Source organism: Sulfuricaulis sp., from assembly GCF_049587675.1.
GTDB lineage: Bacteria > Pseudomonadota > Gammaproteobacteria > Acidiferrobacterales > Sulfurifustaceae > Sulfuricaulis.
This window is the reverse complement of sequence record NZ_JBAVEJ010000224.1, coordinates 1-45,019: the sequence shown is the minus strand read 5'-3', so window position 1 is coordinate 45,019 and position 45,019 is coordinate 1. Positions and strand designations below refer to the sequence as shown.

Sequence of the window (45,019 nt, the reverse complement as noted above, 5' to 3'; positions counted from 1 at the left end):
GTGAAGGCATCGAACACAATGCGTCAGGTAGCTGTAAGTACGGGGCGGGTGCTTGTGGTGCTGGCTCAGTTTATTACAAGGTTGTTCAATCAAATTCAGGCGCTACATTAGACCAGACATTTTATGCTGCTGGGATTACGGAAGCTTGTACAGGTTCATGGTATTACGATAATGTCGCTGGCACTTGTACTCAGTGTCCTAGCTCCGGTTGTCTTTTGCCGATTTTACAGGCACAAAAGTCTCTCGGCGCCCCACTCCCCGGCCAGTGCACCGGCAATCCCTGCAACGCTGCCAACGGAAACAAATATCAGTTGGAATCTGATCACCGCAACACTGATTCCACTCCATCATTCACCCGCTCATACAACAGCCAGTTAACAAAGGATATCGGTCTAGGCTTTGGCTGGAGTTCTCCATTCCACAAGCGATTAGAGGTTTCAGGTTCCGTTGTGCAAATCCGTCAAGCCGATGGCCGCGGTGAACCCTTTTCGTGTGCCAACAATGTCTGCACGGGAGATGCCGATACCAAGTTGGTCTTAACGCAGGATAGTTCCGGCTATACACTGACTCATCGAGACAATTCCGCGAAGCACTACAACCTCACCGGCGAGCTACTCTCCGAAACCGATGGTGCCGGTCTCATCACCTCTTACAACTACGACACCAGCGGAAGGCTCGCCACAGTCACGAATACTTTTGGACATACATTTACCTTCGGGTACAACGCCAATAACCATATCTCCACAGTCACCGACTCCGCCGGCAAAGTGATTGGTTACACTTACGACACCAACAACAATTTAACCCGCGTCGACTACCCCGACGCCACTGCCAAGCTCTACCACTACAACGAACCAGCCTTCACCAGCGGCGCCAATTTACCGAATCACCTCACCGGCATCTCCTACGTCGATGGCACGGGAGTTGTGACGCGCTATGCGACCTTCTCCTACGACGCCACCGGCAAGGCCGTCCTCACCCAGCACGCCCAGACGGATAACGGCTCGCCACAGGAAAAATTCGGCCTCACCTACGATGTCCCGGCGGCGAACCTAACCACCGTCACCGACCCCGTAAGCATGCAGGAGGTCATGACCTTTAGTACCAATTTGGGTGTGAAGAACCTTACTTTGAAGGTCAATCAGAGCGACAGCAAATCAGTACAGCAAACCTTCGATGGGAACAACAACCTCACCTGTCGCAAGGACGAGGAGAACCGCGTCACCTTATATAGTTACAACGCCACGAACCAGAAGCTGAGCCTGACCGAGGGCCTGTCGGGCACGGACTGCAGCGCCTGTCTCGCCAACCCCGCCAACTGCAACGTCGGCGGGGTCGGCCGCGTCACGACCTACGACTATCTCTCGCCCACACTCGATCTGCCACGCTTCATTCGCCGCCCGAGCGTGGCCTCCGGCCAGACCTTCGAAACGGAGATCGTCTCTGGCAATACCGGCCATCCGAATCTGCCGACCCAGATCATCCAGCGCGGTTTCACTCCATCCAATGCATCGGTCTCCCGCACCATTAGCTTGGGCTACAACACCTCCGGTCAGGTGAACTCCATCAACGGCCCCCGCACGGATGTTTCGGATATCACCACGCTGGAATATTACGAATGCACCATCGGCGGTGCCTGTGGTCAGTTGAAGAAGGTCATCAACGCCCTCGGCCACATCACCGCCTACGATCTCTACGACGCCAACGGCCGGCTCAAGCAGATGACTGATCCCAATGGCTTAAAGACCAGCTACACCTACGACGCGCGCGGGCGGGTCAAGACCATCAGCCAGACCCTCACCTCGGGGCCTGTGGCACTCACCCAGTACAGCTACACCCCTTGGGGCGATGTCAGCCAGGTGATCGACCCTGATGGTGTGGCACTCAACTATGGCTACGATGCGGCGCATTACCTGCGGACCATTACTGACGGGGCCGGCAACCAGATCCGCTACAAGTACGATCTCAAGGGCAACCGCACTCAGGACTACATGTACGATCCTTACGGCTACCTCACCCGCTCGGTAGCTTACACCTACGATCTGCGCAATCACCCGAACTCGTCCACTCTTGCGAACAACACCACACAGCTCATATACGACGCCGTGGGGAATCTCACGCAAGAGACAGACCCGAACAGCCAAATCACCGCCCACACTCCCGACGCCCTGAACCGTCTGTTCCGAACGGTGGATGCGTTATCAGGGATCACGGGCTACGGCTACGACATTAACGACCGTCCGACGACGATTACTGCTCCCAACAACGCCACCACCCAATATCAATACGATGACCTCGGCAACCGGCTGCAGGAAATCTCACCGGATCGGGGGAAAACGACGTATACCTACGATGCCGCGGGCAACGTGCTCACCGTGACCGATGCCCGGAAAATCACCACCACCTATGCGTATGATGCACTCAACCGGGTGGTGTCGAAGCAGAGTACTGATGCCAGCGCCCCAAGCTATTCCTATGTCTACGACACCTGCTTCAAGGGGCGGCTATGTTATTTCCCCGGGACATTACTCTTCGGCTACGACAGCTTGGGGCGGCTGAATTATCAGCTGGACCTGAATACATTTCTCTACAGCAACTATGTATTCACATCCGCCGGCCGCCTCAGCCACATCGACTACCCGAACAGGGTGGCGGTAGATTACACGTACGATAATGCGGGCCGTGTCAGCCAAATCAGCACCACGACCACCGATGGGGTGACCACGGTGCTCGCCCAGAGCTTTCATTACTATCCCTTCGGCCCTCTGAACAGCTTCAGCTTTGGTAATGGCCAATACTATTTCGAGAACGTGGATCAGGCCTACCGCCCCACCTTCCAACGCAACGGGCCGCGCTGGAAAAACGCCTCCTACGACCCGGCCGGCAATCTCGCGGGATTAAACGACTTTAACGGCACCGCTCAGACCTTCGGCTACGATGCGCTGAACGAGCTCACCTCTGCCGAAGACACCCAGGTCGGCTCCTACGGGAGCCTGGCCTACGATTATCTGAGCAACGGCGTGAGTAACGGCAACCGTCAAAGCGAGACGCGCAATGGCAGCGTCAATACCTACACCTACGCCAACAACACAAATCGACTCGTTTACACCGACAGCCTGTATTTGCTGTCCGATGCCGCCGGCAATACTACTTGGAGCAGCTATACCTACGTCATGGGCTACGACGGTTACGGGCGAATCACCTCGGCGCGGTCGGGGGCAGCCACGTACACCTACGATCCCCTCGATCAGCGCACCAAGAAGATTGCCAGTGGGGTGACCACCCGTTTTGCTTACGGGCCGCAGGGGGAGTTGCTCTATGAGACCGGGAGTGGGGGTAAGGCTTATGTCTATTTAAACGGGATGCCCTTGGCGCGCATTGATGGCGCCAACATCTACTACTACCACACCGATCAGTTGGGGGCGCCGCAGCTGATGACGAACAGTGCCGGGGCGACGGTGTGGAAGGCCAACTATGAGCCGTTTGGGAGTGCCACGGTGACGGTGAGTAGCATTGCCAATAACCTGAGGTATCCGGGCCAGTATTTCGATAGCGAGACGGGACTGCATTACAACATGGCGAGGTATTATGATCCGAAGATAGGGCGGTATATCAGCAATGATCCGATTGGGTTGACGGGAGGATTGAATACCTACAGTTACGTTTATAACAACCCATTAAGTTTCATCGATCCACTCTGGGACTAAAGGTATATCTGACCTCCCACAATATCTCTCCAACAAGCTCATGGCATACAGCCTTATTGTTGGTCCCTGACGATCAACGCGCTTTTGCTGGTAGACCTGGTTTTCTCAAGGGTGGCGCTGGCGACGGACTTGCGAATGGAAAGTGGTATTCGGTTATTAGCTCAGAGCCTGCATCCATGAATCCATACAACCCCGGCAATCTGATTGGAGAACGCAACCGATCCTCCGATTTGCCGAGCAAGAACACTGTCCATCGGGAGGTAACTGCTTCAGGACCACCGACCTATTCGGATGCCTGCAGAGCGAAACCGCCGAGTGATACGGAGTTAATTAACTACTTAATTAATTTCGCGGTTAGCTATGGGAACAATGCCCCGTATGGCTACCCGCGCCGATTTAGTAACACAGGAGAGCTGCCTCCTGATACATATAACTCTCACTCATATACTGCAGGTATCTTGCGTGCAATTAATGCGAGCACAGCTGCTCCATCCGACAATTCATTTCCGGGCTTCGACAGACCGCTGCCTTTAAACTTCTTCAGCTCACCAAAATATTGAGGTGCATATGAAATACACTCTTCCTATCGGCCTTTCAGCCGTCTTGATCGCGATTTGCACGGTTTATCTGTATAAAGCATATGCACTGTCAGACAATGAAGGCGTCGTTTTCGCGATCACTGGTGTTCTCTATGCTGTTTTGTGGTCGGTGGTATTGATCGTCGCTGTGCATGTCGCTTTCCGACTGCTAGGCGCCAGGCCCGTAATATCGCTTTTGCCATCATTGTATTCAATTAGTATTGACCTATGCATCGCAGCTATTGTGATTGCTGTCGTAAATGCAATTACTTCGAAGGCAATCCTGCACTTTTATGTCGACGACCTCTGGGCGTTGTTTTTCGTAGCTGCGGCAGTAGTCATATGGAGGGTAGCTGCTATTACTATGGCGAAAGCACCGTAGCGAATAAATAGGGGACAGGTTCAATATATTCATCGTTACAATTTATTCTGGTAGCGTTTCCCCATGCCCTGTCGCGCCCGCCTCGCCATCCCCGGTATTCCGTGACACATCATTCACCGTGGCAATAACCCGTTAGTCTGTCTCCTATTCTCTACAGAATTTATTACAACCCCCGCGACGCGCGGTACAGCAGGACCAGCGCCAGCGTAAAAAACATCCCGATGGGCAGCAGTGCGCCGGCCACTGGCGGAAGCGCGTACAGCACGCCGAAATAACCAAGGGTCCTATCGACGATGATGAACACCAGTCCGAGCATGATGCCGATGAACACGCGACTGCTCATGCCGCCGCTGCGGATCTGGCGGAAGACAAAGGGCGTGGCCACCAGCATCATGACCATGGTGGCGAGCGGCATGCAGATTTTCTGCCAGAAAACCAGCCGGAAGCTGCGCGTGTCCTGATTGTTCTGCTGCAAATGTCCGATGTAGTAGTCCAACTGCTGTATCGAAAGACTGTCGGGCTGCACCGCGAACACGGAAATTACATCGGGCGTAAGTTCCGAGCGCCAGTCTTCCTTGGCCACGTGGCGCGTCTGCACCGCCTCCTTGCCGACAATAATGCTTTCGCGCACGTCATCGAGCTGCCACTTGTCACCGTCATGCGCCGCGCGGCGCGCCGAGGTTTGCCTGCGCAGATGCGCATTTTTATCAAAATCGTAAATATTCATCCGCAGGAGGCTGAGGTCGGGCAACACCTCGCCGATATTCACGTACGACGCGCCACTCCGCAGCCAGATGCCGGAACTCTTCTGCTGCAGCGCCTTTGACAACGCTTTGGCGCGTCCGGTCTGCGCGAGATTCTCGGAGACCGGCACGACATACTCGCCCACCAGGAAAATGACCGTCGCGAACACAAGCCCGATTTTCATGACGCCGCCGACGATGCGTGCCACCGACACCCCGGCCGCGCGCATCGCGGTCAGTTCGGAATTCAGCGCCAACGTGGACATTCCCATCATCGCGCCGATCAGCGCGGCGATCGGTGACAGATCATAAATCTGTTGCGGCTGTTTCAGGATCACGTACTTGACCAGTGCCAGCGCCCCAAAACTGGCCTTGCCATAATCCTTGAGGCCGTCGATCAAAATAAAAAACACCGCCAGCGCCACCAGCACGTTAAGCACCAGCAAGGTGCTGTAGAGCACGTGGCGCGCGATCAGCCGGTCGAGGAGTGTCAGCATTATCGACGTCCGACCCCGGCGGGCAGGGAGAGCAGCGACCGGTCGTGAGCGCGCTGCCGCAGGAAATACAGAGCCACCAGCGCCATGCCAATGTGCACCCACCACAGCCCCACTGCCGCCGGCATGCGTCCGTTCTGCAGCATGGACTCGCCAATGCCAAGCAGGTTGGAATAGATAAAATAGACCACAATGGCGACAAACAGGTTAGACATCCTGCCGCGGCGCACGTCGGTATAGGCCAACACCACCGCGTACAATGCCAGCACGAACAGCGCGATAGTCTTGCCAAGCCGCCAGTGAAACTCGGCGTTAATGTTACGATCGGCCAGCTGTGTCAGCAGTTTCAGAGTGGGCAGCCCCGCCGCCGGCACCGGCGCCTCGCCGATTTTCTTCGGCACGATGCGCAGGCTATAAACGCTGTATTCCAGAATTCGGTACCCAGCCTCGCCGGGCTCGCCTTCGTAAAGCGTTCCACCTTGCAGGGCAATAAATTTGTCGCCGGTCTTCGGGTCGGTGTAGGGATAGCCCGATTTGGCCACCAGCACGCCCTGCCTGCCCTCCTCCAGGCTGCTGACGAAAATGCCCTGCAGGTTTCCGTTCTCTTCAATCTTTTCGACGTAAACGATCCGCCCCGTCCCCGGCAATTCGAGAAACACGCCGGGAAAAATCGCCGCCGGTTCGGAGCGCTGGGAGATAACGAGCTTGATGTTCTCGATCTGCCGGGTCGCAAATGGCGTGAAATAAAACGCACCCGCCAATGCCAGGGCGCCGAAGACCAGCCCCAGCACCATCACCGGGCGCATGAAATGCATTAGCCCCACCCCGCAAGCGGCCAGCACCGTCATTTCGCTATCACGGTACCAACGCGAGAGCGTCAGCAGGATGCCGAGGTAAAAAGCGAGCGGCAGCAACACATCGAGCTTCGAGAGCGTCTGAAAACCGAGCAGTATGAACACCACTGTCCTGGACTGATCGCCGCGCACCGCGCGCCCTAGCAGAAAGCTCAGGCTCATCAGCACCATGACCACCAGCAATACCAAGCCAATCGCCAGGGTGGTCATGGCGGCCTCCCGGTAAAAGGCACGATTAATGATCAAGGCGGAGTTGCCGTGGGATGTTTTGACAAGGGACGCGCAAACATTGGAAAATGCCGCTCAGAGACCGGTCAGGAGGGCAAGCAATCGAAAACGCCATTTTTTTCCGTACTGTCATCCCTAAGGACTTGATTGCAAAACGGAACCGTAACCCGAAGTCGACAAAAATATACCACATCTTCCGCCGGTGGAGCGGGAAATAAATTCAGGGAATCGGCATGGAATTCATCGTCAAAAGCGGCACCCCCGAAAAACAGCGCAGCAGTTGCATCGTGGCCGGCGTGTTCGAATCGCGCAAACTCTCCACCGTGGCTCACCAGATCGACGCCGTCTCCGGCGGCGCCATCAGCAGCATTCTGCGTCGCGGAGATCTCGAAGGCAAACCAGGGCAATCCCTGCTGCTGCACAATATTCCGAATCTTCCCAGCGAGCGCGTACTGCTCATCGGTTGCGGCAAGGAAAAGGAATTCAACGAAAATCATTATCGCGACGCCACCGCCAAGGCGGTATCGATTCTCAAGGACACCGGCGCCACCGAGGCGACTTCCTATCTCACCGAACTCGACGTCAAAGGCCGCGACATTTCCTGGAAAGTCCGCCAGGCGGTTGAAGTCACGGAAGCGGCTTTGTACCGCTTCGATCAGCTAAAAAGTAAACCGGACAACAGCCGCCGCGCCTTGCGCCGCGTGGTGCTGGCGGTGCCGAAACGCAGCGACCTTGGTCCCGGCGAACGGGCGATACACGAGGGCCAGGCGATCGCGGATGGCATGAAACTCGCGCGCGATCTCGGCAACCTTCCCGGCAACCTCTGCACACCCGCCTACCTCGCCGACCAGGCAACCGAGATCGGCAAGCAATACGGACTCAAGATCACCGTGCTGGAAAAGGACGACATGCAAAAGCTCGGTATGGGCGCGCTGTTGTCGGTCGCGCGCGGCAGCCGTCAGCCGCCGAAACTGATCGTGCTCGAATACGACGGCGGCAAGGAAGGCGAACCTCCCGTGGCGCTGGTCGGCAAGGGACTGACCTTCGACGCCGGCGGCATTTCGATCAAGCCCGCCGCCAACATGGATGAAATGAAATACGACATGTGCGGTGGCGCCTCGGTGCTCGGGGCGGTGAAAGCCGCGGCCGAACTGAAACTGCCGCTCAATATCGTCGGCATCATTCCCAGTTCGGAAAATCTTCCCGATGGCGACGCCAACAAGCCCGGCGACATCGTCACCAGCATGTCCGGCCAGACAGTGGAAGTGCTGAACACCGACGCCGAGGGCCGTCTGATCCTGTCCGACGCGCTCACCTACGCCGAACGCTACAAACCGGCCGTTGTGATCGACATCGCCACCCTCACGGGCGCGTGCGTGATCGCGCTGGGGGCCCATGCCAGCGGGCTGCTCGCCAACAACGACCAACTGGCGCGCGAGATTCTCGGCGCCGGCAAGTACACCCACGACCGCGCCTGGCAACTGCCGCTGTGGGACGAATACCAGAAGCAGCTCGACAGCAATTTCGCCGACATGGCCAACATCGGCGGGCGCGAGGCCGGCACCATCACCGGCGCGTGCTTTCTCGCGCGCTATGCGAAAAACTTCAAATGGGCGCACCTCGACATCGCCGGCACCGCCTGGAAAACCGGCAAGGAAAAGGGCGCGACCGGCCGGCCGGTGCCGTTGCTGGTGCAATTTCTCATCAACCGCGCCCGTCACGACGGGGCGGAAGCGGCGGCATGACGCGCGTCGATTTCTACCTGCTCGACGACGCCACTGAAGGCGGTATAGATGCCGCTGTCTGCAAACTGGCTCACAAGGCCTTCCGTCTCGGCCACCGCGTCTTTATCCTGACCCACGACCACGAAGATGCGCAGCGTCTCGACCGGCTGCTCTGGACCTTCAGCGCCGGCAGTTTCATTCCGCATGGGCTCGCCGCGCGGCCTGCCGACGCCGATCTGCCGGTTCTGATCGGCCAGGATGAACCGCCGGTGGCGCATGATGACGTGCTGATCCAACTCACGTCGCAGGTGCCGGAATTTTTCAGCCGGTTCCAGCGCGTGGCGGAAGTGGTGGACGGCAGCGATGGCGCAAAAACTCATGCGCGCGTGCGCTTCCGCTTCTACCGCGACCGCGGCTATGCACTGCAAACGCACAAAATCAGCGCCGGCGATTTTGTCGAGGCCTGAGCCATGGAAACGACCGATCCGAAATACAAGCACAAGCCCTCCGAAAAACACACGCTCGAAGAAGTCCTGAAATCGCTTCAGGACCTGATTCGCAACGACCTGCTGGATAACAACCAGGCGGAAGCGGAAAAATCCGGCTCGGCTCCGGTCTCTCGCGAGCAGAAACCGCCGCGTGAATCCACTACTCCCGTGCGCGAAGATTTTGCGCCGGTGAACCCCGCCGCGGGTCCGGTCAATCTCGATGCGGTCATGCGTTCCTTGACGGACCTCGTCAGCAATGAACTCAATGTTGGCAACGAACCGGTGGCGGCTGAAGAATTGTCGCCTTCGCCAACCGAAGATCATGAGACGAGTAACAAGCTTGCGGATGAATATGTACCGCTGGACGAGGAGCTGACCTTCGAGGAGTCAGTGGAAATCGTCCCGCCTCCGCTCGCCGCCCCTGCCATGCCGGAGATCCCCAGGGAAATTTCCGCCGAGATGCTCAGTGAACCTGAAGCTGACGTTGCGCCCGCGCCTCCGGCACCGGCACCGGAAATCGAAGCAAACATCGCGCCAGGCACGCAACATCAACTTCTGCTCGAGGAAGCGCCGCTTCCGGCGACCGCGACTGAACCTTCGTCGCCGGATCTGGCGCCAAAACTGGAAATCGAGCCGGAGACGAAGACGGATGGCATCGTGCAGGAAATAACGCAGGATACCGCGATGCAGAACTCTCCGGAGGTATCTGGCGATGCGCTGCCCACCATCGAGGTGGAAGAAAGCTTCGACGAGAGCGCCTACTTCGCGGCCGAGGCAAAACAGGCGGAAGCTGCCTCGACCGATACACAGGAAACTCAGGAAATCATCTTATCTGCGATCGAGGCTTCTCTGGAGCCGGAAATGACACCGCCCGCGAGCGACGAAGCACAGCTACCCGTGGAGATACCCGCTCCCGCATCGGAACCGGCTTCCGGCAAACGGGAAATCAACCTGGAAATCGCTGACGAGCCAGCCACGGATAATGTACTGAATATTCCTTCGGTGGACTTCGATGCCGTCGAATTCGAGTCGCCGCGCGAAGAAGCAGCGCCGCTTACCCCAGCCATTGAAACATCCGTGTCGTCCGATGAAGCAGCGTCGGTCATGACCGATGACAGCTTGGCGCAGGAAATAACGCTTGATCCCGGGCCCTTGGAAATACTGTCGCCGTCAGAGGAAACACAGTCAGGCACAGCATCCGAAGCGGAAGGAGTGCGACAGGGAAGTCGCGTTCACGGACCTGAGGATGGAAAAATCCCGGCCAAGGAAACAACTCCTCCCGCCACGGGTGAAACGCATGCAACGGCACCGGTCGCGGAACCCGCCACGCCGGAGACAACGGAATCCATCGATCTCGACGATATTCCAGTACTGCGCGAAGTGGTCGCACCGCCCGCCGGCAGCTCGCTGACCGGCGAACCGGTGTCACCGGCAACAGAACCACCGTTACCGGCGCCGGACCGCGCCCGCGATATCGTGGTCCGGGCCGTGGCCAAGCTCAATGTCGAGATGCGGAAGCACGGCGGAACCGGTCTCGACACCAAAACCATCCTTCGATTACAGCAGTTGATACGCCGGGAGCTGGAGAAAGACGGAGAAAAAAGTTAGAAGTGAAATATGGCGCGTAAGCCATTAGAATCTCGCCCGTTTTAACACTCACAGTAGCAATGAGCCAGAAACCCCAAAACCCGGCAGACGGGTCGCCGTCTGCCGATAGCACCCTGAGCAAATCCTACGATCCGCATGCAATCGAGCAGCGCATCTATGAGGCCTGGGAACGCGCTAGCGATTTCGCTCCCACCGGCCAGGGAAAACCTTACTGCATCATGATCCCGCCGCCCAACGTCACGGGTAGCCTGCACATGGGTCACGCGTTCCAGGACACGCTCATGGACACGCTCATCCGATACCACCGCATGCAGGGCGACAACACCCTGTGGCAGGCGGGCACTGACCACGCCGGCATCGCCACCCAGATGGTGGTCGAGCGCCAGCTCGAGGCCGAGGGAAAAACGCGCCACGATCTCGGGCGCGAGGAATTCTTAAAGCGCGTGTGGAAGTGGAAGGCCGAATCCGGCGGCACGATCACGCGCCAGTTGCGGCGCATGGGCGCCTCGCTCGACTGGTCGCGCGAGCGCTTCACCATGGACGATGGCCTGTCACACGCCGTCACCGAAGTCTTCGTGCGGCTGCACGAGGAAAGCCTGATCTACCGCGGCAAGCGCCTGGTCAACTGGGACCCGGTGCTGCACACCGCCGTATCCGACCTCGAAGTCGTCTCGGAAGAGGAAGCCGGCCATCTGTGGCATATCCGTTACCCCATCGCGGGCACCAAAGAACATCTCGTCGTCGCCACCACACGCCCCGAAACCATGCTCGGCGACGCCGCCGTGGCGGTACATCCGGAAGATGAACGCTACAAGCACCTGATTGGAAAAATGGTGGAACTGCCGCTCACCGGCAGAAAGATTCCGGTCATTGCCGACGAATATGTGGACAAGGAATTCGGTTCCGGTTGCGTCAAAATCACCCCGGCGCATGATTTCAACGACTACGAAGTCGGCAAACGTCACAACCTGCCACAGATCAACATCTTTACCATTGACGCGCGCGTCGAACTACCTGGCTCGCCCTATCACGGGCTCGACCGATTCAAGGCGCGCAAACAGATCGTCTCTGACCTCGAAGCCCGGAATCTGCTCGAAAAGGTCCAGGAACACAAACTCATGGTCCCGCGCGGCGACCGCACCGGCGCCGTGGTCGAACCTTTTCTGACCGACCAGTGGTACGTAAAGGTAGCTCCGCTGGCCGCCGAGGCGATCAAGGCCGTTGAAGGCGGACGCATAAAATTTGTCCCGGAAAACTGGACCAAGATCTATTACGAATGGATGCGCAACATTCAGGACTGGTGCATCTCGCGCCAGATCTGGTGGGGCCATCGGATTCCGGCGTGGTACGACGAGGCCGGCAAAGTTTACGTTGCGCGCACCGAGGCCGACGCGCGCGCCCGATTCAAACTGGCGCCGACCGTCGCGCTCAGGCAAGACGAGGACGTGCTCGATACCTGGTTCTCTTCAGCGCTATGGCCGTTCTCCACGCTCGGCTGGCCGGAGCAGACGAAAGCGCTGAAAACCTTCTACCCCACGAGCGTGCTGGTCACCGGCTTCGACATCATTTTCTTCTGGGTCGCGCGCATGATCATGATGGGTCTCAAGTTTACCGGCGAGGCACCGTTCCACGAGATTTACATTCACGGCCTTGTGCGCGACGCGCACGGCCAGAAAATGTCAAAGTCCAAAGGCAACATCCTCGACCCCATCGATCTCATCGACGGCATTGATCTGGAATCGCTGGTCGCCAAGCGCACGCGCGGCCTGATGCAACCGCAGATGGCGAAGAAAATCGAACAAGCCACGCGCAAGGAATTCGCCAGCGGCGTTCCCGCCTACGGCACCGATGCCTTGCGTTTCACGTTCGCGAGCCTCGCTACCCAGGGACGTGACATCAAGTTCGATCTCGGCCGTATCGACGGCTATCGCAATTTCTGCAACAAGCTGTGGAACGCGGCGCGTTACGTGCTGATGAACACAGAGGGACATGACTGCGGACAACATGGCGGGGCGATGGAGCTAAATGTCGCCGACCGCTGGATTATTTCGCGCCTGCATGAGGTCGCGGCCGATGTGGAAACCGCATTCAGGGATTACCGCTTCGACCTCGCGGCGCAGGCGATCTACAGCTACGTATGGCATGAGTATTGCGACTGGTATCTGGAGCTGTCGAAGGTCGTGCTGACCGACGCCAAGAGCCGGCCGGAACAGTTGCGCGGCACGCGCCACACCCTGGTACGGGTGCTCGAAACCCTGCTGCGAATGTTGCACCCCATCATGCCCTTCATCACCGAGGAAATCTGGCAGCGCGTGGCGAAACTGGCTGGCAAAACCGGCACCACCATCATGCGCGAACCCTACCCCCATCCTCAAGCAGATAAAATGGATCCAGCCGCCGCCGAGGAAATGCGCTGGGTCATGGCCGTGATTGCGGGCGTGCGCAATATCCGCGGCGAAATGGACATCTCGCCCGGCAAACCCCTGCCGCTGCTGGTACAGGATGGATCGGCGGCCGATAAAAAATATCTGGATGCCCAGCGCCATTATCTCGTCGCGCTTGCCAGGGCCGAATCCATCGTTTGGATCGAGACGGGCCAGGAAGCGCCTGAATCGGCCACGGCGCTCATTGGTCACATGAAGCTGCTGATCCCACTCGGCTCGTTGATCGACAAGCAGGCGGAGTTGGAACGGCTGAGCAAGGAAATGGAAAAAATCGAGAGAGACCTGTCCAAGGCAAAAACCAAACTGGCCAATCCGGATTTTGTCGCGCGCGCGCCGAAAAACGTGGTCGAGCAGGAAAACCAGCGCGTGCAGCAATTCGAAACCGCGCTGGCCAATCTGAGCAGCCAACGCTCCAAAGTTGAGGCATTGCCGGGCTGAAGCCGGCCATGTATCGTTTCCCCGCCATTTACAATTATTTAAGGAGTCACAATGAAATCCGGTTTACTGATTTGCCTTATCACCCTTTCTCTGTCCATGAGCGCTTTTGGAAAAGAGCCGGCGGGATTGAAATCCGACAAGCAGAAATTCAGCTACACCGTGGGCTTTCAGATCGGTCAGAACCTCAAGCGTCAGAAACTCGATCTCGATAACAAAGCCTTTGCTCAGGGTGCGCAGGACGCAATGTCCGACGCCCAACCCCGTCTCAAAGCCGAAGAAATGCAGGCGGCGATTCAATCCCAGCAAAAAAAGGAAATGGAAAAACAGGAGGTTCAAATGAAAAAAAATCTGGAAGCCGGTCAGGCTTTCCTTGAAGCCAACAAGAAAAAGGAGGGCGTGGTTACACTACCTAGCGGATTGCAATATAAAATCATTACCGAAGGCACAGGCAAGCAACCCAAATCCACCGATACGGTGGTCGCCCATTACCGCGGCACATTGATCAACGGCACCGAGTTCGACAGTTCCTACAAGCGCAATGAGCCAGCCACCTTTCCGGTCGCCGGCGTGATCAAAGGCTGGCAGGAGGTGCTACCGTTAATGAAAGAAGGCGCCAAATGGCAGGTATATATTCCGGCAGAACTCGCCTACGGGCCTCGCGGCGCCGGCGACGTCATCGGCCCGAACGAAGTGCTGGTCTTCGATATCGAACTGGTTTCGGTAAAAAGTGAAGCGGAAGGAAAGGGAAACAAGGAAAGCAAATAAAATTAAGGGGCTGTCATTTCCATCATCGCCGGCGTTTGAGCTTGTAGGAGGTCATATCCTCCACAAACGCCTGGCAGGGGATGGCGTCGAGACCGCCGTGTTTCCCAATAGCTTGGCCGACCAGGCCATGGATATTCTTTATAGCGGCTGATTCGTCCGTACTATCTCCTTGCAGTCGCTGTAACCCGAGCAGGCCGCCGAATTGGATCTTCACCAGCACGCTGTGCGGCATGCTGAGGAGGTCGTCCTCCACGCCGAATGCCGGCAAGGCAGTTTGTTTCATCCGCTGGAACAGCTTTTCGCACTGTTGATGGGCTTCGTCCGAGGCGCAGACGACATCCGGCCCGCCGCGGCGGGTCACCTGCGCTCCTTTCTCGCAACCGAATTGGCTGGTCACCAGCGTGTTGCTGAAGGCGCATTTGTATTCTTCCATGCGTATTTCCTGGCCCGCCAGGTTCCTATTTCGTCTGGCTGGCGGAACCGCTGATGTGCCAGTCGTAGGCACAGTCGAGGTGCGTACGCACCGCCATGATGCCGTTCAGACCGTCTTCGAGCATCGCGGCAAGCGGCGTGCGGTTGTCGAAACGGTGATTGATCCTGTTCATCCAGATCGAGGCCATATAGGCGTTGCGCGGATAGGACGTACGCAGAGCGTCGGCAATGCCGACCAGATGCTCGATGCGTTCCATCAGGCCGGCATCCTCCGGAAACGGTGTACTTTTGCGAAACTGCCGGATCGCCCCCGGGCGCGTGCCTGCCGGCAGCGCCAGCAAGGTAATCTGATTGGCGGCACTGACACCCCAGCTGTCGAGCATGTTAATGATCGCGCGCGTGACCGTGACACGATCTTCGAGATTCATTTTTTCCGCCAAGGAACACCTCGTTCCGGAATGCCAGCTGGAGTACGGCGGCAGTACCGCCAAAGCGGCAATGGTAAATTGTGCTGCTCAGCGCTGTAAACGCACATAATTCGTAATGACATCCACCTGACAAGACCGCCGGTTAATGCTCGCGCGTCGCGAGAAAGCGAATCTGCGGCCAGCGCTCCATCGTGAGCTGGAGATTGACCAGGGTCGGCGCCAGGTAGGTAAGATTACCGGCGCGGTCGAGGGCCAACCGCAGTTCGCTGTTTTTGCGGAATTCCTCGAGCTTTTTCGAATCGTCACATTCCACCCAGCGTGCGGTCACTACGTCGATCGTGTCGTAGGTGCACTCCACGCCGTACTCATGCTTCAGGCGATAGGCCACGACGTCGAATTGCAGCGCGCCGACCGCCCCAAGGATGAGGTCGTTGCTGACAAGCGGCCGGAAAATCTGGGTCGCGCCCTCCTCGCTCAGCTGGTCCAATCCCTTCTGCAAGGCCTTCATGCGCAGGGGGTCGCGCAACAGCACGCGCCGGAATAGTTCTGGAGCGAAATACGGAATACCGGTGAATTTGAGATCTTCACCCTCGGTGAAAGTATCGCCGATCTGAATCGTCCCATGGTTGTGAAGACCGATGATGTCACCGGAGTAAGCGGAATCCACCTGCTCGCGTTCGCGCGCCATGAAGGTAATGGCATTGGCGATCTGCACGTCGCGATCCAGCCGCACCTGATGCATCTTCATGCCCTTGGAGTATTTGCCCGAGGTAATGCGGAAAAAAGCGATACGGTCGCGGTGCTTGGGGTCCATGTTCGCCTGAATCTTGAAGACAAACCCGGTGAACGGGGCTTCATCCGGACCGACGACGCGCGTCGTGGATTCGCGCGGACATGGCGGCGGTGCATACTGGATGAAGTTGTCGAGCAGTTCACGCACGCCGAAATTGTTAATGGCCGAACCGAAAAACACCGGCGTCTGCTCACCGCGCAGGTACTGCCCGGGATCGAATTCATGGCTGGCGCCCTTGACGAGCTCGATTTCCGCACGCAGTTCGGAGGCCTGTTCTCCGAGCACGGCGTCCAGTTCAGGATTGTCCAGGCCGCGGATCACCACGCCCTCCTGAATCTTTCCACCGTGCTGCGGGCTGAAGAAATGCACGCTGTCATCGGTCAGATGATAGACGCCCTTGAAACGCTTGCCGCTGCCGATGGGCCAGGTCACCGGCGCGCAACGGATTTTAAGAACTGTCTCCACCTCGTCCATGAGTTCGATGGGCTCACGGGACTCGCGGTCGAGCTTGTTGATGAACGTCATGATCGGTGTATGCCGCAGGCGGCAGACTTCCATCAGCTTGATGGTGCGCTCCTCCACGCCCTTGGCGCCGTCTATTACCATCAGCGCCGAGTCCACCGCGGTCAGCGTGCGATAGGTATCCTCGGAAAAATCCTCGTGACCCGGCGTGTCGAGCAGATTGACGATGCAGTTCCTGTACGGGAACTGCATGACCGACGAGGTCACGGAAATTCCGCGTTGCTTCTCGAGCTCCATCCAGTCGGAGGTGGCGTGCCGGGCCGCCTTGCGACCCTTGACCGAGCCCGCGAGCTGGATGGCGCCGCCAAATAACAGCAGCTTTTCGGTGAGCGTGGTCTTCCCCGCGTCGGGGTGGGAAATAATCCCGAAGGTGCGCCGCCGCGCGATCTCCTGATTCAGCTCAGACATGTTGGATGTGGAAAAGTGAAAAAATCAAACGCGCGATTATACAAAAAACCAAAAAACTGCGGAGCGGTACGATCTGTCCCGTAAAAAAGAAACCCCGCTTGGGGCGGGGCTCCTTAAGGACGGCTTGAAAACAGCTTCAGCCTTCGACGACGACCTTGGTCGCTTGCATGCCTTTCGGTCCCTTCTGGGACTCGAAGCTCACGCTCTGCCCTTCCGCCAAGGACTTGAAGCCACTACCCTGGATGACGGAATGATGCACGAAGACATCTTCACCGCCGTCCTGAGGTTTGATAAAGCCAAAACCCTTGGAATCGTTGAACCACTTTACTGTACCAGTACGCATTAAAATAACCTCGAAAATTGACTAAGAAAGTTTGCGATGCAGCGCGTGAAAGGAATTTGCGGAAGATACCTGTAGAGGAACTACCGAAATGTCTGACATGTACTGCAACAAAACCACTATAGCCGATAGTCGGCCGGAATACTAGAGATAGGGGGCCGCCCGACCCGGCCGGGCCAGCGGCACGGCTTCAGTCGCCGGGCCAGAAGGCACGCAGCCGGATGCGCCCGCGCATCGGAAAATCCAATATACCGCGATGACGGCGTACCTCACGCAGGTAAAGTTTGGCGGCCCGGAACCCCAGCCGGAACGAGCGCCGGAAGTATTCAATTTCTGTCAGATGACCGCCCTGAAGGGCATGCTTGAATCCCTCTTCGAACCGGCCCGCCCGTACGTCGCGGGGGATCTTCAGACCGACATCGCGCGGGGTTGGATAGCTGTGGCGCATGATTGCCTCACGTCGGGTGACCTATACCCAAATATAGACCGCCGTGGCGGTAAATGTTTCCTCCTGTATTGCAGCCGGGTCTTGTTATTGCCGCGGGATAAATCCATAGTTTGAACTACAGACTCCGATAAACCGGTCGTGCCTTGAACATGGGTCTATCCCCTTATGTTTTTGACGCCAGCGTAGAAAATTTCCGCACGCTGGTTCTGGAAAATTCCGACAAAGGCCCGGTGCTGGTGAACTACTGGTCACCGCGCGCGGGGCCCTGCCTGATGCTGATGCCGCGACTAGTCCGGCTCGCCACCGAATTCAGCGGACGGTTTCTGCTGGTCATGCTCAATACCGACGAACTCGGACAACTCGCGCACGAACACGGCGTGGCCAGTATTCCTACGTTAAAAGTATTCCGTCGCGGTCAAGCGGTGGATACCTTGCGCGGCGCAGAGTCGGAGACGGTGTTGCGGGAATTCATCACTCGACACGTCGCGCGCGAGGCTGATGCCAAGTACACTGCGGCGATCCTGGCTTACCAGCGCGGCGACCTCGACCAGGCCGTGACTCAGGCGGCGGAAGCGGCGTTGGCCGAACCGGATAATCCGCGCTTGGCGCTAGATCTGGTGAAATTGCTGATTTTGCAGCGGCGTTATGCGCAAGCCGATGGTCTTCTTGAATCGCTGCCGGCTGAAACCCGCGATCTCCCGGAGGTCCGCCATTTGTCCGCGCATGTGAATCTCATCCGCAGCGCCCAGGACGCCCCTCCACCCGAAACGCTGATGAAATCCATCGACGCCGACCCAGACGATCTCGAAGCGCGATATCGCCTGAGTGCCATCATGCTTACCCAGGATGAATACGAGATGGCTATGATGCAATTGCTGGAAATCATCCGCCGTGACAACGCTCATCATCAGGCAAGCCGCGACGGCCTGCTCGCTATATTTTCCTTGCTGGGTGAAGACGACGAACGCGTGCACCGTTACCGCACTCTGCTTAACAAGATCACTCACTAAACGGCCAAGGCCCGATCCCCCTCCTTCTGCTGAGGATTAATTCATTCTGGCGGACGAAACTGTCCGTTTGTCGGCCGCATAACATACCCCGGGATGCGGCATCGTCTATATATAGAAAATAAGGACAGTAATGGGAAATACCGGGGGGTGCTCCATGTCAGTCAGATATTTACGTTATTGGTTATTCATATTCCTGTTAATGACAGGTATTCCCGTGAAGGCGGCCGGCCTCGACGATGCCGATGAGCGCCTGTTCCGTGTGCAACTTGCCATGGCAGAGAAAGGCGATGTACGCGCCCAGTATTTTCTCGGGGAAATGCATGAGCAGGGATTGGGAACCCAGCAGAATATTGGCGAAGCCTTCAAATGGTATGAAAAAGCCGCGGAGAAGGGCGATACCTGGGCCAAACGAAAACTGGCGCATCGGGCGGAAATCGAGGCGAGCGTGAAAAAGGATCAGATGGATCAGGCGGTTGAGCATCTGAAAACAGCTCCAGCGCCGGAAAACCTGAAAAAAACTCAAAATACCGCCAACAGAGGCCGCGTCACGATGACAGCAAATGTCATGGCCAAGACAGTCGACGCCACCGATGAGGCCGAAAAGATCAAGGCGGCGGAAAGGGAGAAGCGCCGTGCTGCGGTTCGCGCCATCATTCAGGAGCGTATTCGCCATCCCGCCGGCGGGCTGTTCGAATAGCCGTTTGGTTATTCGGCGGAATACAGCAGAGCTATAGGCGGATCAGGAATTTGCGAGGACTCGGCTCACGATAAGCTTTTCATGATGCGGGAAACAGGAACATCAGCTCGCAGCATCGCGACGCGATAGCGCTGTCCCGCCCCTGACGATTTCATCGATCAGCTTGTCGTCAATCCACAGAAATGCCACGCGCGTAAAAGCGGATACGGTGTACATGCGGGGTTTCAGGAATGAGATTGGATTGCTCGCGGTGGGAGTCCCACCGTCGACGAATTTTTCCACCCCGTCGGCTGCCACCAGTTTCACCGTGCCATCGAGCAGATAAAGATTCGTGGAATCGCTGGTACCGCGCTCAAGCAGTTGGGTCCCCGGCGGCACCTTGTAGATGAGGGATTGGCCCGCGATCGCTTCGAGTTTGTCATGATCCAAGTCGCGAAATCTGGCAAAGATCTTCAGCGCCATCGGGTCAGCCGGCTCGGGTTGACCGACCAGTGATGCAGCGATGTTCTTGATCAGCGCTGTGACGGCCGGATTGTTTGACCCACCCTTGCCACCGGCACCTGCTGAATCCAGCGTCACTTTCCGTTCCATCCGTTTGTCAACGCCGTCATAGTGGCCGTCGCCGTCGGTTTCTCCGACAGTCTGTGCATTCTTCCGAATGTCGTCGATCAGCGTGAAATCGGAGGATTTGCGCATGCCTTTCTTAACGGCTCCCTGATAAATCTTGTCCTTCAGTATTGTGATTTCATTTGTATCGCGTCTTCCCATCGGAATGGCGGCCAGCAGATTTAGCACCTCCACAACGGGAGTCTCCCGGTCGGTCGACGTGGTCGGTCTATCCAGAATGGACGCGTAATCGTTCAGTGTGGCATTGCGGTCGTACAGCACCGGACAAAAAACCGGCATTCCGGGATTCGAGCCATCTTTGTAATCGAGAAATAGCTCCATACCGAGGAAAATACTCTTTTCCTGATTTTTTTTCTGGAAAGCAGTCAGATCCTTAGCAGTAGTCATTCCGGTCACCGGATACAGCCGGCGTAAGATATGTTTCTCGAGCAGCAGGGTATCGGAACCCCAAGGACGTTTCTCGTGAGTCCGATGGATGATGGCCAGACGAAAATTTCCCTGCGCCGGATTCTGCAAATAAGCCATGAGATAACGGCGGTTGTAGTCGATGAAGGTCTTGGTAAGTTTGGCGTCGCGGACAAATTTTTTATCCTGACCGTAGAAGCCAAGCTCACCTTCAGGTGTCAACGTATAGAACCCGACCAAGCCGGGAAATGTTTCAATGTGACTCATCGCTCGCTTCTTGCCAAATCTATGTATTTTCAACGATCTCAGTGTGTTATCTAAAGATAGATGAATGCAGGAAACATGCCAGAAACAGCAATACCGCCGCCCGTTAGTCACGTGCCGCAATGTGGAACACTCTGACAAACAAGGGAATTTCAGCACTAACCATCTGTCTCACGACTATGAGGCTGCTCGCTATCATTGGCGTTGGCGGGCCGGTCCGGTACAAAGGGCGCCACTGCCTTGATACATCCGCAGACAGGGAACTATCCACAAAAATGCCGGCGAGCATGGTCACGGCGATATTGCAGGGCTGCACCATCGGCCACTCGACGCGGTTAAATAAACTGAATCGCCTCATTAAACTCAAGTCGCGATCGACGCGGATGGAACCGGGGTATATCGCCATAACCGATGGCGCAGCTGAAGCTGGATTACACTTTTCCGTCCAGAGTGAATTCAGCGTCCAGTTATTCGTTCTCCATCACTATGATGACAACTACTCGAGCGCTCATGAATTTATTCACATTGCCGACATCAAGGGAGGGCTTATAGCGTTCATTTTCTCGCTGCCAGCGTACGAATCCCAAGCGTGCGGGAGTATAATAGTCAATTGACAACGCCTGAATCGAAAAGGAACCCCATGTCGTCCATCCAGCAGGCCATCCTGGCCAAAAAGGCCGCACTGGCCGAAGTCATCAGTGAACCCATGGCGAAACTCGGCGAGCGTTGCGTCGAGATCTGGCCTGACGCCGACGCGCTCGACCGTCTCCTGCACATAGCCATCGGGACTATTCCCCATTGCCATCTTCTCTATGCCTGGGATATCAACGGCATCGAGGTCTCGTCCATGGTGCAAGCGAGCGGTACCGATCCTTCCTGGCGCGGACGCGATCTGTCGCTGCGGCCCTATCTGAAAAATCACCTGCCGTTCAAAGGCGTGATGCTCTCGTCCGTATACATGAGCCAGTACGTTCCCAAGCAATGCATTACAGCGCTGCAGGCCGTCAGCAAGGACAATCGGCTGCTCGGCTTCATCGCCGCCGATTTCGCTCTCGCCGATCTCATTCAGGACACACGCCTGAGCCCACCACCGATGCGTTGGCAGCAGTTCCGCGGCGATCCGGCGGTGCGCGGGACGGTATTCATGCAGGAGCGCGCGCCTAGCCTGCTGGACAAGCACATCGACCAGGTGCTCGATCTCATTCACCGCCTCATGTCGCACCACGGCGTGTTTCACAGCAAAATCCATTTCTCGAGCGGACGTTGCTCACTGTGGCTGTTCGACGATCCTTACAACTACCGCCTGCACAATATCGACGAAATCATCAATCCGGATATCTGCCTTGCCTACCCCGTCTGTTCCTATCCGGCAAACGCTAAGGTTTCGCCAACTCAGGTTCGCCAGGTGCTGGACGAATTCAAGTCGCTGCGCTTTGCCGATGAAACAATCTACCTGCGATCCAGTTCCATCAACATCATGAACGGTCTGGTGGGGCTCACTTTCTCCTGCGACGGTTCGCACTACATGTCGGCTGGAGAATTTCTGGAAAAAGACCTGTCCTTCTGGCTGGGCTCGCTCAACGTCCAGCAGGTGGAAGCGGCCACCTGACCCGAATTTTTCAGGAAAGTCTGGCAATTTTCCCGGCGCGGAACAGCCCAACCAGCGTTTTAGCGTCCGTAATTTCATTGGCCTGCGCCCAGGCTATCGCCTCCGTGAACGGAATCCAGTGGACCTCGATAATCTCATGCATCTCCGTATTGGGCGTCACCTGTATGAGATTCCGCGCCAGAAAAAGATACACTATTTCAGTGAATACGCCGGGTGAACTGACGATTTTTCCCAGCGGCTCCCACTGGCCGGCGCGCAGGCCCGCCTCCTCTTCCAGTTCACGCCGCGCGGTATCCAAGGGCGGCTCGCCCGCATCCAGCTTGCCGGCAGGCAGTTCCCACAACCAGCCACCGGCCACGTGCCGGTACTGCCGCAGCAAGCAGACACGATTCTCATTATCGAGTGCCACCACGGCAGCGCCTCCGGGATGGCGGACGATCTCAAGCTCAGCCACTGCCCCGTTCGGAAGCGTGACTCTTTCCAGATAAAGGTCGATGATTTTTCCGCTGTAAACAGTCGTTTTATTGTCTTCCATGGTTCATCTCCCCGGAATCGATAGTGCCTGTCGACATCGCATTCTAGCGTAATCGCGGCGCGGGTTCGCCGCCGGACAAGTGTTAGGCGCCCTGGAAAGTTGCAGGTAAAATCAACGAAAATTCACCTTTGGCTGGATGGAATCATCGGGAAATTTTCACGCAATATCGCATCAAAGTGATGCTACGGATGAATAATATGACATACCGCACAACCATGGCGCTTCTGTTCGTCTCCCTGCTCGCAAGCGGTGTGCTTGCCGGCTGCACCACCGTACCCGAAACCGGACGCTCGCAACTGCTCCTGGTCAGTCCCGCCGAAGAAATGCAACTCGGCTTCACGGAGTTCGAAAAACTCAAAAAATCGGTGCCGATCTCCAAGGATCCGGCGGCGAACGCCCAACTGCAGCGTGTGGGTCAGCGCATCGCCGCGGTGGCACCGCTGCGTAATGCACGCTGGGAATTCGTGCTGTTCGACAAACCCGATGTGCCCAATGCGTTCTGCCTGCCGGGTGGAAAAGTCGGGGTTTACAGCGGCATCCTGCCCATCACCAAGGACGATGCCGGGCTCGCTACCGTCATCGGCCACGAAGTGGCGCATGCGGTCGCGCGCCACGGCGCGGAACGCATGTCCGAAGGCCTGCTAGTCCAACTCGGCGGACAAATCCTGGAACAGGCGGCACTCGGACAGTCGGAAGCCAGCCGTGTCGCGTTGCAACAGGCCTATGGCATCGGGAGCACGCTCGGCGTGGCGCTCCCTCATTCACGCGCGCAGGAATTGGAGGCCGATCACCTCGGCATACTGTACATGGCACGCGCCGGATATGAGCCGCGTGAAGCGCTGGCGTTCTGGAAACGTTTCGCTGAATACAACCAGAAGCATGGAGGCGGGAAACAAATCGAGTTCCTCAGCACCCATCCGCTCGACGATCAGCGCATTCGACAGATCGAGGGCCTGATCCCGCAGGCAGAAAAGGAATACCGCAAGCCCTAGACATTCGTTTTCCGGCATACCGGGCCAAAAAACACTTACGCTATTTCCTTATTTTTTGTCAGATTGAATTGCCATTCCGTTGCCCCATAATCTGCCAAAGGATCACAAGACGTCGACCGATGGCGAAGCGGGATGCGCCATGACGCACCCTCTCCCGCCATCCGGCGGTCAAGGAGGCTATATGTTCTTTCGCAGACTCTACTTTGCAATACCCGACGAAACTCAGGCTGCACAGGTTGTTAACGATCTCGAAACTGCCGGAGTAGGCGTCCAACACATGCACGCTATTGCCGGCAGAGGCGCTACGCTGACGCGACTACCGCCGGCGACCGAACGCCAGCGTCAGGATGTCGGCTCGCGCCTGGAACGCATGGCGTGGAGCGGGAACCTGGCGCTGTTTTTTCTCGGGGCTGGCGGCTTGATCGCGTCACTGGCATGGTCTTCGCTGCTTGGCGCGGCGCTGTCCGTCGCCTTGATGTTGCTCACCCTGGCGGGCGGAGCCCTGTTCGCCCTGCGCGTGCCCGATACCCATCTCGATGAATTCCACGGGGTACTGTCGCACGGAGAGGTGCTGCTAATGGTGGATGTGCCGAAACGACACGTGGCGGAAATCGAAGAACTATTATACCGGCGCCATCCCGAGGTCACACCCGGCGGCGTTGGCTGGACCATCGAGGCCCTGGGAATCTAGAAAGAAGCGGGTTTGTTGCCGACGCTCAGATCGCGCGCAAGGATGATCGCATCCTCACGCCCTTGGCGAGAGGGATAGTAGCTTTTCCGCGTTCCGACCTCATCGAAACCCAGTTTGGTATAAAGCTGATAAGCGGCGGCATTGGAAACGCGCACCTCGAGCAGTGCAATGCGTGCCTTCTTTTGCCGGGCAAGGTCGAGCAGGAACAACACCATGCCCTCGCCGAGACCGCGCCGCTGAAAATCTGGATGCACGCAAATGTTGAGGATATGGCATTCGCCCACGGCAACCGACATGATGCCGTGGCCGATGATGCCCTGTGGTGATTCATACACGTAGCAATGGCAACCCACGCGCAGACAGTCGCGGAATATGGGCAATGTCCAGGGGAAATCGTAGGACATGTTCTCGACCTTGAGAACCGCGGTCAGATCGTGTCCGGTCATGGGCCGCAGAAGCGGCTGCGGCGCGGCAACAACGGCACTCATGATGCCTCCCGATCCGGGTCAAGCATCGCGGTCATCGCGGTTTTGGCAAGACACAAATCATCCCAGACCTTGCGCTTGTCAGCCGGGTTGCGCAGCAGGTAGGCCGGGTGGTATGTCACGATCAGCGGCGTGCCGTGATAAGACAGACGCTGCCCACGAAGCTTGCCGAGCGGGACTTCGGTCTTGAGCAGGCTGTGGGCGGCGTGGCGGCCGAGCGCCACGATGAGGCGCGGTTTGATCAGTTCTATCTGACGCAGGAGATACGGCTCGCACTGGATCACTTCTTCCGGCTGGGGGTCGCGGTTGCCCGGCGGCCGACAGTTGTGCACAACACCGCCCGCGGTGACAAAGTTGTGCGTCTCCTCGACGTCAATGCAAAAGAAAGTTTTGTCCGTTCGCTTATGGTCCGTTATGTCCTCGATTTCCACGTCGTCATAAAGCACGGTGGCCGGTCCGCTACGTAAACGATCAGGATCAAAATCAATCCGGCGGGTGATGTCCGGATGCAGCTTATAACGCATCGCAGGAGGAACATAAGGTGCGATGCGCTCGGAAAGCACTTTCGTCGCTTCCACGTCGAAATACAACCTTCCACGCGACGCCTTGGCGCGAAGACCGAGCCGTGACAACCCCTCTAGTAGAATCGGCAAATCTTCACCGGGAAAACCGCAGGTGGCAATCTCGGCGAGCGGCTGCCGTCCTGGACGAATACGCATGTAGCCATCGTCCAAGAACCAGAATGCCAGCATCCGTTCGTTCAGCCGAGTCGCCATCCACCCAGGGACGCGCTTTCCGCACGGATAGAAATCCTTCCGAAGAATGCGCAGGGCGCGATGCGCCAACGTCCGGACCTGTATTACCGGGTATATCTTCTCTCCACCGACAACAGCCGCTACAGAAAGCTCATCCATTCGCGGATTGAGCTCCTTGAGCAGATCGGCCTTGAACAAGGCATATTCACGTTGAGCCGTCGAATGACCGAACGAGAGCATTGTCCTGTCCGCGGCCAAATATCCGTCACCGAGCAAGGTTCCACAGACAACATCAAAAGCGATCGGGCTCAACCCCTGCCCCGTCGCGATCCGATCGCCGGGCCACAGGGCTTCGACAGCGACAAAGCCACGTTGGGTGAGAACCTCGTGATCCCCCGTCAACTGAATGCCAACCCGACTCTTGCCCGCATTTTTTGCCAAACGATAGGTCATGCGGAAAACGCGCCGGTTACCGAGCGGAGCTTCGTGCCAACCGGTGATGCGGCGCGGCGTCAGCTGGCCATCCGCATCCACAGACATTACGAAGCCGTCATAGCGGGAACGAACCAAGCGACCGATCCGCTCCCAGGAGCCGTCCCCGAGCTGAACCAGGGCGTTGTACCTCAAACATTTCAAGACATTAGCTATGTACACTTCCTCGCGCTTCAGTCCGATCGCGAACAGGATGGCATTCAACAACTGGCCTGCCCGGCCCACAAACGGCTCGCCCTGACGGTCCTCGTCGGCGCCCGGCGCTTCACCGATGAACATCCATTGAGCGCGGCGATGACCGACACCGAAAACCGTTTGCGTGCGCGTGGCATGCAGGGAACATTTGGTGCAGCCGCGCACAGCCGTTTCCAGCTCGGTCCATTCCCGGGCATCAAGTTCCGTGTTTGGGGATTGCCTGAGGGCAGCTGGCACGGGGGGAGTAATCGCCGTAGCGCCGGAAATAACGGGGGTATTCGCGAATCCCGCCGGTTCAGCCGACTCTCCGCGCGGCACCCAACGGATGATGCCAAGGGCATCGAGATATTGCTGGCGTCGTGTGTCCATGCTCAAGTCCGTAGGCATGGCACCTCTGCCACACCTTTCCAGCGTATTCATGACACTAAGCATACGGAAGAAGATTAGAATTACAAGACAAGGTTGCTGTTAGCGGCCATCCTTGGCCTGGATCACTAACACCCGCAGGCGACCGCGCTCGGCCAGCCACACCGACCCATCGTTGCCGAAAGCCATGCCCTGCGGCGAACGCAGACCGGAAAGAACCGTCTCCAACGCGCCATCCTTGAACCGCAGCAGGCGGCCGTCGCGTGTATCCTCGGTGATCCACAACGAACCGTCCGGGGCAATTTCCACCTGATCCGGCTCATCGAGATCGTCCACCACGACATTCACTTCACCGCTCTTGTAGGACAGTACGCGACCGGTGGCGGTCTCGGCGAAAATCACCGCGCCGTCCGGTTTCACCACCAATCCCTCCGGCCGGTTCAATCCCCCCAGGATTACTTCCGCCACGTGCTTCCCATCACGGGGCACGCGCAACAGACGGCCATTGATGTTGTCTTCCGATACCACGAGGTCACCATCGGGCAGCATGTCGATTTCCTCGGGACTGTGCAGTGTGGCAAATACACGCTGTTTTTTCGACACCAGGTCGAATTCCAGCACACGCCCATCGGGGATCTCTTCCGTGATAAACAGCAATATCCCACGAAGCAAAAGTCCATCGGGCCGGCTGAACCCGGATGCCACCATGGTGACTTCGCCCCGCCGCAGTCTGATTACCTTGCCTGCGCCGTTCGGAAGTTCCTGCGTGGCATACAGCGAACCATCGGGTGCCATGACGAGATTGTCGATGCCGGGAAGGTTCTCCGCCGCCACGCGGTATTTCCAGCCAGACTCGGCAACGACCTGCTCCGGCACAGCGGATTCGCCCGCGACAGCGGAGACAGCCAGAATAACAGTGGCCACTCCGCAAAAGAATCGCAGGTACGGGTGACGCATATCGGGTATCGATTTACCTTCCTGAAAAAAACGGGGCGCATTTTTCTGCGCCCCGTGAATTCTTATATCGGCTGGTCCACCTGCGGGTGCGTGCGCTCCACCGGCACTATCAGCTTGTTCAGTGCATTCAGATACGCCTTGGCCGAAGCGATGACGATGTCGGTATCCGCGCCGTGACCATTCACGATCCGTCCGGCCTTTTCCAGGCGCACGGTCACCTCGCCCTGGGAATCGGTACCACTGGTAATATTATTGACCGAGTATAGCAACAGCTGGCCGCGGTTGCCGACGACGCTGTCGATTGCCTTGAACGCCGCGTCAACCGGCCCACCTCCCGGGGCGCCGGCCTTTTGTTCTGATCCATTCACGGCGAGCGTCACGTTGGCGAATGGCGTTTCGCCCGTCTGTGAACAAACCTTGAGCGAAACCAGGCGATAATGCTCGTTCTCCTGCTCGAGATCGGCCTCGGTCACCAGAGCCTGCAAATCCTCGTCGAAGATCTCGTGTTTCTTGTCGGCGAGATCCTTGAAGCGTTCGAACGCGGCGTTCAATTCCTGTTCGGTCTTGAAATCGATACGCAGTTCCTTGAGACGGCTTTTGAAGGCGTTGCGCCCGGAGTGCTTGCCGAGAACCATGCGGTTCGCCGACCAGCCGACATCTTCGGCGCGCATGATTTCGTAAGTCTCGCGCTTTTTGATGACGCCGTCCTGGTGGATGCCGGACTCGTGCGCGAAGGCATTAGCGCCCACGATGGCCTTGTTCGGCTGCACCGGAAAACCGGTGATATTCGATACCAGGCGCGAAGCCGGCACGATCTGGGTGGTGTCAAGCTGCGTGTCGCATGGGAAAATGTCGCGGCGCGTACGCACCGCCATGACCACTTCCTCGAGCGAGGCGTTGCCGGCGCGTTCGCCGAGGCCGTTGATGGTGCATTCCACCTGGCGCGCGCCATTGAGCACCGCCGAAAGCGAGTTGGCGACGGCGAGCCCGAGGTCGTTGTGGCAATGCACCGAAAATATCGCCTTGTCCGAATTCGGCACCCGCTCGCGAAGCGTCTTGATGAGCGCGCCGAATTGATGTGGCAGGTTATAGCCTACCGTATCGGGGATATTCACCGTGCGCGCACCGGCATCGATCACGGCCTCGAGTACCCGGCAAAGGAAGTCGATCTCCGAGCGGCCGGCGTCCTCCGGCGAGAACTCGACATCATCGGTGTACTGACGCGACCGCTTGACCATCGATACCGCCCGCTCCAGAACCTGCTCCGGCGTCATGCGCAACTTGTGCTGCATATGGATGGGGCTCGTGGCGAGAAAGGTATGGATACGCCCGCGTTTCGCGGGTTTGATCGCCTCGGCCGCGCGGTCGACGTCCTTTTCCACGGCACGCGCTAGGGCGCAAACGGTGCTGTCCTTCACTTCCTCGGCCACCGCCTTCACCGCCTCGAAGTCACCAAGGCTGGCCACGGGAAATCCGGCCTCGATGATGTCGACGCGCATGCGTTCCAGCACCTTGGCAATGCGCACCTTTTCCTCGCGTGTCATGGACGCGCCGGGGCTCTGCTCGCCGTCGCGCAACGTCGTGTCAAAAATTATCAATTGATCGCTCATGGTCTTGTCTCTGCAAAAATGTAGCCTGCTTGCTCGTCCTGTCATTCATAATCGTGAACATGATTCTTTTGAAATCATGCGGATTAAAACAGGTTCTTGGTTGCGTATTATATTCCTCGCCAGGAAGGGGGTTAGATTGCGCCTAGCGGCGCAGCAGCAATCGTGCAGCAAGAGAGAAAGGCGTGCAGGTTGATACCGCCGCCTGGCGGGGCGATATGACATCGGATGAAATGGCGGATCGTGCCTGCATGGTTAAAGCATAAATCAAACCGGAATAAAATGAAACCCGGGTGGCGGGGAAGCTACCTGCCGCGGGGGTGATGCTTCTCGGCTTGATCCTTTTCTTCCCGGCGAAGCCAGCGAAACAGGATGGCCGCCGGCCCTGACAGGGCGTAAACGAAGAAGGTCAGAAACAGCACCTGCGGCGGATCCTGAAACAGCAGCACAAAGACCAGCGGCACCGCGAGGATGGTCATGAACGACACTCGCCCGCGCAGATCCACGTCCTTGAAGCTGCGGTAGCGGATGTTGCTGACCATCAGTACGCCGGCCATCACGGTGATGATCAGCGCGGCAATGCTGATATCCCTTCCCGGCACGCCGTTAGCGTTCAATACCCAGACGAAGCCGACAACCAGTGCCGCAGCCGCCGGACTGGGCAAACCGCGGAAATAGCGCTTGTCGTGCAGTCCGACCTGGGTGTTGAAACGCGCCAGACGCAAGCCGGCGCCGGCGGTGTAGATGAAGGCCGCGAGCCAGCCGAGTTTGCCCATGCCGGACAGCGCCCATTCGTACATGACGAGCGCGGGGGCGAGCCCGAAGGACACCATGTCCACCAGACTGTCGTATTGCGCACCGAAATCGCTTTCCGTGTGAGTAAGCCGCGCAATCCGTCCGTCGAGCGCGTCCAGGATCATGGCGATGAAAATGGCCAGGGGGGCAAATTCGAAACTCCCATTCATCGCTTGCACGATGGCATAGAAGCCGGCAAATAGATTCGCCGTGGTGAACAGGCTCGGAAGTATGTATATGCCCCGGCGGCGGCGCTTTTCCTCGATCTCGGGTGTTTCGTCAAGATTTTCCATCATGTCTCCTGCGCCTTACGGCGCGAGTCGGGCGATCACGTCGGCGGCACCCTTCACGCTATCGCCCAGGGACACTTCAAACCGGGCCTCCAGCGGAAGATAAACATCGACGCGCGAACCGAAACGGATGAAGCCGTAACGTTCGCCCCGGGCGATCCGTTCACCCGGCTGTACATAACACAGTATACGCCGTGCAATCAGACCGGCAACCTGTACGACCACCACATCCTGCCCCTGGTCGGTGAGTATCCACAGAGCATTTCGCTCATTGTCGAGCGAGGCCTTGTCGAGCGCGGCGTTGACGAATTTTCCCCGGCTGTACCAGCGTTCCATGATTTTTCCTGCCACCGGACTGCGGTTGGAGTGCACGTTGAACACGTTCATGAAGACGCTCACGCGCTTGGAAGGGCGCTTGAGGTAAGGGTCCTCGGCCTCGCTGAGCGCGATCACCTTTCCGTCCGCGGGGCAGATAATCGCGTCGGGTGCATCCGGAACATGCCGGGGAGGATCGCGAAAGAACTGGAGTATAAAGACGAGAATGATCCAGAAGGGCGCCGCCCACACCGGCCCGGCGAAATAATGCACCGCCACCGCCACACCCGCGGCAAGCGCGATATGCCACCGGCCCTCGCGGGCCAGAAGAGGATAACGGTCAATGGACATTTGGATTATTCACCGCAAAGACACATGAATTCACAAGATTAACAGGATTTTTCTAAACAATTGTTTAAACCTGCGAAATCCTGTTAATCCTGTCTATTTTTACTTTGCGCCCTTTGCGTCTTTGCGGTGGGAGTCTTCAGTTTTTCGTCTTGTCGACAATGCGGTGGGCCTTGATCCAGGGCATCATCTCGCGCAGCTTGCTGCCGACTTCCTCGATCGGATGTTTCGCGGCCTGCGCGCGCATCTCGGGGAAGCGCTTGCCGCCGGTCTCGTTCTCCGCCATCCACTCCTTGGCGAACTGTCCGGACTGGATTTCCTTGAGTATCTTTTTCATCTCGGCCTTGGTTTGCTCATTCACGATGCGCGGGCCACGCGTATAGTCGCCGTACTCGGCGGTGTTCGAGATCGAGTAACGCATGTTGGCGATGCCGCCTTCGTACATGAGATCGACGATGAGCTTCAGCTCGTGCAAACATTCGAAGTAGGCCATCTCCGGCGGATAGCCGGCCTCGACCAGCGTCTCGAACCCGGCCTGGACCAGGTGCGTGGCACCGCCGCACAACACCGCTTGTTCGCCGAAGAGATCGGTCTCGCACTCGTCCTTGAAGGTAGTTTCGATGACGCCGGCGCGACCGCCGCCGATGGCCGAGGCATAGGACAACGCGACTTCACGCGCCTTTCCCGAGGCGTTCTGTTTGACGGCGATCAGGCACGGCACACCGCCGCCCTGAGTGAAGGTCGAGCGCACCAGATGACCGGGGCCCTTCGGCGCGATCATGATGACGTCGAGATCGGCGCGCGTCTGGATGAAACCAAAGTGGATCGAGAAACCGTGCGCCACAGCCAGGGTCGCGCCCTTTTTCAGATTCGGCTCGATGCTTTCCTGGTAGATCTTCTTGTGCTGTTCGTCCGGCGCAACGATCATGACCACGTCCGCGTCCTTGACCGCCTCCGGCACGTTCTTCACGGTGAGGCCGGCGTTCTTCGCCTTCGCGACCGAAGCCGATCCCTCGCGCAGCCCGACCGTCACCGCCACGCCACTGTCCTTCAGGTTCTGCGCGTGCGCATGACCCTGCGAACCGTAACCCACGATGGTGACTTTCTTGCTGCGAATGATCGATAGGTCGGCGTCTTTATCATAGAAAATTTTCATACATCCTCGTCTGTCATTGTCTGAAGTTACACCCGCAGACTCTTTTCGCCGCGGGCGATGCCGGAAACCCCGGAGCGTACCACCTCGACGATGCCCGCCCCGCGCACCGCCTGCACGAAAGCGTCGAGCTTGTCACTGGTGCCGGTAAGTTCGATGGTGTAAGTCGTTTCGGTCACGTCAATGATACGCCCACGGAAAATATCCACCAGCCGCTTGACCTCGTCGCGCATGGCGCCGTTGGCGTTGACCTTGATGATCAGCAATTCACGCTCGATATGCGGGCCTTCCGTGAGGTCCACGAGCTTGATCACGTCCACGAGCTTGTTGAGCTGCTTGGTGATCTGCTCGATCACGTCCACCGAGCCGCTGGTGACGAGCGTGAGGCGCGACAGGGTTTCATCCTCGGTAGGCGCCACGGTGAGCGATTCGATATTGTAACCGCGCGCGGAAAACAGCCCGGCCACGCGCGACAGTGCGCCTGACTCGTTTTCCAGCAGCATCGAGATGATATGACGCGTCACGCGAGCTCCCGGTCGGTCGGCACCACCGCCTTGCAGGGTTTTAGGTGCATTTCATTGTGACCCTTCCCCGCGGCAATCATCGGGTAGACGTTCTCAGTCTGGTCGGTGATGAAATCCAGGAACACCAGCCGGTCCTTCATCTTGAGCGCCTCCTTGAGGGCGCCTTCGACATCACCCGGCTTCTCGATCTTCATGCCCACGTGGCCGTAAGCCTCGGCGAGCTTTACAAAGTCCGGCAGCGCGTCCATGTACGAATGCGAATAGCGCCGGTCATAGAAGAATTCCTGCCACTGGCGCACCATACCCATGTAACGGTTGTTCAGATTGATGATCTTGATCGGCAAATCGTACTGCTTGCAGGTCGAGAGCTCCTGAATGCACATCTGGATGGAAGCCTCGCCGGTCACACAGCAGACCGTCTCCTTGGGAAACGCCATTTTTACACCCATGGCCGCCGGAAGCCCGAATCCCATCGTGCCCAGGCCGCCGGAGTTGATCCAGCGACGCGGCTTGTCGAAGCGGTAGAACTGCGCCGCCCACATCTGGTGCTGGCCGACATCGGAAGTAATGAAGGCATCGCCCTTGGTAATCTCGAAGAGTTTCTCGAGCACGTACTGCGGCTTGATGAGCTTGCTGTCGTGGTCATAGTCTAGGCAGTTCATGGCGCGCCATTGGTCGATCTGCTTCCACCAGGCGGCGAGCGCCTCCTTGTCCGGTTTCTTCTTGGAAGCCTTGACGAGCTTGATCATGTCGCGCATCACTGCCTCGGCGCCGCCGACGATGGGAATTTCCACCGGCACGTTTTTCGAGATCGAAGCCGGGTCGATGTCCACGTGGATGATGCGCGCGTGCGGACAGAACTTATTGAGATCGCCGGTCACGCGGTCGTCGAAACGCGCGCCGATGGCGATGAGCACGTCGCATTCGTGCATCGCCATGTTGGCCTCATAAGTGCCGTGCATGCCGAGCATGCCGACAAACAGCGGGTCGCTCGCGGGAAACGCGCCCAGCCCCATGAGCGTGTTGGTGCATGGAAACGCCAGCAGGCGCACGAGATCGGTGAGCGCCTTGGAGGCCTCGCCGAGAATCACGCCGCCGCCGGTGTAGATCATCGGACGTTTGGCGGCGAGCATCAGGTCCACCGCCTTCTTGATCTGACCGGGATGCCCTTTCAGCACCGGATTGTACGAGCGCATGGCGACGCTCTTCGGGTATTCGTACTCGCACTTGTGCGCCGTGACATCCTTCGGGATGTCCACGAGCACCGGGCCGGGCCGGCCAGTGGTGGCGATGTAGAACGCCTTCTTGATGGTCGTGGCGAGTTCCTTGACGTCCTTCACCAGAAAATTGTGCTTCACGCACGGGCGCGTGATGCCGACCGCGTCCACTTCCTGGAACGCGTCGTCGCCGATCAGGCTCGTCGCCACCTGGCCGCTGAAGATGACGAGCGGGATTGAATCCATGTACGCGGTGGCGATGCCGGTCACGGTGTTGGTCACGCCCGGGCCGGAAGTCACGAGCACCACGCCGGGACGCCCGGTGGCGCGCGCGTAACCGTCGGCCGCGTGCGCCGCGCCCTGCTCGTGCCGCACCAGGATATGCTTCACCTTGTCCTGCCGGTAAAGCGCGTCGTAGATGTGCAGCGCCGCGCCGCCGGGGTAGCCGAAGACGTGCTCCACGCCTTCGTCAGCGAGGCAGCGGACAAAAATATCTGCGCCGGTTAATTCCACAATTTCCTCAGGGAATAAAAAAGCCCGCGCCACCCCCAAACCGGGCGCGCGGGCGTTAGCGGTTGCCGGTTTAAAAATAAGAAATTACTTATAAGTATCCGCAGGGTCAATAGCTAAGCGGCAATATACCTGGCTTTTTACTACCGGCGCCATGTGGTTCGGCCAGCCGTGTCCTCCAGGATGATCCCCTGGGCCTTCAATTCGTCGCGAATACGGTCCGACTCAGCCCAGTTCCGGTTCTGACGCGCCGCCGTGCGCAGGGCGATCAGGGCCTCGATCTGCTCGTCGGTCAGACCATTGACTGCGCCGCCACGCAAAAACGCCTGCGCCTCGCACTGCAACAGGCCCAGAATCCCACCCAGACGGCGCAAAGCGGCGCCGAGGGGCGCGGCCGCGGCCAATTTACCCTCCTCCCGCAGCTTGTTGATGTCGCGCGCCAGCTCAAACAACACCGCCAGGGCGCCGGGCGTGTTGAAGTCGTCGTCCATGGCGGCGTGAAATCTTTCATCATGCGCGACAATCGCCTCCGCCGGTCGCTCTCGGCTTCCTGCCTCTCGCGACACTTGCAAATGCCTGTGCATCGCCGGCAAGTCCTTGAGAGCGAGATACAGGCGGGTCAGCGCCGCTTTGGCACCCTGCAGGTTTTCGTCGGAATAGTCGAGCGGGCTGCGGTAGTGGCTGCCCAGGATAAAATAGCGCACGACCTCCGGGTCGTATTTCTTCAGGACCTCGCGCACCGTGAAGAAATTGCCTAGCGATTTCGACATCTTCTCCTCGTTGAGGCGCACGAAACCGACGTGCATCCAGGTATTCACGAATTTCGTGCCGGTGGCCGCCTCGCTCTGCGCAATCTCGTTTTCATGATGCGGAAACTTGAGATCCATGCCACCGCCGTGGATGTCGAAGTGGTTGCCAAGACAGGCGGTGGACATGGCCGAGCACTCGATATGCCAACCGGGGCGGCCCGCGCCCCAGGGCGAATCCCACTGCGGCTCGCCGGGCTTGGCCGCCTTCCACAGGACGAAATCGAGAGGGTCGTCTTTCTCCTCGCCGACTTCCACGCGTGCGCCGATCTTGAGCTCGTCCAGCGTCTTGCCCGACAACGCTCCGTAGAGGGGAAACTTGCGCACGTGGTAGTACACATCGTCATTCCTGGCCTGGTAGGCGAAACCGCTCTCAACGAGCTTCCCGATCATGTTCAGGATCTGCGGCATATGCACCGTGGCGCGCGGCTCGGCATCCGGCGGCAACACGCCGAGGGCGGCGGCGTCTTCGTTCATCGCCTGGATGAAACGCGCGGTCAGCGCGCCGATATCCTCGCCATTCTCCCGGGCGCGGTTGATGATCTTGTCGTCGATGTCGGTGATATTGCGGATATAGGTCACGTCGAAGCCGCGTGCGCGCAGGTAGCGCGCCACCATGTCGAACACCACCATGACGCGCGCATGTCCAAGGTGACAGAAGTCGTACACGGTCATGCCGCAGACATACAACCGGATTTTGCCGGGTGTGATGGGCGTGAAAGGATCTTTATTCCGGGTAAGGCTGTTATAGATATGCAGCATCGTCATCTCAGGACATCACAAACCTGGAGAGGCGTTCACGGGCGCGCTCCACGCCGATCAGCGGCAGCAGTTTCGCCATTTCCGGCCCGTCGAGTTCGCCCGTGAGCGCCGCACGCAACGGCTGGAACAGCGATTTTCCGCTGACCGAAAGCGTATGCCGCAGCATCTCGCTCACGGCCTTGAAATCGGCGCCGTGCTTTTCCACGGCCCGGCGCGCCACATCAAAAAATTCCTCCCCGGCCACCGTGATCGCCTCGCGCGCCGGATGACTGATCGCCAGCGTGTCGGAAAAAACAATCTGTGCCCAGTGCATTGCATCCGCCGGAAAAGTAACGTTGGCGCGCACCGCCACCACGAACGCCTCGCGTTTGTCCACCGGCACCAGGGCGCTGACCTTGTCACCCATCCATTCGCCCACCTCGCCGGCCGACAGATGCAACAGCGCTTCACGCTGCCAGTGAGCCAGATGGGCCTCGTCGTAGCGCGCTGGCGCGCGGTGCAACCGTGCCAGGGAAAAACTGGAAACGAGTTTATCGAGCGTCATGAAACTGTTGTCTTCATAGGTGTGTCCGAGACGCGCGAGGTAATTGTGGATCGCGGCCGGCAGAAATCCGGCTTCGCGCAGCTCCTGCACGCTGCGGCTGCCGGTACGCTTGGACAACGGCGCGCCGTCGGCGCCGACCACGAGTGCGATGTGGGCATACTCCGGCGCCGGCAGGCCGAGCGCCTGCAGCAGCAGGATCTGGCGCGGCGTGTTGGTCAGATGATCTTCACCGCGCACCACGAGGGTGACGCCCATCACGGCATCGTCGATGGCGTTGCAGAAGAAAAATGCCGGCGTCCCGTCGGAGCGGCGAATGACGAAATCGCCGATGTCATCGGTGCTGAATACCTGCCGCTCCCGCACCTTGTCGTCGAATTCAACTATGCGGCCTTCCTCGACGCGAAACCGCAGCGTCGCGGGCTCGCCGCGGCCGAACCGGGCCTCGGCTTCGGCGCGCGAAAGTGCGCGGCATTTTCCGGAATAGCGCGGCGGATGCCCGGCGGCGATCGCCGTCTTGCGCGCGATGGCAAGTTCATGCTCGCTGCAAAAGCAGGGATAAGCCACCCCCCTGGATTCGAGGGCGGAAAAATATTCCTTATAGATATGACCACGCTCCGACTGGGCGTAAGGACCGTGACTGCCTCCGGCCTTCGGTCCTTCGTTCCAGACCAGACCCAGCCAGCGCAGATCCTCTTCCAACGCCCGGGCGAATTTTTCATGCCCGCGCATGGCATCGGTGTCTTCGAGGCGCAGCAGAAACGTCCCGCCGGCCTGTCGCGCCAACAAATAGTTGAACAACGCCGTTCGGATATTGCCGAGGTGCAGCAGGCCCGTGGGGCTGGGAGCAAAACGGGTCTTGAAGGGTCGCAAAGCCATTGGAAGGACGCCATGGTAACGGAAACCGCGGCTCCGGCGAACCCCCGGCGTTGTGCCGGGCGGGCCAATCCAGTGTAAACTCTCCGGCGGAAACCTGCCGCCGGCGGGGTCGGTGTCAGACATATAACTTAGCGCCCAAGAGTCCCATTCCATGATTCACATGAAAACCAACTACGGCACCTTAGTCCTGGAGCTATATCCGGAGAAGGCGCCAAAGACCGTGGCCAATTTCATCGCCTACGCCAAAGACGGCTTCTACGACGGTACCCTGTTCCATCGCGTCATCGACAAGTTCGTCATTCAGGGCGGTGGTTTCGGCCCGGGCATGACGCAGAAAATGACCCGGCCGCCGATCGAAAACGAAGCCAATAATGGCCTGCGCAACGCCCGCGGCACCCTCGCCATGGCGCGTGCCACCGATCCGCATTCCGCCACCAGCCAGTTTTTCATTAACATCGTGGACAACGACTTCCTCAACTACACCGCGCCCGCGCCCTCCGGCTGGGGCTACTGCGTGTTCGGCAAGGTGGTGGACGGCATGCACATCATCGACCAGATCAAGGGCGTTGCCACCGGCTCCAAGCTCGGTCACAAGGACGTGCCGCTGTCCGACGTGCTCATCGAGCACATGCAGATCCTCGACGACAACTAGGAGACCCAGGGACAGAGATGCCGGGAACCACGCTGTTCATTTCCGATCTGCATCTCTGCGGCGCCCGCCCCGCCGTTACCGGGCTGTTCCTCGATTTTCTCCACCGTCGCGCGCGCGCGTCCGATGCGCTCTACATCCTCGGTGACCTGTTCGAGTACTGGATCGGCGACGAGGCCGTCGAGCAGGAGGAATTTCGTCCCATCGTACTCGGATTGCGCGAGCTGACGATCGGGGGAACGCCGGTGTTCGTGATGCACGGCAACCGCGACCTCCTCATGGCCCATGATTTCGAACGAGCCGCCGGCGTGCGGCTGCTCAAGGACCCGACACGCCTCGATCTCCACGGCACGCCGACGCTGCTGATGCACGGCGATTCGCTGTGCACCGACGACACTGAATACATGACGTTCCGCGCTCAGGTACGGAACCCTGCTTGGCAGAAAGTATTTCTCGAAAAATCCGTGGCCGAGCGCGAACGGATCATCCGCGGCTACCGGGAAATCAGCAAGAGTTCCACCGCCGCCAAGAAACCGGAAATCATGGACGTGAACCAACAGGCGGTGGAATCCGTCATGCGCGAGCACCACGTGCAGCGCCTGATTCACGGACATACGCACCGGCCGAAGGAACATGTATTCAACCTGGACGGCCAGCCTGCGCGGCGCATGGTGCTCGGCGACTGGTATGAGCAGGGTAGCGTGCTGAGCGTGGACGCACGCGGCTGGGTGCTTGAAAGCTTGCCGCAAACACCGAAAAGCCTGGAACATGTCAACGCTGAAGCCTAGTGCGTGACCCGCCGAATCATCCTTTACTTCCCCCGCAGCTCTTCCAACGTCAGCCGCTTGTACTCCGCCGGCAACTTAAGCATATCGGCTGTGGCGCGAAAATCGGTCTTGTAATCGACCAGTTCCGTCGTCCGGCCCGTCGTATCCACCAGTCGCACCGGAAAGCCGTGTTCCAGATGGCGCACGGGCAGAAAAACATTGTTGGCCAAATCGCAGGCGGACTGCATTTCCGGCGGCGTGGCGGCCGCCGTCAATGCCTGCTGCCCGGCCAAAATCAGGCGATATTCGCGCAAGGCCACCACTACTCCGGGCAACAGGCCATCGGCGGCATACAGGTCATAACAGCGCTTATCATTCGTCAGCAGTTCGTAATGCGTGACCTTGCGTCCTTCAATGGCTGGAAATGCGGCCGGATCGGTCACCACCCGGTGCGTGAATTTCGCCGGCGGCTTCAGTTCCACCGGTCGCGGGCGAATCACCAGCACCTGCTTCTCCGCACTGCTGACGCTGTAAATACTGCCGTCGGCGCGGTCGAACAGCAGAAAATCCTGGCTGTCCTGTCCCTCGTCCATGCGCAGGAAACCCGCCGTGACGATCATGCGCGTGCGATACGGCTCTACCCCCGGCTCTTGTTCGACGAAATAAAGCACAGCCGCGGGCGTGGTCGGCTGGGAGCAGGAAACCAGCGCCGTCAGAAAAAAACATCCACACAGAAATAAACGCCGGATCATCGACCTTCAGTTTCCGCGCTTGGTTCTCAATCCCAACATGATATCCATAACATTGGTCCCGGTCGGTCCGGTCTGTATCAGATCACCGCTCGCTTCCAGAAAACTGCCGGCGTCGGCGTGCGCGAGCGCCTGTTTTGCATCATGTCCGGCCTGTTCGCCGCGCGCGATGGTGCCGCCATCCACCAGCGCACCGGCGTCTTCCGTGGGGCCGTCGGTGCCATCGGTTCCGGCGGCGAGGAACCACGTATCCTCGTGTCCATCAAGCATCATCGCCGCGGCCAATGCGAGGCTCTGGTTGCGCCCGCCGCGGCCCGGCGCTTCCGGAAGCCGGACGGTGGTCTCGCCGCCCCAGACATGAATCGTGCCGGGTTCCGAGCGTAACAATTTTTTCGCCAGCCTGGCGCCCGCTTCCAGGGCATCGCCGGAAACAAAAGAAGTCTCCAGCATGATCGGGTAGTCCAACTCCTTGGCAGTTTCCGCCGCGGCGCTCTTGGCGTTATCGAGGGTGGCGACGATTTCGCGTGTGACATTCTGGAAACAGGCGTCGTCGGGCGCCGGCGCGGGCGGCATGTGCTTCAATGCCTCGGTAATAAAATCCGGCAGATCCCGAAGCGTCAGCGGCCGGCGCAGATCCTCGTCCGCCACCAGCGGACCGGAACCGATCGCGCGCAGGTCGTTGCCGGGCACGTCCGATACCACCAGGCACAGGACCCGTCGGGGGGAAAGCAGCTTGGCGAGCCGGCCGCCCTTGAGACGCGACAGGCGCCGGCGAATGCGATTGTAGTCGTTGATGTCCAGGCCCGAGCCGAGCACCCAGCGGTTGATTTTCTGAAACTGATCGAGGCTGATCTGCGGCGGCAACGCTTCGACCAACGCCGAAGCGCCGCCGGAGATCAATACGAGTACCGCGGCGTCCTGCGGAATCCGGTCCACGAACGCCAGCAACTTCCGGCCGGCCTCGAGACTGGTCTCGTCCACCAGCGGATGCCCCGCCTCGAGCACCGGCCAAGGGAGCGGTTCGGCATGGCCTTTTTTGGTGATGATCAGCGCATCGGCAATGCGCTTGCCCAGCGCATCCTGCGCGCCTTGCGCCATGGCGCCGGCGGCCTTGCCCACCGCCACCATATATATGTTGCCGGGAAGCGGCCTTTCCTCCAGGCGTGCACGCACGCAGCTGCGGCCATTGACCGCCACCAGCGCGGACTGGAAGATGCGCAGAAGATTTTCCCGATGGCCGGATGACGCAGACATGGATGCGCAGATTATCCGGTTAGACGCCGAAGGACAAACCCATGCGCCCGTGGAACCTGCCTCGCTGCTATGTTGGTTTATGTTGGTTATGGAAGCTCTGAATAAGCTCGAATCCGTTCGCCCTGAGCTTGTCGAAGGGGAACGGATTCGAGCGTAATTAATGAATTTCCCGTTCATGCTTCGACAGGCTCAGCACGAACGGAAGCTTGTTCAGAGCTTCCTTATCGGATCATTTCCTCTAAAAACCGGCGCCAGACGTCATCCGGCTCCCAGATGGCATGGACATCGGGCATGACAGCTTCCGCCGACCATCCCTGCCGCAATTGACGATACAGCGCCATGAACGCCGACACACGCTTGTTGGCGGCGCAGTGCACGAAGACAGGCTTGCCTGTCAGTCCATCCATGACTTCGAAAAAGCGTTCGAGGTCAGCGCGTAACGGTCGCTCCCACACGACGGGAATATGTATGTATCGCATGCCGAGAGATTCCACGGTCCGACACTCGTCAGGCAGGGAGTATTCCGCGTCGTGCAAGGCGAGGTTCACCACGACTTCGAATCCCGCGTGTGCCACGGCGGCCAATTCTTCTTCGGACGGCTGGCCGGCGGTGGCGACGAGATCCGTCAGGCGGCAATAGTTGTAGATTCCCTGTAGAGCATCCTTGTCCACGGCACGGACTAGCCAAGCGTCGGCATCGACAGGCTGGAGGGCCCCTGCTCCTCGCCAGCCGGCCAGCGGCTCGTGACCACCTTGCTGCGGGTGTAGAAATACACGCCTTCCATGCCGTGCACGTGCAGGTCGCCGAACAGCGAGGCCTTCCAGCCGCCAAAGGAGAAAAACGCCATCGGCACCGGAATCGGCACGTTGATGCCGACCATGCCGATTTCGATGTCGCGTTCGAAGCGGCGCGCGTGCGCTCCGGAACGAGTGAAGATCGCGGTGCCGTTGCCGTACGGATTGCTGTTAACCAGCTGGATGGCTTCATCTAGCGTCTTCACTCGCAGCACGATCAGTACCGGCCCGAAGATTTCTTCTTCATAGATGGCCATGTCGGCGGTGACATGATCGAACAACGTCGGCCCGAGATAAAAACCCTGTTCACGACCGGAAACCTTGAGCCCGCGCCCGTCGAGCACCAGCTTTGCTCCCTCGGTAACGCCGCTGTCGATCAACTTCTGCACGCGGTCGCGATGCGCGGCGGTGATCACCGGTCCCATGTCGATGCCTTCCTGCTCGCCCGGCCCGACCTTGATCTTCTCGGCCTTGTCGCGCAGCTTCCCGACCAGCGCGTCGCCGGCCGCGCCCACGGCCACGACCGTCGAGATCGCCATGCAACGTTCACCCGCCGAACCGTAGGCCGCGCCGGTCAGCGCGTCCGCGGCAAAGTCGAGATCGGCGTCCGGCATCACCACCGCGTGATTCTTCGCCCCGCCCAGGGCCTGCACGCGTTTGCCGTGACGCGCCGCGGTTTCGTAAATATATTTGGCCACGGGCGTCGAACCGACGAAGGACACCGCGCGCACGTCGGGATGCGTGAGCAGCGCGTCCACCGCTTCCTTGTCGCCAGGAATCACGTTGAACACGCCCGCCGGCAGCCCGGCCTCGTGAAACAGCTCGGCCATGCGCAGGCTTGCCGAGGGCACTTTCTCGGAAGGTTTGAGGATGAAAGTGTTACCGCAGGCAATGGAAACCGGGAACATCCACAGTGGCACCATCACCGGAAAGTTGAACGGCGTGATCCCGGCGCATACGCCCACCGGCTGCAACAGCGAATGGCAATCAACGCCGCGGCCGACGTCTTCGGCCTTTTCGCCCTTGAGCAGATGCGGCGCGCCCATGGCAAACTCGATCACCTCGATGCCCCGCTGCAGCGAACCGGCGGCATCCTCGCGGGTCTTGCCGTGCTCCTCGCAGGTGTGATGAACAAGTTCATCGCGATGCTCCTGCATCAGTTCGCGAAAGCGCATGAGGATGCGCGCGCGCCGCAGCGGCGTGGTATCGCGCCAGCCGGGAAACGCCGCACGAGCCGCCGCCACCGCTGAGTTCACGTCCTGCTTGCTGGCCAGCGGCGTGCGCCGGATCGCCTGCCCGGTCGCCGGATTGAATACGTCCGCCGTGCGGGTACCCGCGCTCGCCTGCGCCTTGCCGTTGATCCACAGGGATAAGACCGGTTGTGTCATGGTGCACCTCTTCGGATATCAGCCAACGATGATAATCAATACACGATAGGGCCCGTGCGCGCCGAGCGTTACCGTCTGTTCGATGTCCGCCGTGCGCGAGGGGCCGGAAATGAAATTTACCGCGCGCGGCAACGCGCCGCGTTCCACGCGCAGCCGGTCCCAGGCCTGCTCCATCGTCGCGACAATGCGTCCGGACTCGACCACGGCGATGTGCGTCTCCGGCAACAGGCTGACCGCGGCTGGCGTCTGCACGCCGGATAGCAGCATCAGCGTGCCGGTCTCGGCGATGCCGAGAAACGCACCGGTGATGCCGACCAGATCATCGCCGTGCGCGGCGCGCGGTTCGATCTCGATACCGGCATCCTGCCAGTCGAGCAGCGCCATGACCGGCCAGCATACTCCCTTCATCGGCAAATCGCGTTCGCGCAGGTAGCGTGCGACCAGGCCCGGAACTTCCGTGATGGTTCCGGCACGGGTAACGTCACTGGCTAGCTTTACGGCGCGTTCACCGAACAGCTTCACAATATCTTTATCCAACGCCGGTATTGGCCCGCGCTGACGACGGCGAATCGCCATGTCGACATCCACGGCCGCGGCCGGACCGCGCGCCTTGCCGATCCGCGCCAGGATATTCTCGCGCGCACTCATGACGGCCTCCGGGATTTGTACAGATCGCGGAAAGTCCGGCCCGCCGGCGCGGGCATATCGCGCCCGCTGGTCCATCCGGTCACGCCGGGAAGATAACGAAACCGTTTCGCACTTCCTGAAAACATGCGCAACAGACGTGCGGCCAGCCGGGTGCCCAGAGCGTAAACCGCCGGGCGCTGCGCCATCCACGCCCACAGCCGGAGCGCGGCGCGTTCCTGCCACGGTCGTAACTGCTGGTCCACTTGCCGGGTACGCAGGTGCCGCAGCAGATCGGGTAGCGGAATTTTCACTGGACACACCACCGCGCACTCGCCGCAGAACGTCGAGGCATTCGGCAGATCGAGTGCGTTCTCCAGTCCCACGAACGATGGTGTCAGCACCGAGCCCATCGGGCCCGGATACACCCAGCCGTAAGCATGACCGCCGATGTTCTGATACACCGGGCAGTGGTTCATGCACGCACCGCAACGAATGCAGCGCAGCATCGGTTGCAATTCGGTGCCGAGCAATTTACTGCGGCCGTTATCGAGCAGGATGATATGAAAGTGCTCCGGTCCGTCCGATTCACCCTTTTCCTTGGTGCCGGTCAGGATCGAGACGTAATTGGTGATGGACTGGCCGGTGGCGGAACGCGGCAGCAGCCGCAGCAGCGTGGTCACGTCCTCGAGCGTCGGCACCACCTTCTCGATACCGGTGATGGCCACGTGCACGCGCGGGAGCGTGGTGGCAAGCCGGCCGTTGCCCTCGTTGGTGACGATCAGGACCGAGCCGGTCTCGGCGATAATAAAATTCGCGCCGGAAATCCCGAGATCGGCTGACAGGAAACCTGGCCGCAACACCTCGCGCGCCTCGCGGCACAGTTCGGCAATCTCCGTGGTGCGTGTACGGTGGTGCTTTTCCTCGAACAGATCGGCAATTTCTTCCTTGCTCTTGTGCACCACCGGAGCGACGATGTGCGACGGCGGTTCGTGCGCGAGTTGCAGAATGTATTCGCCGAGATCGGTCTCGAGCACGTCCAGGCCCTGGCTTTCGAGCGCGTCGTTGAGACCGCACTCCTCCGACACCATGGATTTCGATTTCACCACCTTGTGCAGGCCATGCTGGTGCGCGATCTCGGCC

At 58.9% G+C, this 45,019-nt stretch carries 40 protein-coding genes and 1 pseudogene; 14 read left to right on the top strand and 27 right to left on the bottom strand.

Translation table 11 applies throughout. The annotated features are described in order from the left end of the window. Nucleotides 1-215: 215 nt before the first annotated feature. Nucleotides 216-3,707: an RHS repeat-associated core domain-containing protein gene (locus WB402_RS11865; RefSeq protein ID WP_424208103.1), complete on the top strand. Its 3,492-nt coding sequence runs from the start codon at nucleotides 216-218 to the stop codon at nucleotides 3,705-3,707. A 567-nt stretch (nucleotides 3,708-4,274) separates the two neighbouring features. Continuing rightward, nucleotides 4,275-4,667 carry a hypothetical protein gene (locus WB402_RS11860; protein ID WP_424208101.1) on the top strand — a complete coding sequence of 131 codons (393 nt, stop codon included), beginning with the start codon at nucleotides 4,275-4,277 and terminating at the stop codon, nucleotides 4,665-4,667. A 163-nt stretch (nucleotides 4,668-4,830) separates the two neighbouring features. Here the strand turns inward: WB402_RS11860 and lptG are convergent, their stop codons facing one another. Next, complete coding sequence (lptG, locus tag WB402_RS11855) at nucleotides 4,831-5,907, bottom strand: LPS export ABC transporter permease LptG (protein ID WP_424208099.1); 1,077 nt, start codon at nucleotides 5,905-5,907, stop codon at nucleotides 4,831-4,833. After that, entirely contained in the window at nucleotides 5,907-7,004 is a 1,098-nt protein-coding gene (gene lptF, locus WB402_RS11850) for an LPS export ABC transporter permease LptF (RefSeq protein WP_424208097.1), read from the bottom strand. Before lptF ends, lptG begins: the two co-directional genes overlap by 1 nt. 215 nt (nucleotides 7,005-7,219) lie before the next feature. Between lptF and WB402_RS11845 the strand changes: the two genes are divergently transcribed. From WB402_RS11845 to WB402_RS11825, 5 genes are all read left to right on the top strand, one after another. Further along, nucleotides 7,220-8,731 (top strand): leucyl aminopeptidase, encoded by a 1,512-nt coding sequence (locus tag WB402_RS11845; RefSeq protein ID WP_424208095.1) that lies wholly within the window; start codon nucleotides 7,220-7,222, stop codon nucleotides 8,729-8,731. Continuing rightward, nucleotides 8,728-9,177 carry a DNA polymerase III subunit chi gene (locus WB402_RS11840; protein WP_424208093.1) on the top strand — a complete coding sequence of 150 codons (450 nt, stop codon included), beginning with the start codon at nucleotides 8,728-8,730 and terminating at the stop codon, nucleotides 9,175-9,177. Before WB402_RS11845 ends, WB402_RS11840 begins: the two co-directional genes overlap by 4 nt. 3 nt (nucleotides 9,178-9,180) lie before the next feature. Then, the gene (locus WB402_RS11835) at nucleotides 9,181-10,806 is read left to right on the top strand and encodes a hypothetical protein (protein WP_424208091.1); all 1,626 of its coding nucleotides are present in this window, start codon (nucleotides 9,181-9,183) and stop codon (nucleotides 10,804-10,806) included. Nucleotides 10,807-10,919: 113 nt separating this feature from the next. Further along, nucleotides 10,920-13,688 carry a valine--tRNA ligase gene (locus WB402_RS11830; protein ID WP_424208109.1) on the top strand — a complete coding sequence of 923 codons (2,769 nt, stop codon included), beginning with the start codon at nucleotides 10,920-10,922 and terminating at the stop codon, nucleotides 13,686-13,688. Between the two features lie 51 nt (nucleotides 13,689-13,739). Then, nucleotides 13,740-14,453: an FKBP-type peptidyl-prolyl cis-trans isomerase gene (locus WB402_RS11825; protein ID WP_424208090.1), complete on the top strand. Its 714-nt coding sequence runs from the start codon at nucleotides 13,740-13,742 to the stop codon at nucleotides 14,451-14,453. 22 nt (nucleotides 14,454-14,475) lie between these two features. On the opposite strand, the gene WB402_RS11820 is transcribed toward WB402_RS11825, so the two are convergent. The 5 genes from WB402_RS11820 to WB402_RS11800 all read right to left on the bottom strand — a co-directional run bounded on the left by WB402_RS11820 (nucleotide 14,476) and on the right by WB402_RS11800 (nucleotide 17,824). After that, nucleotides 14,476-14,886, bottom strand: a complete 411-nt coding sequence (locus WB402_RS11820) for a hypothetical protein (protein ID WP_424208088.1) — start codon at nucleotides 14,884-14,886, stop codon at nucleotides 14,476-14,478. Between the two features lie 25 nt (nucleotides 14,887-14,911). Then, nucleotides 14,912-15,313 (bottom strand): antitoxin Xre/MbcA/ParS toxin-binding domain-containing protein, encoded by a 402-nt coding sequence (locus WB402_RS11815; protein WP_424208087.1) that lies wholly within the window; start codon nucleotides 15,311-15,313, stop codon nucleotides 14,912-14,914. 142 nt (nucleotides 15,314-15,455) lie between these two features. After that, complete coding sequence (locus WB402_RS11810) at nucleotides 15,456-17,036, bottom strand: peptide chain release factor 3 (RefSeq protein WP_424208085.1); 1,581 nt, start codon at nucleotides 17,034-17,036, stop codon at nucleotides 15,456-15,458. A gap of 136 nt (nucleotides 17,037-17,172) precedes the next feature. Continuing rightward, nucleotides 17,173-17,379, bottom strand: a complete 207-nt coding sequence (locus tag WB402_RS11805; protein ID WP_372521584.1) for a cold-shock protein — start codon at nucleotides 17,377-17,379, stop codon at nucleotides 17,173-17,175. A gap of 187 nt (nucleotides 17,380-17,566) precedes the next feature. Then, nucleotides 17,567-17,824 (bottom strand): hypothetical protein, encoded by a 258-nt coding sequence (locus WB402_RS11800; protein ID WP_424208083.1) that lies wholly within the window; start codon nucleotides 17,822-17,824, stop codon nucleotides 17,567-17,569. A 149-nt stretch (nucleotides 17,825-17,973) separates the two neighbouring features. Between WB402_RS11800 and WB402_RS11795 the strand changes: the two genes are divergently transcribed. Beyond that, complete coding sequence (locus WB402_RS11795; RefSeq protein WP_424208081.1) at nucleotides 17,974-18,834, top strand: tetratricopeptide repeat protein; 861 nt, start codon at nucleotides 17,974-17,976, stop codon at nucleotides 18,832-18,834. A gap of 130 nt (nucleotides 18,835-18,964) precedes the next feature. Further along, nucleotides 18,965-19,531 (top strand): tetratricopeptide repeat protein, encoded by a 567-nt coding sequence (locus WB402_RS11790; RefSeq protein ID WP_424208079.1) that lies wholly within the window; start codon nucleotides 18,965-18,967, stop codon nucleotides 19,529-19,531. 102 nt (nucleotides 19,532-19,633) lie between these two features. Here the strand turns inward: WB402_RS11790 and WB402_RS11785 are convergent, their stop codons facing one another. Then, nucleotides 19,634-20,830, bottom strand: coding sequence for a hypothetical protein (locus tag WB402_RS11785; RefSeq protein ID WP_424208077.1), 1,197 nt, complete (start codon nucleotides 20,828-20,830; stop codon nucleotides 19,634-19,636). A 637-nt stretch (nucleotides 20,831-21,467) separates the two neighbouring features. On the opposite strand from WB402_RS11785, the gene WB402_RS11780 reads away from it, so the two are divergent. Further along, on the top strand, nucleotides 21,468-22,436 hold the full coding sequence (locus WB402_RS11780; RefSeq protein WP_424208075.1) for a hypothetical protein: 969 nt from the start codon (nucleotides 21,468-21,470) through the stop codon (nucleotides 22,434-22,436). Between the two features lie 10 nt (nucleotides 22,437-22,446). Here the strand turns inward: WB402_RS11780 and WB402_RS11775 are convergent, their stop codons facing one another. Further along, nucleotides 22,447-22,971, bottom strand: coding sequence for an NUDIX hydrolase (locus WB402_RS11775; RefSeq protein WP_424208074.1), 525 nt, complete (start codon nucleotides 22,969-22,971; stop codon nucleotides 22,447-22,449). 197 nt (nucleotides 22,972-23,168) lie between these two features. Here WB402_RS11775 and WB402_RS11770 point away from each other — a divergent pair, with 197 nt between their 5' ends. Both WB402_RS11770 and WB402_RS11765 read left to right on the top strand, forming a co-directional pair. Continuing rightward, complete coding sequence (locus tag WB402_RS11770) at nucleotides 23,169-23,963, top strand: M48 family metallopeptidase (RefSeq protein ID WP_424208072.1); 795 nt, start codon at nucleotides 23,169-23,171, stop codon at nucleotides 23,961-23,963. Nucleotides 23,964-24,240: 277 nt separating this feature from the next. Beyond that, nucleotides 24,241-24,654, top strand: a complete 414-nt coding sequence (locus WB402_RS11765) for a hypothetical protein (RefSeq protein WP_424208070.1) — start codon at nucleotides 24,241-24,243, stop codon at nucleotides 24,652-24,654. Here the strand turns inward: WB402_RS11765 and rimI are convergent. The 12 genes and pseudogenes from rimI to gltX all read right to left on the bottom strand — a co-directional run bounded on the left by rimI (nucleotide 24,651) and on the right by gltX (nucleotide 37,651). Further along, entirely contained in the window at nucleotides 24,651-25,142 is a 492-nt protein-coding gene (rimI, locus tag WB402_RS11760) for a ribosomal protein S18-alanine N-acetyltransferase (RefSeq protein ID WP_424208068.1), read from the bottom strand. The genes WB402_RS11765 and rimI overlap by 4 nt on opposite strands. Continuing rightward, complete coding sequence (locus WB402_RS11755) at nucleotides 25,139-25,663, bottom strand: uracil-DNA glycosylase family protein (protein ID WP_424208107.1); 525 nt, start codon at nucleotides 25,661-25,663, stop codon at nucleotides 25,139-25,141. Before WB402_RS11755 ends, rimI begins: the two co-directional genes overlap by 4 nt. 108 nt (nucleotides 25,664-25,771) lie before the next feature. Further along, nucleotides 25,772-26,950, bottom strand: a pseudogene (locus tag WB402_RS11750) (uracil-DNA glycosylase family protein); the annotation flags it as partial. Between the two features lie 99 nt (nucleotides 26,951-27,049). After that, nucleotides 27,050-27,871, bottom strand: coding sequence for a hypothetical protein (locus tag WB402_RS11745; RefSeq protein ID WP_424208066.1), 822 nt, complete (start codon nucleotides 27,869-27,871; stop codon nucleotides 27,050-27,052). Between the two features lie 95 nt (nucleotides 27,872-27,966). Next, the gene (locus tag WB402_RS11740) at nucleotides 27,967-29,514 is read right to left on the bottom strand and encodes a 2-isopropylmalate synthase (RefSeq protein WP_424208064.1); all 1,548 of its coding nucleotides are present in this window, start codon (nucleotides 29,512-29,514) and stop codon (nucleotides 27,967-27,969) included. A gap of 302 nt (nucleotides 29,515-29,816) precedes the next feature. Then, on the bottom strand, nucleotides 29,817-30,599 hold the full coding sequence (gene pssA / locus WB402_RS11735) for a CDP-diacylglycerol--serine O-phosphatidyltransferase (RefSeq protein WP_424208105.1): 783 nt from the start codon (nucleotides 30,597-30,599) through the stop codon (nucleotides 29,817-29,819). Between the two features lie 15 nt (nucleotides 30,600-30,614). Next, nucleotides 30,615-31,262 carry a phosphatidylserine decarboxylase gene (locus WB402_RS11730; protein ID WP_424208062.1) on the bottom strand — a complete coding sequence of 216 codons (648 nt, stop codon included), beginning with the start codon at nucleotides 31,260-31,262 and terminating at the stop codon, nucleotides 30,615-30,617. Between the two features lie 136 nt (nucleotides 31,263-31,398). After that, a complete protein-coding gene (gene ilvC, locus WB402_RS11725; protein WP_424208060.1) occupies nucleotides 31,399-32,415 on the bottom strand; it encodes a ketol-acid reductoisomerase in 1,017 nt (338 codons plus the stop codon). Between the two features lie 26 nt (nucleotides 32,416-32,441). Continuing rightward, nucleotides 32,442-32,936, bottom strand: coding sequence for an acetolactate synthase small subunit (gene ilvN, locus WB402_RS11720; protein WP_424208058.1), 495 nt, complete (start codon nucleotides 32,934-32,936; stop codon nucleotides 32,442-32,444). Beyond that, entirely contained in the window at nucleotides 32,933-34,666 is a 1,734-nt protein-coding gene (locus WB402_RS11715; RefSeq protein WP_424208056.1) for an acetolactate synthase 3 catalytic subunit, read from the bottom strand. Before WB402_RS11715 ends, ilvN begins: the two co-directional genes overlap by 4 nt. Before the next feature lie 140 nt (nucleotides 34,667-34,806). Continuing rightward, the gene (gene cysS / locus WB402_RS11710; RefSeq protein WP_424208054.1) at nucleotides 34,807-36,231 is read right to left on the bottom strand and encodes a cysteine--tRNA ligase; all 1,425 of its coding nucleotides are present in this window, start codon (nucleotides 36,229-36,231) and stop codon (nucleotides 34,807-34,809) included. 7 nt (nucleotides 36,232-36,238) lie between these two features. Beyond that, nucleotides 36,239-37,651 carry a glutamate--tRNA ligase gene (gltX, locus tag WB402_RS11705; RefSeq protein ID WP_424208052.1) on the bottom strand — a complete coding sequence of 471 codons (1,413 nt, stop codon included), beginning with the start codon at nucleotides 37,649-37,651 and terminating at the stop codon, nucleotides 36,239-36,241. 151 nt (nucleotides 37,652-37,802) lie between these two features. On the opposite strand from gltX, the gene WB402_RS11700 reads away from it, so the two are divergent. Further along, nucleotides 37,803-38,303 carry a peptidylprolyl isomerase gene (locus WB402_RS11700; protein ID WP_424208050.1) on the top strand — a complete coding sequence of 167 codons (501 nt, stop codon included), beginning with the start codon at nucleotides 37,803-37,805 and terminating at the stop codon, nucleotides 38,301-38,303. Between the two features lie 17 nt (nucleotides 38,304-38,320). Next, the gene (locus WB402_RS11695; protein WP_424208048.1) at nucleotides 38,321-39,088 is read left to right on the top strand and encodes a UDP-2,3-diacylglucosamine diphosphatase; all 768 of its coding nucleotides are present in this window, start codon (nucleotides 38,321-38,323) and stop codon (nucleotides 39,086-39,088) included. A gap of 23 nt (nucleotides 39,089-39,111) precedes the next feature. Here the strand turns inward: WB402_RS11695 and WB402_RS11690 are convergent, their stop codons facing one another. The 6 genes from WB402_RS11690 to WB402_RS11665 all read right to left on the bottom strand — a co-directional run. Next, nucleotides 39,112-39,819 carry a hypothetical protein gene (locus tag WB402_RS11690; protein ID WP_424208046.1) on the bottom strand — a complete coding sequence of 236 codons (708 nt, stop codon included), beginning with the start codon at nucleotides 39,817-39,819 and terminating at the stop codon, nucleotides 39,112-39,114. Nucleotides 39,820-39,825: 6 nt separating this feature from the next. Continuing rightward, nucleotides 39,826-41,070 carry a glycerate kinase type-2 family protein gene (locus WB402_RS11685; RefSeq protein ID WP_424208045.1) on the bottom strand — a complete coding sequence of 415 codons (1,245 nt, stop codon included), beginning with the start codon at nucleotides 41,068-41,070 and terminating at the stop codon, nucleotides 39,826-39,828. Between the two features lie 221 nt (nucleotides 41,071-41,291). Further along, the gene (locus WB402_RS11680) at nucleotides 41,292-41,741 is read right to left on the bottom strand and encodes a protein tyrosine phosphatase family protein (RefSeq protein WP_424208043.1); all 450 of its coding nucleotides are present in this window, start codon (nucleotides 41,739-41,741) and stop codon (nucleotides 41,292-41,294) included. Nucleotides 41,742-41,749: 8 nt separating this feature from the next. Further along, nucleotides 41,750-43,252, bottom strand: coding sequence for a CoA-acylating methylmalonate-semialdehyde dehydrogenase (locus WB402_RS11675; RefSeq protein ID WP_424208041.1), 1,503 nt, complete (start codon nucleotides 43,250-43,252; stop codon nucleotides 41,750-41,752). An 18-nt stretch (nucleotides 43,253-43,270) separates the two neighbouring features. Further along, the gene (locus tag WB402_RS11670) at nucleotides 43,271-43,900 is read right to left on the bottom strand and encodes a LutC/YkgG family protein (protein WP_424208039.1); all 630 of its coding nucleotides are present in this window, start codon (nucleotides 43,898-43,900) and stop codon (nucleotides 43,271-43,273) included. Further along, nucleotides 43,897-45,019 (bottom strand): lactate utilization protein B (locus WB402_RS11665; protein WP_424208037.1); only part of this gene is annotated, 1,123 nt, incomplete at its 5' end. The genes WB402_RS11665 and WB402_RS11670, both read right to left, overlap by 4 nt.

Coding starts and splice junctions, on each gene's coding strand:
- WB402_RS11835 (WP_424208091.1), top strand. CDS start 9,181: ATGGAAACGACCGATCCGAAATACAAGCACAAGCCCTCCGAAAAACAC.
- WB402_RS11730 (WP_424208062.1), bottom strand. CDS start 31,262: ATGTCCATTGACCGTTATCCTCTTCTGGCCCGCGAGGGCCGGTGGCAT.
- WB402_RS11685 (WP_424208045.1), bottom strand. CDS start 41,070: ATGTCTGCGTCATCCGGCCATCGGGAAAATCTTCTGCGCATCTTCCAG.
- WB402_RS11820 (WP_424208088.1), bottom strand. CDS start 14,886: ATGGAAGAATACAAATGCGCCTTCAGCAACACGCTGGTGACCAGCCAA.
- WB402_RS11670 (WP_424208039.1), bottom strand. CDS start 43,900: ATGAGTGCGCGCGAGAATATCCTGGCGCGGATCGGCAAGGCGCGCGGT.
- WB402_RS11825 (WP_424208090.1), top strand. CDS start 13,740: ATGAAATCCGGTTTACTGATTTGCCTTATCACCCTTTCTCTGTCCATG.
- WB402_RS11765 (WP_424208070.1), top strand. CDS start 24,241: ATGCACGCTATTGCCGGCAGAGGCGCTACGCTGACGCGACTACCGCCG.
- WB402_RS11675 (WP_424208041.1), bottom strand. CDS start 43,252: ATGACACAACCGGTCTTATCCCTGTGGATCAACGGCAAGGCGCAGGCG.
- WB402_RS11795 (WP_424208081.1), top strand. CDS start 17,974: ATGGGTCTATCCCCTTATGTTTTTGACGCCAGCGTAGAAAATTTCCGC.
- WB402_RS11815 (WP_424208087.1), bottom strand. CDS start 15,313: ATGAATCTCGAAGATCGTGTCACGGTCACGCGCGCGATCATTAACATG.
- WB402_RS11860 (WP_424208101.1), top strand. CDS start 4,275: ATGAAATACACTCTTCCTATCGGCCTTTCAGCCGTCTTGATCGCGATT.
- WB402_RS11755 (WP_424208107.1), bottom strand. CDS start 25,663: ATGCGTTATAAGCTGCATCCGGACATCACCCGCCGGATTGATTTTGAT.
- WB402_RS11810 (WP_424208085.1), bottom strand. CDS start 17,036: ATGTCTGAGCTGAATCAGGAGATCGCGCGGCGGCGCACCTTCGGGATT.
- cysS (WP_424208054.1), bottom strand. CDS start 36,231: ATGCTGCATATCTATAACAGCCTTACCCGGAATAAAGATCCTTTCACG.
- WB402_RS11840 (WP_424208093.1), top strand. CDS start 8,728: ATGACGCGCGTCGATTTCTACCTGCTCGACGACGCCACTGAAGGCGGT.
- pssA (WP_424208105.1), bottom strand. CDS start 30,599: ATGGAAAATCTTGACGAAACACCCGAGATCGAGGAAAAGCGCCGCCGC.
- gltX (WP_424208052.1), bottom strand. CDS start 37,651: ATGGCTTTGCGACCCTTCAAGACCCGTTTTGCTCCCAGCCCCACGGGC.
- WB402_RS11780 (WP_424208075.1), top strand. CDS start 21,468: ATGTCGTCCATCCAGCAGGCCATCCTGGCCAAAAAGGCCGCACTGGCC.
- WB402_RS11805 (WP_372521584.1), bottom strand. CDS start 17,379: ATGCGTACTGGTACAGTAAAGTGGTTCAACGATTCCAAGGGTTTTGGC.
- WB402_RS11790 (WP_424208079.1), top strand. CDS start 18,965: ATGGGAAATACCGGGGGGTGCTCCATGTCAGTCAGATATTTACGTTAT.
- WB402_RS11770 (WP_424208072.1), top strand. CDS start 23,169: ATGACATACCGCACAACCATGGCGCTTCTGTTCGTCTCCCTGCTCGCA.
- WB402_RS11785 (WP_424208077.1), bottom strand. CDS start 20,830: ATGAGTCACATTGAAACATTTCCCGGCTTGGTCGGGTTCTATACGTTG.
- WB402_RS11845 (WP_424208095.1), top strand. CDS start 7,220: ATGGAATTCATCGTCAAAAGCGGCACCCCCGAAAAACAGCGCAGCAGT.
- WB402_RS11800 (WP_424208083.1), bottom strand. CDS start 17,824: ATGCGCCACAGCTATCCAACCCCGCGCGATGTCGGTCTGAAGATCCCC.
- lptG (WP_424208099.1), bottom strand. CDS start 5,907: ATGCTGACACTCCTCGACCGGCTGATCGCGCGCCACGTGCTCTACAGC.
- WB402_RS11740 (WP_424208064.1), bottom strand. CDS start 29,514: ATGAGCGATCAATTGATAATTTTTGACACGACGTTGCGCGACGGCGAG.
- rimI (WP_424208068.1), bottom strand. CDS start 25,142: ATGAGTGCCGTTGTTGCCGCGCCGCAGCCGCTTCTGCGGCCCATGACC.
- WB402_RS11775 (WP_424208074.1), bottom strand. CDS start 22,971: ATGGAAGACAATAAAACGACTGTTTACAGCGGAAAAATCATCGACCTT.
- WB402_RS11695 (WP_424208048.1), top strand. CDS start 38,321: ATGCCGGGAACCACGCTGTTCATTTCCGATCTGCATCTCTGCGGCGCC.
- WB402_RS11690 (WP_424208046.1), bottom strand. CDS start 39,819: ATGATCCGGCGTTTATTTCTGTGTGGATGTTTTTTTCTGACGGCGCTG.
- ilvC (WP_424208060.1), bottom strand. CDS start 32,415: ATGAAAATTTTCTATGATAAAGACGCCGACCTATCGATCATTCGCAGC.
- WB402_RS11700 (WP_424208050.1), top strand. CDS start 37,803: ATGATTCACATGAAAACCAACTACGGCACCTTAGTCCTGGAGCTATAT.